Consider the following 57,671-nt stretch of genomic DNA (forward strand, 5'->3'; position numbering starts at 1 on the left):
GAAACCTCTGGTACGAGTGGTCGCGCAGCGTGCACGACCCGTCCGAGTACGTGCTCGTGGAGGCCTTCCGCGACGCGGAGGCGGGCGTGGAGCACGTCGCCGCGGACCACTTCCGTCGCGGCCTCGAATCAATGCGTCCCGCACTGAGCGAGACGCCCCGAATCATCAATACCGAGGTTCCCGGAACCGAGTGGTCACGGATGGGCGAACTGGAGATCGCGCAGTGACCACGTCAGCACGAGAATTGGAGCAGGACATGACAGGTCGGATCGCTGGCAAGGTCGCATTCATCACCGGCGCAGCTCGCGGGCAGGGCCGCAGTCACGCGGTTCGGCTCGCCCAGGAGGGCGCAGACATCATCGCCGTCGACGTGTGCGGCGACGTGGGGCGGACGTCGAACTTCTACGCGCCCGCGACGGACGAGGATCTCGCCGAGACCGTGCGACTGGTGGAGAAGGAGGGTCGCCGAATCGTGGCATACAAGGCCGACGTTCGGGACTACGAGGCTCTCGAGGCCGGCCTCGCCGCCGCGGTGGAAGAGTTGGGGAGGCTCGACATCGTGGCCGCCAACGCCGGCATCTTCCAGTTCGGCGACGACGTGCAGGACATCCGTGTCGGCGACTGGGCGGACGTCATCGACGTCAACGTCACCGGCGTGTTCAACACCTGCAAAGCCGCTGTGCCGCATCTGATCCGGGGCGGACGCGGAGGAACGGTCGTGATCACCTCGTCGGACGCCGGCACGAAGGGCTTCGCACGGTTCGGGCACTACGTGACCTCGAAGCACGGCGTCATCGGTCTCATGAAGTCGCTGACGATGGAGCTCGCGCCGCACTCGATCCGCGTCAATGTCGTCTCCCCCACCAACTGCAACACCGACATGATCCAGAACGACGCGGTGTGGCGGTTGTTCCGGCCGGACCGCGAGAACCCCACCGCCGAGGAGTTCGCCGAGGCGTCGTCGACGCTGCTGGCTCTGCCCGCCCCGTGGGTGGAACCCGTCGACGTGTCGAACGCCGTCCTCTTCCTCGCGTCCGACGAGGCTCGGTTCATCACCGGCGTGAACCTGCCGGTGGACGGTGGGTCCGCGGCGATCTGACGTGACGGTGTGGGCGCAACGCCGGTCCGCGGCGTCGCGCCCACACCCGGGCACGAGCTACCGCCGCGGGCCGATTCCCATCCAGGAAGGACTCATTTCCGCGCATGAGCGCACACCGCGACGTTTCACCCGCAACGCAGCGTCGTTCCGACTCGACCTGGCAGGCATCGGCTCGGTGCCGTGCAGTTGCGACCGACATGTTCTTCCCACCGCGCACCCGCATCTGGGGAGAACGGATACGTCTGGAACAGGCCGCGAAGAAGATCTGCGAGCGGTGTCCGGTCCTCGCCGAGTGCAGGTCCTACGCGCTCGAGCACGCGGAACGATTCGGCGTGTGGGGCGGACTCACCGAGGCCGAGCGCCGGTCTCGCTTCGCGACCGGCCGATCTACCGCGCCGACGCCGAACCACCAGCTGACGATTTCCGAACCGTAAGGAGCGACGAGACACCATGCACGCCGACGACGACCACATCATCACGTTCGCACTGCGGTGGCAGCCTTACGGCGGGCCCCGGCGAGAGGACATCTTCGTGACGTTCGGTATCACTCCCCGAGAATTCGACGAGCGGCTCCGGCAGGTCTGCATGCGCAGATTCGGGCGCCCGTCGATGCCGCGACCGATCAGCCGGAGCCACGGGTAGCGATCTCAGTCCGGACGCGGACCGAAGGTGTCGAGCATGACGATCGGACCGTCCCCGCCACGGGTGTGCGCGTCGATCTCGAGCAGTCCGGCGAACGCCTTCGCGGTGTAGACGGGGTCGAGTGGAATTCCGAACTCGCTGCCGACGCGCTGTGCGGCCCGGCCCTCGGCGGTTGCGTATCCGTAACCGGGGCCGAGGTATTCGCGGGTCACGGTGAGACCGGCGGAGCGCAGGTCGACGTCGCCGAGGTCGGCTCCACGTTGCCGCAGCAACGATTCGGTTCTCCCCGCGAGATCGCGGATCTCACGATCGCCGAGGGGCAGGGTGTCGTTGACGACCACCGCCACGACGCCGGTGCGCAGTCCCGCGAGCCGTAGGCCCAGGAGCAGTCCGGCGACGGTACCGCCGGAGCCGACAGGCGCGACGATGTGTGCCGGTTCGGGAATCTCTCCCGCCTGGACCTGTGCCGCCAGTTCCAGCGCGGCCTCGACGTAGCCGAGCGCACCGATCGGCGAGGACCCACCCGGCGGAAGGTAGTACGGCATCCGGCCGCCCTTCATGTGCCGGATCATGAGCCACGGCGCGCACGCGAACGTGCGGACCTTGCTGCGGGTGAAGTGCAGGACGGCGCCGGAACGCTGCAACCGCGCGAGCTGCGCGCGGACGTGGTCGTCTACCGGCTGGTCGATCAATGCGAGCGCGGTGTCGATCCCGAACTGCTTGGCGTACAACGCGGTCGCGAGTCCCCAGTTGGTTCCCAGTCCTCCGACGGTGATGATGCGCTTCGACTTGTGGGCGAGGACGTCGGGGATGATCCACTCGAGTTTGCGAACTTTGTTGCCGCCCCAGCCACCCGAGCCGAAGCGGCTGTCGTCCTTGAGCCAGATCCGGCCGTGCGAACCGAGGCCGTCCAGTTTGCGCACCGGCGTCGGAGACGCTCCCAGGCGTACGTGCGGAAGCGATTCCGCCAGTTCGGGAAAGCGCTGGTGCAGGTAGGGCGGGGCGGTCGTCACGTCAGGCATCGGCAGCGCCCAGTCGACCGCGGATCGAACCGGCGAGGTAGTCCAGGTCGGGTCGTGGTGGCGCGGTGGGGCGCCCGCGCAGACCGAAACCGTCGCCCGCTGTCCGCGGAACGACATGAAGATGCACGTGGAACACCTCCTGACCAGCTACCACTCCGTCAGCGAGGAAGAAGTTCACTCCCCCTGCCCCCACCGTACTTCCTCGAAGCGCGGCGGCGGCCCGTTGCCCCACACGGAACAGGCGTGCACCGTCCTCCGAGTCCAACTGCGCGAGGTTCGCGGCGTGCGCCCTCGGCACCACCAGCAGATGGCCGGGGGTGAAGGGACGGATGTCCATGAACGCGATGGTGTGCTCGTCCTCGTACACGAGGCTCGATTCCGCCTCACCGGCGACGATGGCGCAGAAGACGCAGTGGCTCATGCTCGTCGATGTTATGTGGCAAATGCCGGGGCGACGAAGCGCCGCACCATGTGTCGTTCCGTGTCGTCGTCGGCTCCCGGCCATGCCAGCAGGGTGAGGACCACCCGGACGATCCATGCCCCCGCCGCATCGCCGGCGGCAACCCCGGTCAGCGTCGTCGCGAACTGCGCCAGGTCCGGCGACGACGCGAGGTAGCTGTCGGCCGCGCCGGTGCGGGTGTGTGCGAACCAGTACGACAGTGTCGGGTTCGCCCGCACCGCCGCCACCGACGTCAGGATCGCCTCGACAACCCGGTCGCCACCGCGCAGGTGCGCCACCGCGCGGGCGACGTCGTCCGCGACGGACGCCGCAGCCGCGGACACCACCGCCGACACGATCGCGGGCTTCCCGCCCACGTACCGATACAGCGTCGCCCGCGAGCAGCCCGCTCGCTCCGCGATGTCGACGGCACCGACCTGATCGAAACCGCGCTCGAGGAACAGGTCCGCCGCCGCGGCGATGATCCGCTCGACCGCCAGTTCCCGCCGGCTTCCGCCCGCGAGCCAGTCTCCCGTTCCTGCCACGCCGCTCTCCGATCACCAACCCCCTGTCGTCTCATTCTGAGACAGGCAGCCGAATTCGTCTACAACACGGAACCGGCGTCACCTGCGATAACCCCACCGCGCGGATCCACCCTCGAGACGTGCCATTCGCGCATTTCACAGGCGCTTTCTCAGTTCCCGCGGCCCTCTTGACACCGGGCCGTCCTGGGCTGGACGGTGGGCCTACCAGAACAGGTTTCACCGCCGAAGGGACGACATCCGTGACCGCGACGCCACCGGACGGCCTCGACATCTTCGACCCCGCGCACCTCGATGATCCGTACCGGCTGTACGCCATGCTGCGCGAGCACGACCCCGTGTACCGGGTCCCCGGTACCGACTTCCACCTGGTGTCGTCGTGGGCGCTGGTGACCGAGGCGCTGGCCCGGCCCGACGACTTCTCGTCGAACCTCACCGGGGTGCTGGTGCAGCAGGCCGACGGCCCGCCCGTCACGTTCGACATGGATGGCGGCGGACGCGCCGTCCACGTGCTCGCCACGGCCGACGACCCCGCACACGCGATGCATCGCAAACTCGTTCTCGCACAACTCGCCAAGCGGATCCGCACCCTCGGCCCCACCGTTCACGCGCTGGTCGACGACCTGTGGCACGCGGGACTACGCCCCGGCGTCACCTTCGAGTGGGCGCGTGAGATGGCCGACGCACTGCCACTCGCCCTCGTCGCGAGCCTGATCGGACTGCCGCAGAGCGATGTTCCGCAACTGCTCTCGTGGGCGTACGACAGCACCGAGATGCTGGGTGGGGTCGTGACCGCGGATCGACTGCCCGAGTTGATGGCCTCGGCCGCGGCGCTCACCGGCTATCTGTACACAGAATTCGCTGCGGCCAAGCGGGATCCACAGACCGACCTGCCCGGGGTGCTGGCCCACGCCTGCAACGAGGGCGAGCTCACCGACGACGTCGCCGTGCTCATCCTGGTCCAGCTGGTCGGTGCGGGCGGGGAGTCGACGGCCGGGCTGATCGCCAACGCGACCCGCATCCTTGCGACGAACCCGGAACTGCAGGAACGCCTCCGGCGCGCGCCGCAGCTGCTCGACGCGTTCCTCGACGAGGCCCTCCGGCTCGAGTCGCCGTTCCGCGGGCATCACCGGCACGTCGTCTCCGACACCGCCCTCGGCGGCGTCCCGCTGCCCGCCGGAAGCCATGTTCTACTGTTGTGGGGTGCCGCGAACCGTGACCCGGCGACGTTCGACGACCCCGACACCGCCCGCCTGGACCGCCCCAACCTCAAGGGCCATCTCGCGTTCGGCAAGGGTATCCACTTCTGCGTCGGGTCGGCGCTGGCCCGGATGGAGGCACGCGCCGCGCTGACGACGCTACTCGAGCGCACCACGTCGTTCACGATCGCCGACGCCGGCGCCGAGTGGGTGCCGAGCCTGATGGTGCGCCGCCATCGATCGCTGCCACTGGAGCTGAATTTCCGCTGACTCAAGAGGATTGGCGACCCGTCCCGGCCGTCTTCCCGCTCACTGGAAATGCGCCTTCTCGCCCCCCAGATCGCGACCCTACTGTGACCGGCACCACAGTCATGCCAGTGTCACGACAGGAGAACCGGATGAGCGCACGCGTACCCGTCACCCCGATCGACGCCGCCGAGATAGCCGGCTACGACCACGAGACCGACGTCCTGATCATCGGCTACGGCTGTGCCGGTGCGTCGGCCGCACTCGAGGCGAACGCCGCGGGCGCCGACGTGGTCCTACTGGAGCGGCAGAGCGGTGGCGGCGGATCGTCGGCACTGTCCGGGGGCGAGATGTATCTCGGTGGCGGCACCCCGATCCAGGAGGCGTGCGGCTTCACCGATACCGCCGGGGAGATGGAGAAGTTCCTCCTCGCCGCGCTCGGTCCGGACGCCGACCAGGAGAAGGTGGGCCTCTACAGCCGCGAGAGCGTCGCCCACTACCAGTGGCTCGTCGACCACGGCGTCCCGTTCAAGCCGTCACTGTGGGACTCCCCCACCTGGGTGCCGCCCACCGACGACGGCCTGATGTGGATGGGTGAGAACGCCTATCCGTTCTACGAGATCGCGGAACCGGCGCCCCGTGGGCACCGCGTCACCTCGGACGGTTTCGGCGGCAAGGTGCTGATGGCGGTGCTCAGCGAGGCCGTCGCGAAGACCGACATCGCCGTCCACACCGACACCACCGCCCTGCGCCTGATCGTCGAGGACGGCCGGGTCGTCGGGGTCGTGACCCGACACTTCAACGACACCGTCACCTACCGCGCCCGCCGCGGCGTGGTCGTCACGACCGGCGGCTTCGCCGACAACAAGGAGATGCTCGCGCAGCACGCGCCGCAACTGGTGGGGCTGGGTGTCAACAGCGACGGTGGTGACGACGGCCGCGGCATCGTGATGGCGCAGGCCGTCGGTGCGGCCGTCAAACACATGTCCGCGGGCCAGGTCGGAATCTCGCTGGTCCCGGGAATGATGGTGCGCGGCATGATCGTCGACAGTGTCGGCCGACGATTCATCAACGAGGACGTCTACCCCGGGCTGGTCGGGCAGGCTGCACTGTTCAAGCACAACCTGAAGGTGTGGGTGATCCTCGACGAGCAGGCCTACGAGGAAGTCCCGGTCGACGAACGCTGGGGCGTGCAGCCCCATTTCGTCGCCGAGACCCTCGAGGAGCTCGAACGCGAAATCGGGATGCCCGAGGGCGCGCTGCAGAACACCGTCGGCGAGTACAACCGGTTCGCCGAACACGGCGAGGACCCCTACTTCCGCAAGTCCTCGCGCTGGTTGCGTCCGCTGCAGTCGCCGTTCGCTGCGATCGACGTCCAGCGCGGTATGGCTCCGCCGGAGTACGGCGACGGCGGCACCGGCGGTGGCGGCGCCGAGGTGTTCACCATCGGCGGCCTGCGCACCACCGTCGACGGCCGCGTCCTAGACCTCGACGGCGACGCGATCCCCGGCCTCTTCGCTGCCGGACGCGCGACGTCGGGCCTGCACTCGTGGGGCTACATCAGTGGCACCTCGCTCGGCGACGGCACCTTCTTCGGCCGTCGGGCCGGCGCCGCCGCCTCGCGCGAGTAGCGCGGCATACCGGCCGCCGAGCGCGCGCAGTTCCTCGTGGGTGCCGCGCTCGGCGACTCGGCCGTGGTCGAGGACCGCGATCTGGTCGGCGTCCCGGATCGTCGAGAGACGGTGCGCGATGGTGATCGTGGTGCGGCCGCGGCTGACGACGTCGAGCGCGGCCTGCACGGCCCGTTCGGTCTCGTTGTCGAGCGCACTGGTGGCCTCGTCGAGCACCAGGATCCGCGGGTCCCGCAGCAGGGTCCGCGCGATCGCGATGCGCTGCTTCTCGCCCCCGGAGAAGCGGTGTCCGCGGGCGCCGACGACGGTGTCGTAGCCGTCGGGCAGCGACGAGATCAGCTCGTGCACCTGCGCCGCCCTCGCCGCGGCCTCGATCTCGGCATCCGACGCCTCGGGACGGGCGTGCCGCAGGTTCTCGCGGATCGTCGCGTGCAGCAGGTACGTCTCCTGGGAGACGACGCCGACCAGTTCGGACAGTTCGGCGAGCCGGATGTCGCGCAGGTCGACCCCGTCGATCGTCACCCGTCCCGACGTCGGGTCGTGCAGGCGCGCGACGAGCGACGCCAGAGTGGTCTTACCGGAACCGGTTTCGCCGACCAGTGCGAGGGACGAGCCCGCCGGCACGTCGATCGTGACGTCGGTGAGGGCGTCGCGGTCGGCGTTCTCGTACCGGAAGCCGACCTGGTCGAACCGCACCGCTCCGTCGACCTTCTCCCGCGGCATCGGGACCGGCTTCTCCGGGTCGTCGATCTCCACCGGCAGATCCAGGTACTGGAAGATCCGGCTGAACAGCGCCAGCGAACTGGTCACGGACACACCGACGTCGAGCAGGCCCATCAGCGGACGGAACAGTGTCGTCTGCAGTCCGGTGAACGCCACGAGAGTGCCGATCGTCATGCCGCCCGACGTCGCCGGCAACCCGGCCGCGAGGTACAGCAGCGCGGGAATCGCGGAGAAGATGATGCTCATCGTCGCCATCCGCCAGCGTCCGGACAGCTGCGAGCGAACCTCGAGATCGACCAGATGCGTGGACGTCCCGGAGAAACGCTCCGACAGGGCGGGCCCCGCACCGAGCGTCTTGCCCAGCTGTACGCCGCTGATCGACAGACTCTCCTCGATCTGGGTCTGCATGTCCGCCAGCGCCTTCTGGCGCTGTGCGGTGATCTCGCGCCGCATGAGCGCAACCTTGCGGGTGAGCCAGATCGCGGGCGGCAGCACGATCAGCGACAGCAACGACAGCCGCCAGCTGAGGACGGCCATCGCGATCGCGGTGCCGATCACCGTCGTGACGTTGGACGCGATCGACGTCGCCGTGGATGTCACCACGGTCTGCATGCCGCCGATGTCGTTGGTGAGCCGCGACTGGATCTCGCCGCCGCGGGTGCGGGTGAAGAAGCCGAGCGACTGCCGCTGCAGGTGTGTGAACACCCGGGTCCGCAGGTTGTGCATGATCCGCTGCCCGACGGTCGTCGAGATCCAGGTCTGCACCACGCCGAACACCGCCGTGGCGACGGTGATCGCGAGCATCGCGATCACGGCCCACACGAGCAGACTCACGTTCTGCTCGGGGATCGCCCGGTCGATGACCTCACGCACGAGGAACGGGTTGGCCAGCGAGATCGCCGACGACGCCACGATGAGCGCGACCACGACCGCGATCTGCCAGCGGTACGGCGCGAACAGGGCGCCGATCCGGCGCAAGCTGACCGGCGATTCCTCGAGCTGGGCGCGGTCGGCGGGGTCGGCCTTGCGGGTACGCATCGGACCACCGCCGGGTCCGCCGAATGGAGGGCTTGTCATTGCACCACCCCTCTCAGATGTCGGGGCAAGCCTTTACTGAGGTTGCCTCAACATGAGGTAGCTGTCAAGTGAGGTAGGCTCCGGCACATGACGGAGGTAACGGCCGAGCAGCTACGCGACCTCGTGATGTCCACATCGAGGGGGCTGCGCCGACGCTGGTTCGCGGCGCTCGAACCATGGGGACTGTCCCCGCACGAGTTCCGCGCGCTGCGCGTGATCGACGGCGAGGCCGGCGGGCGCCCCCGGCTCGGCGACGTCGCGAAGGCGCTGCGCATCGCGCCCCGCTCCGCCACCGAGGTGGTGGACCGACTCCAGAAGCGCGAGCTCGTCGAACGCGTCGCCGACGACGTGGACCGTCGCGCCGTGTGCGTCCGGCTCACCGACACCGGTCTCGGGCTCCTCGACGAGATGTCCGCGGCCCGCGACGCCCAGGCCGCCGACTTCTTCGCCGGCCTCGACGACCACGACCGCAACGAACTCAGCCGGATCCTCGGCACACTCACCGCCGACGACGGCTGCTGACCTCAGCCGCGGTCCGCGAACTCGTCGGGGGCGAACGTGAACACGCAGTAGTCCCGGCTGTCGAACACGAACGTCGCCGCCTCGGTCATGCCGTAATGCCGGTGCACGGCAAGCGACTTCGCATTGGCGGCCTCGACGAACGCCACACCGAGGGCGAAACGGTCGCGGAGTTCACGACTGAGCGCGGTGAGCAGCATCGTCAGCACACCCCGCCCCTGGTACCGGGGATCGACTGCGGCGGGACCGTACAGGAACAGTCGGCCGGCCCCCTCCCCCACCGCGTCCACGGCCAACCGCGGCGGGCCCGACGACATCGCGCCAGGCTCGGACGTCATCGCGAACCCGGCGAGGGCGCCGCCCTCCTCGGCGACGAAGACGCCGGTGCCCTCCTCGAAGCGCGTGAGGACGTCCTCGTCCATGTTCCCCTGCACGAATCCGCGCTCGGCGCGCTCCGCTGCGGACAGTCCGTCGCCCCGCGACGCCTTCATCAGCGCGAGGATCGCCTCGCGGTCCCGGGGTCCGGAGCGGCGCACGGTGATCGTCATGACCCGATTATGGCGCCACCCCGGGAACGATGAACGGGACCGACTACCGGGCCGAGGTCGCCGTCGCGAACGCCAGCGCCTGCGGCCAGGAGATCTCCCAGGCCGCCTTGTTCACCGGATCGTCGTGGCGCGCCCGGGCGCTGAAGCCGTGTGCGGCACCCGGGTAGGCGTGCACGATCGTCGCCCCGGTCTCGCGCGACTGCAGCGCAGCCTGCAGTGCCCGGAACGACTCGGTCGACAGGATCGTGTCGGCGCCGGCGTGCAGCACCATGACCGGCGCCGTGATGGACGGCGCCAGCTCGATCGCGTCGAGTGCATGGTTCGCGGGCGCCGGATCCCAGATCGACGGATGGTAGGCAACGACATTCGCGAGATCGGCATCGCGGGCGCCGAGCAGCAGCGCGAACCGCCCACCGAGGCACCAACCCATCACACCGACGCGGCGCGCACCCAGTTCGCGGCGCGCGTAGTCGAGCAGCGCGGCCATCTCCGCCAGGCACGCCTCGTCGTCGAGTTCGCCCATGAGCTCGAACAGCCGCTCCTTGGCGGTGTCGTCGAGGCTCGGTCCGTGCCACGGATCCCAGACCAGCGCGGTGGCCCCGGACGCGGCGACGTCGTCGGCGTACTCGCGCACCTGCGCGTCGATGCCGTTGATCATCGGCAGCAGCAGCATGACGGTGTCGCTGCCGCCCTCGGGCTGTGCGAGATACGCGGTCAGCTCTCCGACGGTGACGGAACCCGTTGTCACAGAATCGCGCCCGGCGTGTAGCGAGCAGCCTCCGGGTTGGCGTCGACGAGCTTCTGGACCTCGGCGACCACCGAGTCGACCTGCGCGCCGGCGGCACCGACGAACGCGGAGCGGTCGGCCAGCGCCTCGTCGAGCGCAGCCCGGTCGAGCGGCAGCCGGTCGTCGGCGGCCAGGCGGTCGAGCAGGTCGGGCTCCTTGCCCTCCTCGCGCATCGCGAGGGCGACGGCGACGGCGTGCTCCTTGATGGCCTCGTGTGCGGTCTCGCGGCCGACACCGGCGCGCACGGCGGCCATGAGGACCTTGGTGGTGGCGAGGAACGGCAGGTAGCGGGTCAGCTCGTTCTCGATGACGGCCGGGTAGGCGCCGAACTCGGCGAGCACGGTCAGGAAGGTCTCCATCTGCCCGTCGATCGCGAAGAACGCGTCCGGCAGCGCCACGCGGCGGACGACGGAGCAGAACACGTCGCCCTCGTTCCACTGCGCACCGGCCAGCTCCGACGCCATCGACGCGTAGCCGCGCAGCACCACCTGCAGGCCGTTGACGCGCTCGCACGAGCGGGTGTTCATCTTGTGCGGCATCGCCGACGAGCCCACCTGGCCGGGCTGGAAGCCCTCGGTGACCAGCTCGTGGCCGGCCATCAGGCGAATGGTGTGCGCCATCGACGACGATGCGGCACCCACCTGGACCAGCGCGGACAGCACGTCGTGGTCGAGCGAGCGCGGGTACACCTGGCCGACGCTGGTGAACACGTGCGCGAAACCGAGGTGCTCGGCGACCTTGGTCTCGAGCTGCTCGAGCTTGGCCGCGTCACCATCGAGGAGGTCGAGCATGTCCTGCGCGGTGCCCATCGGGCCCTTGATGCCGCGCAGCGGGTAGCGATCGATGAGCTCGCGCACGCGGGTGAGCCCCACCAGCATCTCGTCGGCGGCGGACGCGAAGCGCTTGCCGAGCGTGGTGGCCTGCGCGGCGACGTTGTGGGAGCGGCCGGCCATCACGATGCCGGTGTACTCCGCGGCGCGCTCGGCGAGGCGGGCGGCGATCGTGATGCCGTGGTTGTAGACGTGTTCGAGCGAGCGCAGCACCTGCAGCTGCTCGACGTTCTCGGTGAGGTCGCGGCTGGTCATGCCCTTGTGGACGTGCTCGTGACCGGCGAGGGCGTTGAACTCCTCGATGCGGGCCTTCACGTCGTGGCGGGTGACCCGCTCACGGTCGGCGATCGAGTCGAGGTCCACCTGGTGCAACACGCGCGCGTAGTCGGCGACGGCCTCCTGCGGGACGTCGATACCCAGCTCGGCCTGAGCCTGCAGCACCGCCAGCCACAGCTGACGCTCGAGCACGATCTTGTGCTCCGGCGACCACAGCTCCTTCAGAGCGGGGCTGGCGTAACGGTTGGCAAGGACATTCGGGATGCGGCTCACGAGACCTCAGTCTAATGGCGCACCCGAACGCCCTCGTCAGCGCGTGCTCGGCGGGGCGAAGTCGTCGATCAGGTCCGAGAGCATCGCCCGCGCCATTCCCCGCGGATCGGGGTCGACCTCGCTCAGCGCCCCCACCACCACGCCGTCGACCACGGCCACCAGCCGACGTAGTTGCGGCTCCCGCACGTCGCGGCCCGATCGGCGCAGCACCTCGGTGAGCAGGTCGTCGAGCTGGGCGCGCAGCCTCAGCTGGACGTCGCGCAGTTCGGGGTGCCGGGCCGACGCCACGAACCGCTCGTACCGCGCGATCAGCCGCTCGCGGGAACCGTCGCCGGCGTCGTCGGGCCCCACCAACAGGTCCACGATGAGGTCCACCGTCGCCTCGACGCCCCGTCGGCGCTGCGTGACGTCGTCGATGCGCGCCCGCATCGCGTCCAGCTCACGGTTGCCGTTGTGCTCGACGGCCAGGGCGATCAACTCGTCGAGCGAGCCGAAGTAGTAGGTGGTCGACGCGAGCGGGAGCCCGGCCCGCGTTGCGACGGCGCGATGCCGGACGGCGTCGAATCCACCCTCGAGGAGGAGATCCGCCGCCGCGGTCACGAGCGCCTGCCGACGCCGCTCACCTTTGGGTGTGGCGGCAGAGATCATCCGTCCATCGTGCCAGCCGGCCGCGGGCCGACTGGGCGAAATCAAGAGAACAGCACCCCTATCGCGGCGCCGGCAACCACCGTTCGAGACGAATCAGGGCATCCCGGATCTCTGCGGTGGCGCCGGCGAACGACATCCGCACGGTGTGGTCGCCGTGCGCGGTGTCGAAGTCGATGCCGGGAGCGAGCGCGAGCCCGGTGTCGGCGAGCAGGCGCGCGCACCACGACGTGGAGTCGTCGGTGAGATGGCGGATGTCGGCGTACACGTAGAACGCGCCGTCGGCGGGCGCGAGTTCGGTGAGCCCCAGCTTCGGCAGCCCCGTCAGCAGCAGTTCCCGGTTGGCCGCGTACCGCTGGACGTGACCGTCCAACTCGGCGCGGGACTCGTCGGAGAACGCCGCGACGGCCGCGTACTGCGAGATCGCGGGCGGGCACACCGTCATGTTCGAGGAGAGGCGCTGCAGGGCCCGGCGCAGGTGCTCGGGCACCAGCATCCAGCCCAGCCGCCACCCGGTCATCGAGAAGTACTTCGACACCGATCCGATCACCACGGCCTCGCGCGAGGTCTCCCACGCGGACGCCGTCGGCTGGCCCCCGGCGAGCTCGCCCGAGAACTCGATGCCGTGGTAGATCTCGTCCGAGATCAGCAGCGTGTCGTGCTCCTCGCACCAGCGGGCCAGCGCGGCCAGTTCGGCCGGGTCGATGACGGTGCCGGTGGGGTTCGCGGGGCTCGCGACGATCAGGCCCGCGGGCGGGGTGTCCATGTCCTCGAGCATCGCGACGGTCGGCTGGAACCGGGTCTCGGGACCGCAGTCGATCTCGATCACGTTGCAGCCCAACGCCGTCAACGTGTTCCGGTAGGCGGGGTAGCCGGGACGCGCGACGACGACGGTGTCGCCGGCGTCGAATGCGGCGAGGAACAGCAGAGTGAACGCGCCCGACGATCCGGTGGTGACGACCACCTCGTCCGGATGGACGTCGTAGCCGGAGCGGCCGTGGTGATAGTCGGCGATGGCCTGGCGCAGCGGCTCGATCCCGAACGTCTCGGTGTAGCCCAGCAGGTGGCTGTCCAGCGATTCCCGCGCCGCGCGCAGCACCGGTTGCGGTGCGGGCGTCGACGGCTGCCCGGCAGCGAGCGACAGCACGTCACCGTGGGTGCGCTGCCGCTCGTTGGCCGCCTTCCACACGTCCATGACGTGGAAGGCGGGAATGGTCGATCGCTGGGAATCGGTACGCACGACTTCGACGTTAGCGCGCAGCACACCACCATCCGAATCCGGTGCCGCGCCGGAAACAGCGGCGCCGCGCCCCCGATCGGAGGCGCGGCGTCGCGAAGAGTGGAGCGGCAGGTCAGATGGAGATCCGGCCCTCGACCGCAGCCAGGCCGATGTCGCTGCGGAAGTGCCCGCCCGGCAGCTTCACCTCGGCCAGACGCGCGTACGCATCCTCGCGCGCCTCGGTCAGGTCGGCGCCGACACCGACGACGCTCAGGACGCGGCCACCGGCGGAGACGACGGCGCCGTCCTCGCGGGCCGCGGTGCCGGCGTGCAGGACACGCTCGGCGTCGGACCCGGTGATGACGTCCCCGGTGCGCGGGGTGGCCGGGTAGTTCTCGGCGGCCAGAACCACGGTGACCGCGGCGCCGTCCCGCCACTGCAGCGGCGGGACCGACGCGAGGGTGCCGGTCGCGGCGGCGTTCAGCACCTCGCCGAGCGGCGACTCGAGCAGCGCCAGGACGGCCTGCGTCTCCGGGTCACCGAAGCGGCAGTTGAACTCGACGACCGCGGGGCCGTTCTTGCCCATCGCCAGACCCGCGTACAGCAGACCGGTGAAGGGGCAGCCACGCTTGGCCATCTCGACCGCGACGGGCGTGACGACGTCGTCGACGATCTGGGTCACGGCGTCGGCCGGCAGCCACGGCAGCGGCGTGTAGGCGCCCATGCCACCGGTGTTGGGGCCGGTGTCGCCGTCGCCGACGCGCTTGTGGTCCTGCGCGGGCAGCAGCGGGACCACGGTCTCGCCGTCCACCAAGCAGAACAGCGACACCTCGGGGCCGTCGAGGAACGACTCGAGCAGCACCGGGTGCCCGATCTCGAGGCACTCGGCGGCGTGGTCGCGCGCGGCGCTGCGATCGGTGGTGACCACGACGCCCTTACCGGCGGCCAGTCCGTCGTCCTTGACGACCCAGTTGGGGCCGAAGCGGTCGAGAGCGGCATCGAGGTCGGCCGGGTTGTCGACGACCTCGGCGTGCGCGGTGCGGACACCGGCGGCAGCCATGACGTCCTTGGCGAACGCCTTGGAGCCCTCGATGCGGGCGGCCTCGGCGGACGGGCCGAAGCACGCGATACCCGCGGCACGGACGGCGTCGGCGACACCGAGGACCAGCGGCACCTCGGGGCCGATGACGACCAGGTCGGCGGCCTGCGACTTCGCGAGCGCGACGACGGCGTCGCCGGACGCGACGTCGACCGCATGGGTCTCGGCGATGCGGGCGATGCCGGCATTGCCGGGGGCACACATCAGCTTGTCGACGCCCGGGTCACGGGCAAGGGCCAACAGGAGGGCATGTTCACGGGCTCCGGAGCCGATCACGAGTACGCGCACGGGTGTCAGCCTACGGGCCGAACCTCGACGCCTCGACCACCCCCACCCCTCGTCACTCCGGGCGCCTGGCCAGGAACGAGGGCCGTGGCGCCGACCCGGAGAAGGGCGCCTGCACCACGTTCTCGACGCTGTTGAACACCACGAACACGTTCGCGCGCGGCATCGGGGAGATGTTCCCGCCCGACGCGTGCAGCGCATTGCAGTCGAACATCGTCATCGACCCCGCGCCCCCGGTCAGCACCTCGATGCCGTGCCGCTGCCACATGTCGGTGATGGCGTCCTCCGACGGCACGCCGACCCTGGGCGTCGTGGTGACCAGCGATTCCCGGTAGAAGTCGTCGGGTGTCGCCCCAGCGCACTGCACGAAGTACCGCTGCGTGCCGGGCATGATCATCAGCGGCCCGTTGTACGAGGTGTTCTCGGTGAGGGCGATCGACGCGCTCACCGCACGCGGGCGGGGCATGCCGTCCTCCGCATGCCAGGTTTCGAAGTCCGAGTGCCAGTAGAACGCGCCGCCCTGGAAGCCAGGCTTGTAGTTCAGCCGGCTCTGATGGATGTAGACGTCCGAGCCGAGGATCTCGCGCGCGACGTCGTAGGCCCCGGACGACTCGACGACGCGGCGTACCGCGTCGCTCAGTTCCAGGATGTCGAAGATCGAGCGCACCGCGTCGGTGCCGGCCTCACGGACGATGCGTTCGTCGTCTCGAAGCTCCGGATCGTGCTGGATCCGGTCGATCTCCGTCAGGCAGGTCGCGACGTCGGCCTCGCCGATCACCGCCTCCCGCTGGAGGAAACCTCGCCGGTCGAAATCCGTGTACTCCGCGCTGTCGGGCTGCCCCCAGAACACCGGGTCCGGACGGTCGATCACTCGCGGGCGACCCGAAACCCGGGTCGCATACATGTCTTCCACCAATGCCATACGGCAATCACCACCAAGCTCTTCACTGTGCACTCTGCCACGGCAAGCACACCGCCGCTTCGACGACAGGCTGCGCCTGCGTACCGGATTTCTTGGTACGCAGGCGCTTTCGTCGACGGTCCGATCCGTGTCCGCCGGCTACTGGCGGTAGGACTCGACCTCGTCCACGGGACGCGGAGCGGCCTGCTCCACGTCCTCACCGAACTCGGCCCGCGCGCGACGCTGCCGGAGCAGGTCCCAGCACTGGTCGAGCCGTTGCTCGAGGAACGTCAATCGGGCGCCGTCCTCTTCCGACAGCCCCTGCCCCTCGGCCCGTGAGCGCAAATCCCGTTCCTCACGGACCAGTTCGTCGATGTTCTCGATGATGTCGTGTTCGGACATGGTGTGCCTCCCACCTCAGGGTAAACCGGAAGGGCGAACCTGTCCGGTCACTGCGTGAGGTCGTAGACCGTCACGCCGTCGACCGTGGTCGATGTGAAGGTGGCCTGCACCCACTCGGAGATCTCCGACGCCGTGCCCTCACCCCCGCCCCGACCGCCACCCATACCTCCGGCGACGAAGTAGTGGATCCTCCCGTCCGCGACGTACTGCCGGAACTGCTCGAGCGTCGGCGACGGGTCGCTGCCGTTGAACCCACCGATCGGCATCACCGGACGCTCGGTCGCCAGCTGGTAGCCCGACGCGCTGTTGGACCCGATCGCGGCGGCCACCCACGTGAAGTCGTCCGCGCGCTCGCGCAGCAGGGCGGTGAGCTCGTCGCCCGGTTTGCTGGCGTCCAGCAGACCGCCACCCCCGCCGCCGCCGAAGCCGCCGGGCATTCCGCCCGGCATCTCGAACTCGCCCCCACCGTTTCCTCGACCGCCCGGCATCGGCATGCCGTTCAGCCGCTCCCCCGGACCCCGCATGCCGCCCGGACCGCCCCGCCCCATCTCGCCCTCGTCGCGCGGTCCTGCCGACGGTATCGACCCGGAATGGCCGGTGCCGATCGTGTCGGCCGCGTAGGCAACCGGGCCTGCGAGACCGGTGAAGAGGGCCGCCACGATCACGACGACCGCGGCCCGCGTCCGCAGCAGTGCGGGCACCAGCATTGCGACCGCGGTCAGCGCTCCCACGACGACCACCGCCCACCGGAGCCACGGCACGAAATCCGGGCTGCGGCCCAGCAGGATCCACGCGGTCGCCGCGGTCACGGCGATCGTGACGGCCGCGATGATCCGCACCCACAGCAGATCCCGTCGACGCCACAGCACCGCCGCCCCCGCTCCGACGAGCGCCGCGATCGCGGGCGCCAGCGCGACGGTGTAGTACGCGTGGAAGATCCCTGCCATGAAGCTGAACACGAGGCCGGTGACGACGAGCCAGGAGCCCCACACCACGAACGAGGCACGCCGGGGATCGGTTCGCGGAGCCCGCCCACACAGCACGATCCCGGCCCCGAGCAGGAACAGCGCCGCAGGGAGCAGCCACGCGATCTGGCCACCCTGCGCCGGCTCGAACAACCGCGTGATCCCCGTGCTCCCCCACATGCCGCCGCCGGCAGCGCCGCCGGGCACGACATCACCACCGGGGAACCCGCCGCGAGCACCGCCGCCCCCGACGCTGCCCCGCTCGTTGCCGCTCAGCCGGCCGAACCCGTTGTAGCCCAGTGTCAGTTCCAGGATCGAGTTGTTCTGCGAGCCGCCGATCCACGGTCGCGAATCGGCCGGCCACAGCTCGACCGTGAGCAGCCACCATCCGGCCGAGACGATCAGCCCGCCGAGAGCCACGAACAACTGCAGGATCCGCTTGCCGAGCCTCGGTGGCCCGGCGATCAGGTATGTCAGCGCCAACGGCGGCACCACGAGCATCACCTGCAGCTGTTTGGTGAGGAACCCGAACCCGACGAACACCCCGGTGAGCACCATCCACCGGATGCGACCGTCCTCGACACCCCGCAGCGTCGCCCACACCGCCGCGATCATCAGCAGCACCAGCAGCGCATCGGGATTGTCGAACCGGAACATCAACACGGCCACCGGCGTCAGCGCCAGCACCAGTCCGGCCAGCAGCCCGGCCGCGGCGCCGAAGTACCGGCGCACTGTCACCCACAGCAGTGCCACCGACGCGACACCGATCAGCACCTGCGGGACCAGGATGCTCCACGAGTTCAGCCCGAATACCCGTACCGACAACTCCATCACCCACAGCGACGCCGGCGGCTTGTCGACGGTGATCGAGTTCGCCGCGTCGGACGACCCGAAGAAGAACGCCTTCCACGACACCGATCCCGCCTGCACCGCCGCCGAGTAGAACGCGTTGGCCCAGCCGGAGGCACTCAGGTTCCACAGGTAGGCGACGGCGGTGCCGACGAGAAGCGCCGCCAGCGCCCAGTACTCGCGGGTGCGCTTCGGTGCGGCGGCCGGTTGCGGCGTCGCCACCGAGCGATCGATCGTGACGCTCATCGGGTGACTCCTTCCGTGGCACCGTGCCGGAACACCCAGCGCAGGCCGATGAAACGGGACAGAGTGGCAACGAGATTCGCTGCCACGAGAACGGCGAGCTCGAGGTGCGGCGAGGCGCCGGGCGCGAACCTGTGCAGGGCGGCGAGCGATCCACTCGTGACCGCCAGGCCGAAGCCGAACACCACCAGACCCTGCATCTGATGTCGAGTGGCACCACGACGCCCGCGGACCCCGAACGTGAAGACCCGGTTGGCCGCGGTGTTCGCGACCGCGGTGACCAGCAGCGCGAGCGCGTTGGCCCACTGCGCGCCGAGTGCGCCCTGGAGGGCGAGATACAGCAGTGCGTAGGCCGCGGTGCTGGCGATCCCGACGATCGCGAACCGCACCAACTGCCCCAACATCGCCGGCGACGCTCCGGGTGCGAGGTCGCCCCGGCCGAGACTGTCCCGCAGCGCCGCGAGCGGCAGCGCACCGGAGACGAGCGAGCGTCCCACCCTCGCGACGCCACGCAGGTCCGCGAGTGCGGTCGCGACGATGTCGACGCGGCTGTCGGGGTCGTCGACCCAGTCGACGGGTACCTCGTGGATGCGCAGGCCGGCACGCTCCGCCAGCACGAGCAGTTCGGTGTCGAAGAACCAGTCGCCGTCCTCGACGAGCGGCAGCAGCGCGTGCGCGACGTCGGCCCGGACGGCCTTGAACCCGCACTGCGCGTCCGAGAACCGGGCACGCAGAGCGCCCCGCAAGATCAAGTTGTAGCTACGGGAGATGAACTCCCGTTTCGGTCCGCGCACTACTCGCGACGAGGGCGCCAGTCTCGATCCGATGGCGACGTCCGAGTGCCCCGACAGCAGCGGCGCGACGAGCGGCATCAGCGCATCGAGACCGGTCGACAGGTCCACGTCCATGTAGACCAGGACACGGGCGTCGGAGCACCCCCACGCCGCACGCAGCGCCCGCCCGCGCCCCTTCTCGTCGAGATGCAGCACCCGGACGTCGGGGAACTCGGCCGCCAACTCCCGCGCAACCTCGAGGGTGCGATCGTTACTGGCGTTGTCCGCGATGGTGATTCGCGCGGTGTACGGCACCTCGGAGGACAGATAGCCACGGAGGCGACGCACGCACCCACCGAGCGCCGCCTGCTCGTTGTACACCGGTACGACGATGTCGAGCGCGGGTGCCGTGGTCGTCACCTCGGACCGCTGCACACCCACCGTGGGCCGGGATTCGGTCGTCATGCCCCTCAGCGTGAGGACCGGGCCTGCGGCCCGGCTGCGACGGAGCTGGGAGCTTCCTGGCAACCCATCGCTCGATCGCCCCGGTTGTCGGAAATGTTACGAATAACTGCCCGTGCGTGTCACTTTCGAGTGTCAGAACGGCGCCACTACGCCCGAGATCGGGATTCGTCCCGCCACCGCGACCCGGAAGTCGACCATCGCCCGCTGCAGATGGTCGGGGCTCGTGACGACCACGGCGCCGCTCGCGCCGCGACCCGCGAGGATGCGGTTGGTGTTGACGGCGTTCTCGACGGTCGAGCGGGAGGTGTTCTCCTCGGTGATCCGGAACGCCGGGACACCGTTCGCGACGAGCCACTGCCGCATCGCCTGCGCCTCGGTGACGCCGGACTGTGGTACCCCACCGGTGACGATGATGGGCGACAACGGAAAGCGTTGCGCCAGTGCGAGCGCCGCTTGGAGACGGGATACCAACAGCGGGCGCATCGTCCCGTCCGCGTACAGACCGGCGCCGAGCACCACGATGTTCGTGGTGAGCGGGCTGAAGGCCAGCATCACGGGCACCTGAGTGGTCAGGGTCTCCATCCGGGTGCACGCGATGATGCGGTCCCGATCCGGACTCTGGCATCCACCCGCGACGGACAGCGCTCCGTTGACGAGGGTCGTCATCGACAGCGCGTCGACGACGTCGAGGGAGGACTCGGCGGCAGCCGGACCGGGCAGGGCGATCGCAGCGGCCGCCGCGGCGATCACTGCGGGAACGATGAGGCGACGGGGGCGTAACGAACGTGGCGACATAGCACTCCTCGGTAACGGGTCCCCCGACCGAACGTGGAAGTCGCATATCAGTGTGACCCCCATCACGAAACAACATGAGCCGTTCCGTGATAGTTCGCGGTCACGACGCGTGTCGCCCGCGCGCCGGGCCGCGGCGCGGCCGGAGTACCGGCCCCGCCCGCCGCCACCTATCCTCGCGGTATGCCTTCTGTGTTCAGCGCCATCATCGCCGGAGACCTGCCGGGCCGTTTCGTGTGGGAAGACGAGGACGTCGTCGCATTCCTCACGATTGCCCCGGTTACGCAGGGCCACACCCTGATCGTGCCCCGCAAGGAGGTGGATCAGTGGCAGGACGTCGACGACGAACTGTTCGACAAGTGCACCGCCGTCTCCCGAAAGGTCGCGAAGGCCGTCCGGCAGGCGTTCGACGCACCGCGCGCCGGCTTCCTGATCGCGGGTCTCGAGGTGCCGCACCTGCACATGCACGTCTTCCCCGCCTACAGCATGGGCAACTTCGACATCAGCGGCGCGGACCCCAACCCGTCCCCGGAGTCGCTGGACGAGGCGGCCGCCAAGATCAAGTCGGCGCTGCGGGAGCTCGGCGACGGCGAGAACGTTCCCGCCTGACGCGTCATTCCCTCGGCAGGCGCACCCGGAAGGTCGCCCCCTTCCCGGGTGCGCTGTCGACGCCGACGGTCCCGCCGTGCGCGGCGACGATCGCGGCGACGATCGACAACCCGAGACCGCTGCCCCCGCTCGCCCGGGTACGCGACGCGTCGGCGCGGTAGAACCGCTCGAACACCCGGGCCGCGTCGTCCCCGTCGAGCCCCGGGCCGGTGTCGGCCACCTCGACGACGGCGTCGGCTCCGTCGGTGCCCACCCGGACCGTGACGTCCGCGTTCTCCGGGGTGTGATCGAGCGCGTTGCCGAGCAGGTTGCCGACCACCTGCCGCAGCCGGGCGTCGTCGCCCAGCACCTCGGCGGGTTCCGAGTTCGGCAGAATTTCCAACATGATTCGACGCTGCGGCGATCGCGCTCGGGCGTCGTGCACCGCGTCCGCGGCCACCGCGAGCAGATCCACCGGATGCCGATCGAACGGCCGCTGCGCGTCCATCCGCGCCAACAACAGCAGGTCTTCGACGAGCAGACCCATTCGCTGCGCCTGACCCTCGATCCGGCTCAGCACCATCTCCGGATCGGTCGACGCGCCCTGCCGGTACAACTCCGCGAAGCCGCGGATCGTGGCGAGCGGGGTCCGCAGCTCGTGACTGGCGTCGGCAACGAAACGGCGCATCCGCTCCTCGGACTGCCTCGCGGACTCCTCCGACGCCGCGGTCGCGGCGAACGCGGTCTGGATCTGCGCGAGCATCCCGTTGAGCGCCGACGACAGCCGACCCACCTCCGTGCGCTGATCCCACTCCGGCACCCGGCGGTGCAGGTCCCCCGCCGCGATGCCGGCGGCGGTCTCCTCCACCTCCCGCAACGGCCGCAGGCTGCGGCGCACCACGAAGTAGGACGCGAAGCCGAGGACGACCAGCACCACGGCCCCGATACCGACCTGCAGTACCACCAGGCGTTCCACGGTCGCGTCGATGTCGGTGAGTTTGACCGCGACGGTCGTCGTGCCCGACGGCGTCACCACCGTCAGCTCCCGCCACCGGACGTCCCCGCCACCGACCGAACCCACCGTCACCGGGCCCGGATCGTCGCTGAGCACCGGTGTGGCGCTGGTGCTCTCGTCGTTCAGTTCGAGGCGCACCGAGCCGTCCGGCTCGGTGGTACGGACGTAGAACGGGCTCGGCGGCCGGTTCGGTCCGGGCTCGGACACCGGCGGCAACGCCCGCGGATCACGCGGCTTCGCCCAGCCGTGCGCGGCGTCGAACAGTTGCCGGTCGGTGCGATCGATCAGCGAGGACTCCATCGCCGACGTCACCGCGACGCCCGACGCGAGCAGCCCGGCCGCCGCCAACAGCAGCACCGCCACCACCAGGGTGATCCGCAGCGGCAACGCACGTAGACGCCTCATCCGTCCGCCCTACCGGGGTTCGCGCATCACGTAGCCGACACCGCGCAGCGTGTGGATCAGCCGCGGTTCGGTGGTATCGATCTTGCGGCGCAGGTAGGAGACGTACGACTCTACGACGCCGACCTCGCCGCCGAAGTCGTAGTTCCACACGTGGTCCAGGATGCGCGGCTTGCTCAGCACGGTGCCGGCGTTGACCATGAAGTACCGGAGCAGCGTGAACTCGGTGGGCGACAACGACACCGGTTCGCCCGCCTTCCACACCTCACGGGTGTCGTCGTCGAGTTCGAGATCGGCGAACGTGACGCGGGCCGACTGCTTGTCGTCGGAGTGCCCGGCGCGGCGCAGGATCACCCGCAGCCGGGCCACCACCTCCTCGAGACTGAACGGTTTGGTGACGTAGTCGTCGGCACCGATCGTCAGCCCGGTGACCTTGTCCTCCAAGGCATCCCGTGCTGTGAGGAACAGTACCGGCGCATCGATACCGTCGGCGCGCAACCGACGCAGCATGCCGAACCCGTCCATGCCCGGCATCATCACGTCGAGGATCAGCGCGTCGGGCCGGAAGGTGCGCGCCCTGTCGAGTCCCTCGGCGCCGTTCGTCGCGGTCTCCACCTCGAACCCCTGGAAGCGGAGACTCACGGACAACAATTCGACGAGCGACGGCTCGTCGTCGACGATCAGCACCCGGACCTGCGGCGTTTCACTCACTCCCCCACAATCCCCGATTCACCTGGTGACTGGCTGGGCATTCCCTGGGGGATTCCTGTGAATGACACGCGGGGAGATGGTGAGACCGGCCACCACCGGCGGACCGGCGAGAAGAATTGGGTACCCTCGTACCAGTCAGGACGACACCCGGACGAGCACACCGTACCCGGCCAGCGACAAGACGGTGTTGGGAGAGTTGAACTGTCATGGCCTGGATCGTGCTCGTGATTTCCGGTGTCCTCGAAGCTGTGTGGGCGACCGCCCTCGGCAAGTCCGAAGGCTTCACCCGCCTCACTCCGTCGCTCGTGTTCGGCGCAGGACTGCTGCTCAGCATGGCCGGTTTGGCATATGCGATGCGCACGCTGCCGACCGGTACCTCGTACGCGATCTGGGTGGGTATCGGCGCCTCGCTCACCGTCGCATACGCGATGGCGACGGGATCCGAGAGCACCTCGATCGTGAAGATCCTTCTCATCGTCGGCATCGTCGGGTGCGTGATCGGACTGAAGGTCCTGCACTGACGGTAGGCGCTCCGCGCCCGAACACCCGGTTTGACTGTGTGGCGCAGGTTACAGTAATCGGATGAACCTGGTGTCAGCGATCATGTTCCCGGTCCGGGCCGGTCTCGCCGTCACGGACGCAGCGCTCGGAGTGGCCGAGACGGCACTGGCCACGACGCGGCTGGCCCTGTCGAGCACCACCGTCACGAGCGTCGGTGCCGCGACTCTGACCAATTCGCGCGGGCCGCTGCAACTGGTGCAGCAGGTGGCCGCGCTCGCGTCCGACGACAGGCCGTTGGGACAGGCGCTGCAGCCCGGTGGACCGCTCGATCGACTGCTCGCCCCCGGTGGCGTCGTCGACCGTCTCACCTCCGACGGCGGCACTCTCGAGCGGCTGTTCGAACCCGGCGGGGCGATCGAACGCGTCCTGGCCCCCGGTGGCCCGCTCGAGCGGGTGCTGGCCGAGGACGGCCCGGTGGATCGACTCCTGTCGCAGGACGGCCCGCTCGAGCGCCTGCTCGCGCCGGGTCGGCTGCTCGATCGCCTCACCGCCGAGGACGGTCCGCTCGAACGGCTCACCGCGGAGGACGGCGCCGTCGAACGTTTGACGAAGAAGGACGGCATCGTCGACAAGGCACTCGCCGAGAACGGCATTTTGGACACGCTGCTCGCCGAAGACGGCGCGTTCGAGCGGCTCATCGCGGAGGGCGGTCCACTCGACCAGATCGTCGCGCTGTCGGAGACCCTCACCGCGCTGGCCCCCAACCTGCAGCGGATGAGCACGAGCATCGACCTGCTGCAGGAGACCGTCGGCGTGCTCAGTGCCGCCGTCGGCCCGCTCGGCGATCTCGCCGGACGCCTGCCGGGCCGCTGGCTCAAAAGCGGGCGGGGCCCGGACCTACCCCTCGGCCCCGCCGGACAGGTGTGAGTCGAAGAATTCGAACACGCGGCGCCACGCGTCCTCCGACGTCGCACGGTCGTAGCCCATCCCGGTGATGCGCAACAGCTTTCCCGTCACCTGCCCCGAGGCGAGGCGGTTGGCGAAGCTGTGTCCGACGCCGGGATAGGTCTGCACGTCGTGCTCGACGCCGAGTCGGGCGAGGGTGCCGTCGAGCGTGCGGCCGGCGCCCCACAGCATCGGGTCGCGGGCCCCGTAGCTCCCGACGATCGGGCATGCGCCACCGAGCGCGTCCTCGATGTGCCGCGGCAGCGGGCCGTAGAACGGCGCGGACGCGTCGAACCCTCGTGGCGCCAGCACCAGCGCGAATCCGCCGCCCATGCAGAATCCGATCACGCCCACGCTGCCCGTGCAGTCCGGGCGGGCCGCCAGCAGGTCGCGGGAGGCGAGCAGGTCGTCGACGGCCCGGCCCCGCCGCCGGATCAGGTCCCGGAACGTCCCGACCACACAGCGGGCACGGCCGCCGCGGGTGTACAGGTCCGGGGTGAGGGTCAGATACCCGTGTGCGGCGACGCGGGAGGTGATGTCGCGGATGTCGCGCCCGACGCCGAGCGCGTCGTGCACCACCACGACGCCGGGCCACGGAGCGATCCCGGACGGCGTCTCCAACACCGCGTCGATCGGGCCCTGCGCGGTCGGCACCGTCACCATCGACATGTTCGAAGACTAGGGCCCTTCGTCCCCCGGTCACCCCCGATTCATAACGATTCGACCGTCTTTCGAGTCCCTTCATTCCGGTTGGGTAACCACTTCGGCGGGGCCCTCCCGGCCGGGGCTTTCCTCGCTAGCCTGACGTTGGCGCTGCTGCTCCGCGACGGACATGGCGCTGCCGGTTACTCCGGCGCCGCAGGCGTCGGACGGCCCGAGTACCTGAAAGGGCACGGGAGCAGTCGAATGAACACCATCTCCAACACTCGTCAGACCACCGCGAGCGGAATCCGCACCGGATCGATCAGTACCGAAGAGATCAAGTCACGCATCGCGGCAATGTTCGGAGACGCCCCCGCCGCCCATCAGGACAAGTGAGGCCGGCCCTTCTCGTCTCACTCCCCCGTCTCGTCCCGCGCAGGTCGTGCGCGGATGTGGGCGCGTTCGCCCTGGCGGCCGAACAGGCCCAGGAATTCGACGGGATCCTCGTCCGCCGACCCGAACCAGTGCGGTACGCGGGTGTCGAACTCCGCGGCCTCTCCGGGCAACATCACGATGTCGCGCTCCCCGAGCACCAGTCGGAGCTTTCCGTTGAGGACGTAGAGCCACTCGTACCCGTCGTGCACACGTAGATCCGGGACCTGCGGGACGCGAGCCCCCGGGATCACGTGCTTGTACGCCTGGATGCCCCCGGGCCGACGGGTGAGCGGCACGATGGTTTTGCCGCCCCGCGTGATCGGTTTCAGGTGGATCCGCGGATCGCCCGTCGCCGGCGCACCCACCAACTCGTCGAGCGGGACGCCGTAGGCCCTGGCCAGCGGCAACAGCAGTTCCAGATTCGGTTTGCGCTGCCCCGATTCCAACCGGGAGAGGGTGCTCACCGAGATCCCGGTATCGGCCGCGAGGTCGGACAGTGTCGTGCCCCGCTGCTGGCGCAGGGCCCGCAGCCGTGGCCCCACCGCGTCGAGGATCCGGTCCATGTCATCGGCGTCGTCCATCACACCAGCTTGCCACTTCGGCAACAAAGCTTGCGAGTTCGGAGAACCCGTCGGCATGGTGGTGGCCGGACGAACGACGGGGAGGCAGTACATGACCGAACAACTTTCCACCGGATACGACGTCGTGGTGGTCGGCGGCGGCGCCGCCGGCCTCGAGGGCGCACTGATGCTCGCGCGCTCACGACGATCCGTGCTGGTGATCGACGCCGGCGATCCCCGCAACGCCCCGGCCGAGGGGGTGCACGGGTTCCTGTCCCGGGACGGCATCGCCCCCGCGGACCTGACGCGAATCGGCGCCGACGAGGTCCGCCGCTACGGCGGCCAGGTCGTCGACGGCACCGTCGCGGACGTGCGGCGCGGCGAGGCAGGATTCACCGTCCTGCTCACCGACGGTCGCACCGTGCCCGCTCGGCGCGTGCTGGTGACCACCGGGCTGACCGACGAGCTGCCGGAGGTCCCCGGCGTGCGGGAGCGATGGGGACGCGACGTCCTGCACTGCCCCTACTGCCACGGCTGGGAGATCAGCAACGAACCGGTCGGTGTGCTCGGCACGGGCCCGATGAGCGTGCATCAGGCGCTCATGTTCCGGCAGTGGACCGACGACGTGACGCTGTTCCTGCACACCGCCCCGGAGCCGACCGACGAGGAACGCGAGAAGCTCGCGGCCCGCGGAGTGCGCGTGGTCGCCGGCCGGGTGGCGGAACTGGTGATCGACGACGACCGCCTCGCCGGGGTTCGCCTCGAGGACGGCACGGTCGTGAATCGCCGGGCGTTGGTGGTGGCACCGCGGTTCGTCGCCCGCGTCGACGCGCTCACCTCGCTCGGCATCGAAACCGAGCTCGAACCGATGAGCGGCGGCCGGTTCGTACCGGCCGACTGGTCCGGGCTGACGAAGGTGCCCGGCCTGTGGGTCGCGGGCAACGTCACCGACGTCAAGGCGCAGGTCCTGGCAGCCGCCGCGAGCGCCGCGACCGCCGCCGTCGCCATCAACAACGACCTGATCACCGAGGACACCGAAGCCGCTGTGGCAGAACGCCGGGCGCAGAACGAGAAGGGAACCCGAGAATGACCGATCTGCCCGAGGTGCTGGACGAGGAGTTCTGGAACGAGCGCTACCGCTCGAGCCATCGCCTGTGGAGCGGCAACCCCAACGCCAACCTGGTGAACGAGGTGTCGGAGCTGACGCCCGGCACCGCGCTCGACGTGGGGTGCGGCGAGGGCGCCGACGCCATATGGCTGGCTCGCCGCGGCTGGACCGTACACGGGATCGATCTGTCGAGCGTCGCGATCGAGCGGGCCGCCGAGCACGCGGCCGAGGCCGGTGACGACATCGCCGGACGGGTCACGTGGGAGGCCGCCGACCTCGTCGAGTGGGATCCGGGCACCACCCGCTACGACCTGGTGACGTCGCAGTACGTACACCTGCCGTCGGGAGAGCGTGAGGTCCTCTACCGCCGCCTCGCCGAACTCGTCGCGCCCGGCGGCACGCTGCTGATCGTCGGCCATCACCCGTCCGATCTGGATTCCGAAGTCCCGCGCCCGCCCCGGCCGGAGCTGTTCTTCACCCCCGACGAGGTTGTGGCACTGCTCGATTCGCAGAAGTGGACGGTGGACACGGCGACGGCCGCGTCCCGCACCGTGATGCACGGCGACCACGAGGCGACCATCCACGACAGCGTGGTCCGCGCCCGGCTGACTGCCTGACGCGCGGAGATCTCCCGGCCCCCGTCGGGCAAGTACCCGGCGGGGCCGAGAACAGGTAGTCGAACAGGTAGTTCTGACGTGGCCCCCGCACCCCTCGGAGAGAGAACCTGGAGTTGTCACACCGGCACGAGTTTCCGAGGAGCACGATCATGATGCGTCGAGGACGCAAGACGCTCATCTCGCTCGACAGCGGAAACTGGTGCCTGGGCCGCATCGTCGGCAAGCGCCGCTGCGAATCCGGCGTGCGGGTCCAACTCCTGGGGCACGACGCCGGCGAGAAGTATCCGACGTTCACCGTCGCCGCCGCCAACGGCGGTAACGGGTTCGCGCTCTGAGGCGGCGCCCTGCGAAATACTGCAGCACAACGCGTCACCGACTACCGACAACATCGCCGGAAAACGACGTCGACCCTCCCGCCCGATCCAGGGGCGGGAGGGTCGATGCTCTCTGCTCCACGTCGGTGTGTTTCCGGGGCGCACTACGCGGTGCCGAACACAGGTAGTGGAACGGGTAGTTCTCACGTGGCCCCCGCACCCCCCGGAGAGAGAACCTGGAGTAGTCAGACCGGCACTACTTCGGAGGAGAACGGCAATGATGCGTCGAGGACGCAAGACGCTCATCTCGCTCGACAGCGGAAATTGGTGCTTCGGCCGCATCGTCGGCAAGCGCCGCTGCGAATCCGGCGTGCGCGTCCAACTCCTGACGCACGACGCCGGCGAGAAGATCCCGACCTTCACGGTCGCCGCCGCGAATGGCGGGAACGGATTCGCACTCTGATCGCGAAGACGACATCACGGACAAACGAAAATCCCCTCACCGGCGAACGGCGAGGGGATTTCTTTCGAGCCCCCTGTCGGGATTGAACCGACGACCTTTCGCTTACAAGGCGAGTGCTCTACCACTGAGCTAAGGAGGCAGTGGAGCGCGCCCATCATATCCATAGCCGACAGTGGTGCGCGTAACCGTGCCGCGGGCGCCCGCTTTGGTTAGCGTTGTCCCATGCGTATCTCGGAGATCGCCACGATCCTCGCGTGGCACGACGCTCTCAACTCGTCCGACATCGACACGCTGCTGGCGGTCTCCAGCGACGACATCGAGCTGGCCGGATCGGAGGGGGCCGCGCAGGGGCTCACGGCTCTGCAGGAGTGGGCCACGACAGCCGCCCCTACACTGGTTCCCGGCCGGATGTTCATGCACGACGGCGTCGTCGTCGTCGAGGAACAGGCCACTTGGTCGTCGAAGCCGGACGAGGCAGGTGAGTCCCGGACCGTGGCCACCGCCTTCCGCGTGGTTCACGACCAGGTGACCGCCGTATTCCGGCACGACACTCTCGAAGAGGCACTGGAGGCCACCGATCTCAGCGAGAAGGATCTCGTCACCGACGTCTGACATCCGCAAGTTCGCGGCATCGTTCGGCAGTCTGGTCGCGGACCGCCGGGCGACGGTCGACGCGGTCACCGCCGCGCCGACCCCGCTGCAGCCGATCGACCTCACCGACGATGCGCGGGTCGCCGAGGTTCTGGACCTCGCGGTCCGCGTCGGTGAAGTACTGCTGGCGTCGGGCACGTCCGCGATCGACACCGCGACGCAGGTGAAGTTCATCGCCGCGACGTACGGCTTGGCGCAGTGCGACGTGGACGTCACGTACAACTCGATCGTCGTCTCGGCGCATCGCGGGCCGTTGATTCCGCCGGCGAGCACCATGCGCATCGTGCACTACCGGTCGATGGACTTCACGCGCCTCGCGGCCGCCGACCGCCTCACCCGGCGCATCCGGCTCGAGGCGATCACCCCGGCCCAGGCGCATGCCGCGCTCGACGCCATCGTCTCCGCGCCGCACCCCTACAACCGGTGGATCGCGACGCTCGGCTGGGCAGGCCTGGCCGCCGCGGTCGCGGTGCTGCTCGGCGGCGGTCCGCTGATCATCGCGGTGTCGTTCCTCACCACCGTCGTGATCGACCGCGTCAACCGGGTGCTCAACCGCTTCGGGCTGCCGTACTTCTTCCAGCAGATGATGGGCGGTCTCATCGCGGCCGCACCGGCGACGGCGCTCTATATGGTCCAGGACCAATTGGGCGTGACGATCCGGCCGTCGCAGATCATCGCTGCCGGCGTCGTCGTGCTGCTGTCCGGGCTGTCGCTGGTCGGTTCGGTCCAGGACGCGATCACCGGCGCCCCCATCACCGCAGCCGCCAGATTCTTCGAGGTCGTCATGATGACCGGCGGCATCATCGCCGGTGTCGCGCTGTCGCTGCGGGTCGCGTCGGCGCTGGGGGCGAACCTCCCAGTCATCAGCAACGACGCGCAACCCGACCTCACGCAGCTGCCGGTCAAGGTGATCGCGGGCGCGCTGGCGTCGACGTTCTATGCGCTGGCCTGCTACGCCGAGCGGCGGGCGCTCACCGCGGCCGGGCTCGGCGGCGCGGCGGGTCTGTTGTTCTTCGTGCTCGCGCAGAGCCTGGGAATCGGGCCGGTGATCTCGTCGGCGATCGCCGCCACCGTGATCGGTTTCGCGGGTGGCCTGATGGCGCGGCGGGCGTTGACACCGCCGCTGGTCGTCGCCGTCGCGGGTATCACGCCGCTGCTGCCGGGTCTGTCCCTTTACCGTGGTCTGTACGCGATGCTGAACGACGAGGTGATCATCGGGCTGACGGCACTGTTGGGCGCGTTCGGCATCGGTTGCGCGCTGGCCGCCGGAGTCACGCTCGGCGAATGGGGCGCACGGACGTTGCGTCGCCCGCCGCGTATGCGCCGAAACACGACGCTGCGCCGCCCGAGATTCGGACGGCGCAGCGTGGTGATGAGCAATTCTGGGGCCGGCTCCGTCACTCCGAAAGTGGGATAGTCGGCCCGGAAAGCCTATTCCGCGGCGTTCTTCTGATCCTGCTCCATGGCCTCACGCAGGCTCTTCGGCCGCATGTCGGTCCAATTCTTCTCGACGTACTCCACGCATGCCTGGCGCGAATCCTCACCGAAAACGATCCTCCAGCCCTGGGGGACCTCGGAGAACGTAGGCCACAGGGAGTGCTGGTCCTCATCGTTGACCAGCACGTAGAAGCGGCCGTCTTCGTCGTCGAACGGATTGGTGCTCATCTAACCTCGCTTGTCGCGTACGGGTTGTCTGCAGTCAGCCTAGCAAGGTGACCGCTGATATCTCGGTGAGCGAGAATCGAATCGAGAATCTCTCCTGCGCGCACCGCGACATTGGACAGCAGCGACGCGGTCAGTCCGTGAGTCTTCTCCGTACCACCCTGCAGGTAGATGCCCCCGCGGACGCCCGGCCCCGCCTCCAGTCGGTAGTCGCGCCCCACACCACGATCGTTACCGATGTCGGGCAGCGAGTCACCGAAGAGCGCATCGAGCGGCGTCGGGACGAATCCGGTAGCCAGGACCAATGCGTCACACATGAGGGTGTCGGTGAGCCCGTCGAGCGTGCTGTACACCGAGACCTCGAGGCCGTCGTCGGTCTCTCGCACGCCGCTGACCTCGGACGCACGTCGCATGAACAGGCGCCGCTCCCCGCGTACCCGCTCCTGGTACTCGGCGGCGTACAGCTCGTTGATCAGTTCGATGTCGACACACGAGTAGTTGGTGCTGCGGTGCAGTTCGAGAAGGCGGGCCCGTTCCGCCGCGGGTGCGGCGTGCAGTTCGTCCACTGTGCCCGGATCGAAGATGCGGTTGGCGTACGGGCTGTCGTCGGCCGGGCTGAACCCGAACCGCGAGAAGACGCTGTGCACCTCGGCGTGCGGGTACTTGGCATGCAGGTACTGGACCACCTCGGCGGCACTCTGGCCCGCGCCGAGCACCGCGAAACGCTGATGCACCGGCTCCGGCATCTCGGCGATGCGGAACAGGAACTGATGATTGTGGAAGCACCGCGACGACGGGGTTGCCCACTCGGGCAGTCGTTCCCGCAGCCCGGCCCCGACCACGACATTCCGGGCGCGAACGGTGCGACCGTCCGCGAGCACGACCTCGAAGAGTTCGACGACACCCTCGTCGTCGACGCCCTCGACCGCGGACACCGCGGTGCCGTACCGGACGTCGGCGTCGACCTTGCCGGCCGCCCACTGCAGGTAGTCCTGGAACTCCACCCGGGTCGGGAAGAAGGTCTGGTGGTTGACGAAGTCGACCAGGCGGCCACGCTCGTGCAGGTAGGAGAAGAAGGTGTAACCGCTGCGCGGGTTGCGGAAGGTGACCAAGTCCTTCGGGAACGCGATCTGCATGGTCGCACCGTCCAGCACCATGCCCTGGTGCCAGCCGAACTCCTGCTGCTTCTCGAAGAAGCGGGCACGGATCCGGTCGGCCGGCGCACAGTCCGCGTTGTGCTCCTCGATCGCGATCGCGAGCGCGAGGTTCGATGGACCGAACCCGATCCCGACCAGGTCGAGCGTCTCCTCCGACCCGAGCGAGTTCTCGCTCGCCGTCCGCTGACTTTCAGTCATCGCTCATGTCCGTCCATCGCTCATGTCCGTCCTCGTGGCACCGACCCGGAACGGGCCCGCAATGTTTCGTTGCCGAAGATAGCAAAGGCTAACCTTCTTCGGGACTCTACCAACCCCCGCCGCCGCGTGCGCCTCGTCACAGCGCCGAACGCAGCAACGCCACCATCTCCCGCGCCCAGCCCACGACGACGTCCTGGTCGAGAACCCCCGTCGAGAACTCGAAGTACGCGTGCACCGGGCCGTCCCCGACCGGCTCGTAGAAGCTCAGCGTCAGTTCCGCCGTGGACATGCCCACCGGGACGGGCAGGAAGCCACCGAGCACGCCCTCGAGCGCGTCGAACCGGGCCTGCTCGTGATGCACCAGCAGCACCTGCGGCAGCCGACCGGCACGGAGGCCGATTTCGGCTGCGACATCGGCGAATCCGACGTCCTGATGGTCGAGCGCCTCGAGGTTCGACACCCGGATGCGCGCGAGCAACTCGTCGAACCCCGGATCGCCACTGGTGTCGGTGCGCATCACGACGACATTGAAGAAGCATCCGATCATCGGCGCGAGCACGTCCTCCGACCGGCCCGCCACCAGCGACCCGATCGGAATATCTTTACCCGCACCGCTTCTCGTCAAAATCGATGCGAGGGCCGCCTGCAGCACCATGAACATGCTGGTGCCGGTCCGGGCCGCGATCCGGTCGATCCCGTCGTGCAGGTCCGCGTCGATCTCGATCGGAACAAGTTCACGGCGCGACTCGCGCACCCCGGCCGAGGCCGGGAGATGCAGCCGGGACGGCATGTCCGCCAGCCTCTTCCGCCAGTAGCCGAGTTGCCGGGCGTGCAGGCTCTCCGGGTCGGCGGGGTCGCCGAGCCGTCGGGTCTGCCAGCGCACGTAGTCGGGGTACTCCACCGTGAGCGGCGTCCACTGCGGTTCCGCCCCACCCGCACGGGCCACGTACGCGGCGAGCAGGTCGCCGAGCAACGGCACCACCGACCATTCGTCGACGGCCAGGTAGTGCATCGTCAGCAGCAGCACCTGGGCGCCCGCGTCGCCGGAGACGAGGTGCACCCGCAGCGGGGCCTCCTCGGTGAGGTCGATCCGCAGCTGCGCGAGCTCGAACACCCGACGGTGCAGATCGTCGTCGCCGACGTCGATGACGTCGACTCCCGGGCGCGGCCCGTCCGAGGTGTACACCTCGGTGCCGTCCGGCGCGAAGACCGTCCGCAGCGGCACGTGCCGGTCCACGACGTCGTCGAGGGCCCGGGCGAGGTGCCCGGCATCGATCGGCTCCTGGAGCTGCAGCGCCAATGCATGATCGGACTGTGCCCGGGACCGGGACGAGCGATGCCGCTGCCAGTGCAGCCGCTGCGACGGTGCGAGCGGCACCGGTCCGGTCTCCCCGGTGACCGTGATCTCCGGATGCGTCGACCGCTCTCCGCGGCGGACGATCTCGGCCAGCTCGGCCACCGTGGGGGCGTCGAACACGTCGCGGATCGTGATGTCGACCTCGAAGGTGCTCCGGACCCGCCCGACCAGTTTCATCGCCGCCATCGAATGGCCGCCGAGATCGAAGAATCCGTCGTGGATGCCGACGGCCGGCAGGTGCAGGACGTCCGAGACCACCTCGCACAGTTCGGTTTCCACCTCGTCACGCGGTGCTCCGTCACCACCGAGCGTGGACCAGTCCGGTACCGGCAGCGCCTTGCGGTCGAGCTTGCCGTTCGGGGTGAGCGGCAGCGCCCCCGGCAGCGCGACCACCAGCGTCGGCACCATGTAGTCCGGCAGCGTCTGCGCCGCGTGGGCGCGGACCTCGGACGGATCCACGGCTGTGACGGTGACGCCGTCGTCCTCGAACTCCGGTGACACGTAGCCGACCAGACGGGTGATCCCGCCGGCCCGGTCCGCAACGACGGCGGCCTGGCTCACCGCGGGATGGCCCGCGAGCGCGGCGATGATCTCGCCGAGTTCGATCCGGAAGCCGCGGATCTTCACCTGGTCGTCGACGCGGCCGAGGAAGTCGATGTTGCCGTCCGTGCGCCACCGCGCCCGGTCCCCGGTGCGGTACATGCGGCCGGGCCCGAACGGGTTCGCCACGAACCGTCCGGCCGTGAGATCGGGCCGGCCCAGGTAGCCGCGGGCCAGACCACGCCCGGCGATGTACAGCTCACCCGCGATGCCGGGCGGCACCGGGCGCAGCCGGTCGTCGAGCACGTACGCCTGCTCGTTGGGGTCCGGGATGCCGATCGGCACCGCCTGCGTCCAGCCCGGCTGCGCCTGCCACAGCGTGTTGTTGACGGTCGCCTCGGTGAGCCCGTACGCGGCCAGCAGATTGAGCCGCTCGGCCCAGCGACCGATGAGGTCCGGCGGCACCGTCTCCGTGCCCACCAGCACCGTGCAGCCGTCCGGCACCGAGCAGCCCGGGGGCAGTGCCGCCATCAGCGACGGCGGCAGGATCGCGTGCGTCACCTGCCGCTCGTGCATGAAGTCGGTGAGTTCCGGACCGGCCACGCGGGCCTCCTCCGGGATGATCACCAGCGTCGATCCGGTGCACAGCGCCATCGACAGCTCGAACACCGCGACGTCGAAGCCGACGGACGCGAACTGCATGACGACCGACCCGGTGGTCAGCCTCATCCGGTCCTCGGCCGTGGCGACCAGGCTCATGATGCCCTCGTGCGGCAGCACCGCACCCTTGGGCCGGCCCGTCGAACCGGACGTGTAGATCACGTACGCGGCGTGATCGAGGCTCGCGGGCGGCGCGGGCAGTACGTCGGCGGCACGACCGTAGAGCGCGGCGATCACTCGCGGGTCGTCGAGCAGAAGGCGATCGACGCCGTCCGCCACCACACGCTTCGATTCGGCTTCCGTCGACAGCAGGATCCGGGCACCCGAGTCCTCGAGCATGTACGAGATGCGGTCGGCGGGGTGCGTCAGGTCCAGCGGCAGGTACGCCGCCCCGAGACGCAGCACGCCGAGCACCGACGCCACCATGTCGATCGAGCGCGGAACGGCTAGCCCCACCACGCTTTCCGCGCCGACACCCCTGGTCGCGAGCACGGCCGCGATACTTCTCGAACGCTTGTCGAGTTCGACGAACGTGGCCTCACCGCCGGAGTCCGCGACGGCGATCGCATCCGGAGTCTGCTGCACCCACCGGTCGAACGCCTCCGACAGCGTCAACTCCTCGACCGGCCGTGCCGTGTCGTTGAATTCCCGAAGGACCGCCTCACGCTCGCCGTCCAGGAAGACGTCGACGTCCGAGACCCGGGTCGCGGGGTCGGCCGCGACGGCGCCGAGCACCGCCACCTGGCGGCGGGCCATGCGGTCGACGGTGTCCCGGTCGAACAGGTCCGCGCTGTATTCGAGCCGCAAATGCACGCGGTCCTCGTCCAGGAACTCGGTCCAGTTGAACACCAGGTCGAACTTGGCGGTGCGCTCCTCGATCGCCACCGGCGCCAACGTCAGGTCGGGCGACGGCACCGGGTCGGCGGTGCGACTGTGGTAGCCCACCATCACCTGGAACAGCGGGTTCCGGGCCAGGGAGCGTGCCGGGTTCAACCGTTCGACGACGGACTCGAACGGCACGTCGGCGTGCGAGAAGGCCGCCAGGTCGAGGGCCTTCACCCGCGCCAGCAGCTCCACGAACGTCGGATCGCCCGAGACGTCGGTGCGCAGGACGACGGTGTTGACGAAGAAGCCGATCAGGTCGTCGAGACCCTGTTCGGTGCGCCCGGCCACCGGAGCGCCGAGCGGCAGGTCGTCGCCGGCGCCGAGGCGCTGCAGCAACGCCGCCGACGCGGCGTGCAGAACCATGAACATGCTGGCGCCGTGCGCGCGGGCGAGCGTCCGCAGCGCACGGGTCGTCGCGACATCGAGGTCGAGTTCGATTGCGCCACCGGCGAAGCTGGGGCGCGCCGGCCTGGTGCGGTCGGCCGGGAGCGCCAGTTCCTCCGGGGCACCGCCCAGGACGCCGTGCCAGTAGTCCAGCTGGCGGGTCATCAGGGAGTCGGCGTCCGACGGCTCGCCGAGCAGCGCTCGCTGCCACAGCGTGAAGTCCGCGTACTGCACCGGCAACGGCGCCCACTCCGGTGCCGCGCCCCGGACGCGGGCCGCGTACGCGACCATGAGGTCGCGCAGCAGCGGTCGGTCCGACCACTCGTCGGTCGCGATGTGGTGCAGCACCAGCGCCAACACCTGCTCGCCCTCCCCGACCCGGATCACCGTGGCCCGCACGGGGATCTCGGTGGCGAGGTCGAACGGGCGTCCCACCGCTGCGGCCACGAGCGCGGGCACCTCGTCGGCTGCGGCATCGACCACGGTGACGTCGGGCCGTGCCGAGTCCAGGATCAGCTGGACCGGCTCGCCGTCGTGTTCGCCGAACACCGTGCGCAGCACCTCGTGGCGGGCGATGACGTCGGCGAGGGCCGCGGTGAACACCTCCGGGTCGAGGTCGCCGCGCAGTCGCAGGACGATCGGGAAGTTGTAAGCACTCGAGGAACCGGCGGTGTCCTTCTCGATCTGCTGGATCACCCACAGCCGCTGCTGCGCCGGCGACAGGGGCAGCCGCTCGGGCCGCTCCCCCGCCACCAGGACCGGCCGGATCGACCTGTCGCGGCCGGAGACCCGCTCGGCCAACTCCGCGACGGTGGGCGCCTCGAACAGGTCTCGCATCGTCAGTTCGGCGGCGAGCACCGCCCGAGCCCGGCTGATGAGTCGGGTCGCGAGCAAAGAGTGCCCGCCCAGGTCGAAGAAGTTGTCGTCGATCCCGAGATCGACCTCCAACTCCAGCACCTCGGCGAAAAGGCGACACAGCGTCCCCTCGAGGGCGTTGCGCGGTTCCCGGGACTCCCCGCTGCCCTGCCCGAGCACCGACTCGGCGGACGGCAGCGCCCGCACGTCGAGCTTGCCGTTGACGGTCATCGGCAGCTCGTCGACCGCGATGATCGCCGCTGGAACCATGTAGTCCGGCAGCACCTTCCGCGCGTGCGCGGCCACCTCGTCGGCTGCCGTCTCACGCGCCGGCACCACATAGGCGACCAGACGGTCGACCCCGCCCGGCCCGGAATCCGCGATCACCGCGGCCTGCCGCACCGAGTCGTGTGCGGCGAGTACCGATTCGACCTCGCCGAGCTCCACCCGGTGACCGCGGATCTTCACCTGGTCGTCGGTGCGGCCGAGGAAGTCGATGTTGCCGTCGGGTGCGCGTCGGACCAGGTCGCCGGTCCGGTACATCCGTGTCCCGCCGCCCATGATCGGGTCCGCGACGAACCGTTCTGCGGTGAGACCGAACCGGTCGAGGTAACCGCGCGCGAGCCCGACACCGGAGATGTACAGCTCACCCGCGACGCCGTCGGCGACCGGTCGCAGCCAGCCGTCGAGGATGTGCGCGACGGTGTTCCAGATCGGCCGCCCCACCGTCGGGGTGGCACTGTCGGCCGTACCGCCGCCGAGCGTGTTGATCGTGTACTCGGTGGGACCGTACAGGTTGTATCCGCAGGTTCCGTCGGTGTCGCGCAACGCGTCCCACACCTGACCGGAGACGGCCTCGCCGCCGAGCAGGACCAGGGGCGGCCGGTGCCGACCCGGGCCGTCCTCGAGCAGACCCTCCTCGAGAAGGTGGCGGGCATAGGTGGGTGTCACGTTGACGACGTCGATCTCGTGTTCGTCGCCGTAGGCGACGAGGGCCTGCGCGTCGCGGCGCAGCTCCTCGTCGCAGATGTGCACCTCGTGGCCCTCCACGAGCCACAGCAGTTCCTCCCACGACATGTCGAACGCGAAGGACACGGTGTGCGCGATGCGCAGCGTGCGACCGCCCTCACCGCGCACGACCGGTTCGAAGATCGCCTCGCGGTGGTTGAACTGCATGTTCGTCAGGCCGCGGTACGGCGTCACGACGCCCTTGGGGCGTCCGGTGGAACCGGACGTGTAGATCACGTATGCGGGGTGGTCCAGGCGGCCCGGGTTACCGGGCGCGAAGCCTCCGAGTTCGGACGCGGTGAGCGCCGCACCGTCGACGCCGTCGAACAGCGCCGGAGTGTCGTCGAGAGCGATCGTGTCGACCGCTGCCGCCGAGAGTGTTTCGGCGACCGCCGCGGTGGTGAGCATCGTGGCCGGGCGGGCGTCGTCGAGCATCCCCACCAGACGCTCGGCCGGGTGGTCGAGCTCGAGCGGCAGGTAGGCAGCGCCGGTGCGCAGCACCGCGAACAGCGCGACGACGGTCTCCACCGACCGCGGCAGCGCGAGCGCCACGATCCGCTCCGGTCCGGCGCCGTGCGCGAGCAGCACCCGGGCCAGGCGGTTGATCCGGGCGTCGAGGTCGGCGTAGGTGACGGTGTCGCCGCCGAACACCAGCGCGGTGGCGTCGGGAATCCGCTGTGCGGTCTCGGCGAACAGGTCCGCGATGGTTTGCTCGGGCAGCGGGTGTGCCGTCTCGAGCAGTCGGGCGTCCTGCAGCGCCCCCTCGCCCGCCGTGAGCGCGCCGATGCGGCCCACGAGTCCGTCGACGTCCCCGGCGAACCGCTCGAGCAGTCCGATGAAGGACTCGAGCATCCGCTCGGCGTCCGACGCCGCCACCCGGTCCGGGTGGAACTCGAACTTCACCTTGGTCTCGACGCCGGGCGTGACGACGACGGTGAGGGGGTAGTGCGTGTGGTCGATGCTGTCGCCGCCGCTGATGTCGTGGGCGGCGTGCAGCGCCGACACCTGATTCTCGTCGACGAAGTTCTGGAGCACGTACAGGACGTCGAACAGTTCGCGGTGCTCGCCCGCGCGCTGGATCGCCGCCAGACCGAGGTAGTCGTACGGCATCAGTTCGAGCCGGTCGGTCTGCGTCCGGCGCAGCAGATCCGCGACGGACTCGTTCGGCCGCAACGACATCCGCACGGGCACGGTGTTGAGGAACATGCCGACGACGGAGTCGATTCCGGGCACCTCCGGCGGTCGTCCCGCGACGGTCGTGCCGAACACGACGTCGCTGCGCCCGGTCGCGCCGGCCAGCACCAGCCCGAGCGCACCGCTGAGGATCGCGTTGAACGTGACGCCCGCGCGTGCGGCCTGCTCGCGCAGTCGCTCACCCAGGTCGCGCGAGAGCACCGCGTCGCGGCGGTCGGGCAACCCGGCGGGTGCGCCGGTCCGCCGGCCCAGCAGCGTCGGCTCGGCCAGACCGGACAGCGCCTGCCGCCACGCGGCGCGGGCGGCATCACCGTCGCGCCCGGCGAGCCACGACAGGTAGTCCTCGAATCCGCCGTCGGGCACGGCGAATCCGGTGTCGTCGCCGCCGGTCTCGTACAGCGCGAGCAACTGGCTCACGACCAGGCCGTTGGACCAGCCGTCCCACAGCAGGAACTGTCGGTTGATCACCAGGCGGTCGCGGCCCGGGCCGAGGCGCAGCACCATCGCCCGCCACAACGGCGGCGCGGTGAGGTCGAACGGGGTGAGCCGGTCCTCGAGCATCACCTGCGCGGCCCGCGACTCGCGGGCGGCCTCGTCGAGGTCGCGCAGGTCGACCTCGGTGATCGGGACGTCGAGCCCGGCGCTGACGAACTGGACGGGCGCCGCCAGTCCGGCGCTGACGAATCCGGCCCGCAGCGTGGGGTTGCGGCGCTGCAGCGTGCGGATCGCGGCGGCCAGACGCTCGAGATCGAGATTCCGGTCGAAGTCCAGCGAGAACTGTGCGGTGTAGATGTCGGCGCCGTCGGCGATCCCGGCCTGGAAGTACAGGCCCTCCTGCAGCGGAGACAGCGGCCAGACGGTCTCGACGCCGGCCGGGGCGGCCGCGACGACGACGTCGAGTTCCTGCTGGCTGAGCGCCGCGGACGGGACGTCGGACGGGGTGAGCGCCACCGGGCCGTCGTGCCGCGCGGCGAGCGCGACCAGTTCGCCCAGTGCGGCGGCCCATCCGTCGCCGAGGGCACGGGCGTCGGCGACGGACAGGTCGGGCTCGGACCAGCCGAACACCGCACTCAGCACGGGTCCGTCCGGGGTGTCCTCGCACAGTGCGTTGACGAGCAGCCGGTACGGGCCGCCCATGTCGGTGTCGGGATCGGTGGACAGCGAATCGGCTTCGGGTGCAGCGGCCCACGGCCCGACGAGCCCGGCCGGCATCCGGCCGAGGTAGTTGAACAGCACCTGCGCGGGCGATCCCGCCGCCAGCAGCCCCGCGGTACGGGCGTTGGCGTAGCGCAGCATGCCGTAGCCGATGCCACCGTCGGGCGCCGCGCGCAGCGCCTCCTTGACGGACTTGAGCGCGTCGAGGCCGTCGGTGCCGCCGGGCAGACGGACCGGCGTGATGTTGGTGAACCAGCCGACGGTGCGGGACAGGTCGACCCCCGCGGCGAGTTCCTCGCGCCCGTGCCGTTCGAGGTCGATCAGCAGGTCCGATTCGCGATCCTGCGCGGCGAACCAGCGGGTCACGGCGATGCGGAGCGCGGTCACCAGGACGTCGGTGACGTCGGCGTGTGCGAGGGCCGGGACGGCGGTGAGCACGGCCTCGGTGTCGGCGACGGACAGCCGCACGGTCCGGCTCGCGCCGCTGCCGATCGTCGCGTCTCCCTGCGCGGTCGGCACCAGTTCGGCTCCGGCCGTGGTGGTCTCGAGCCAGTGGTCGAGTTCCCGGAGTCGGTCGGCGCGCTGAGCCTGCGCGGCCACCAGATCGGCGTACTCGCGCAGTGAGGTGCCGACCGGGTCGAGGGCCGCGCTCTCACCGGCCTGCGCCGCGACCCAGGCCATCGGCAGGTCCTCGAGCAGCACCCGCCACGACACTCCGTCGACGACGAGGTGGTGGGCGACCAGTAGTAGGCGGCCGAGGTCGTGTGCACCGGCGTCGAACCAGACGGCCTCGACCATCGCACCCGATTCGGGAGCGAGACGGTCGGCGGCGGCGGTCGATTCGGTCTCGATCACCGCCCGCAACCGGGAGGCCTCGAGTCCGGCGACGTCGACGCGGCGCAGCGACGGTGCGACCGTGCCGCGTTCCGCGATGTGCAGCGACCACACACCCGCCGCGTGCCGGGTGAGGCGCTGACGCAGACCGTCGTGATGGTCGAGCACGGATTGCAGTGCGGCCGTCAGTGTCCCGACCGTCGCGCCGGCCGGAGTGTGCAGCAGTACGGCCTGGTTGAAGCGATCGATGCCGCCGCTCCACTCCGACAGTCGGTGCACCACCGGCATCGGCAGCGTATCGCCGGTGGTGGCGACGGCCGCGCGCTGCGGTGCGGCGTCGGCCGTGGAGGCGTCGACGTCACCGATCAGCCGCGCCAGTGCCCGCGCCGTCCGCTGTTCGAAGATCTGACGCGGGGTGATCGAGATCCCCTCGCGGCGGGCGAGGTTGACGAGTCGGATCGCGAGGATGCTGTCGCCGCCCAGGGCGAAGAAGTCGTCGTCCTCGCCCACCGCGTCACGGCCGAGCACCTCGGCGACCAGGGAGGCGACCACGGAGGCACTTCCGGCGTGCGTGGTCTCGGTCGGCGTAGCGGGGACGGTCGGGGCGGGCAGAGCGCGGCGATCGAGCTTGCCGCTGGGGCTCAGCGGCAGCGCGTCGACCACCACGAACGCGGTCGGAACCATGAACTCCGGCAGGGTCTCCCCCGCAAACCGGCGGATCGGGTCGACATCCACCTCGGTGTCCGCGACCAGGTACCCGACGAGTTGCTGGTGGCCCGGCACGTCCTCCCGCACGACGGCGGCCGCGCGTACCACGTCGGGGTGCGCGGCGAGGCGGGACTCGATCTCGCCCAGCTCGATCCGGAATCCGCGCAGTTTCACCTGGTCGTCGGAGCGGCCCAGGTACTCGACGGCGCCGTCGGTGTTCCGTCGCACCACGTCGCCGGTGCGGTACATGCGGTCGCCGGACGCACCGAACGGGTCGGCAACGAACCGGTCGGCGCTCGTCCCCGGACGCCGGTGGTAGCCGCGGGCCAGCTGCGGGCCCGCGAGGTAGAGCTCGCCCGCGGAGCCGTCGGTGACGGGCTGCAGGTACGGATCCAGCACGTAGAGAGCGGTATTGGCTACGGGAAGTCCGATCGGCACCGTCGCCGCGTCGGCGGGCAGCGCCTGCACCGCAGCGGCGTAACTGACCTCGACCGCCGCCTCGGTGGGCCCGTACAGGTTGTCGAGCACCGCGCCCGGCAACACGTCCGCGAAGCGTCGGGTTACCGGCAGCGGCAGCGCCTCACCGCTGGCCGCGACCACCCGCAGGCCGGTGCAGGCCCGCGCCTTCGGCTCGTCGAGGAACAGTTCGAGCATCGACGGCACGAAGTGGGCGCGCGTGATCCCCTCGTCGACGATCAACGCAGCCAGGTACTCCGGATCGCGGTGCCCGTCGGGGCGGGCCAGCACCAGCGTGGCACCCGCGAGCAGCGGGCCGAAGAACTCGGGCACCGAGACGTCGAAGCTGGACGGCGTCTTCTGCAGCACCCGGTCGGTGGGCAGGATCGGCCGGAACTCCTGCATCCACAGCAGGCGGTTCACGACGCCCGCGTGCGGGACGACGACGCCCTTGGGACGGCCCGTCGACCCGGACGTGTAGATGACGTACATCGGGTGGTGCGGCAGCAGTTCGACGGCGATCGGCTCGGCCGGGCAGCCGTCCAGGTCGAGATCGTCGACGAGGATGCGCGGGACTCCGGTGTCCGGCAGCGTGACCGCCGCGTCGGCGGACGTCAGCACGCACACCGGATCCGAGTCCTCGAGCATGTGGGTCAGGCGCTCGGCCGGGTAGCCGGTGTCGAGCGGGACGTAGGCGCCGCCCGCCTTGCCGATCGCGAGCAGCGCCACCATCAGTTCGATCGAGCGCGGCAGCGCGACGGCGACCCTGGCCTCGGGCCGGACCCCGCGGTCGACGAGCACGTGCGCCAGGCGGTTCGCGAGATCGTGCAGCTGTGCGTACGACAGACTGCGCCCCTCGAACACCACCGCGGTCGCGTCCGGGGTGCGGGCGGCCTGCTCGTCGAGCAGCGCCGGGACGGTGGTCGCCGGGAAGTCGATGCTGTCGACGACCTCGACACGATCGGGGGTACGCGCCAGTGCGATCGCCGCGACCGGGCCGTCCACCGTCGTCGGCAGGCCGGACAGGATCGCGAGCATCCCGTCCGCCATCTGCGCGGCCGCTGCGTCGGACACCCGCGCCGCGTCGTACTTCACCTCGAGGCGCAACTCGTTCCCCGGCACCGCGATCAGCGTCAGCGGGTACGGCGGATGCTCGTCGAAGCGGATGCCGGTGAGCGACAACGTGCCCGACGGATCGGCGATCGCCGTGTCGCCGATCGGATAGTTCTCGACCACGACGAGAGTCTGGAACAGTTCCTGCAGCCCGGTGACCCGGCGCAGCTCGCCCAGCCCCACGTACTGGTGCTCGAGCAGCGCCGACTGTTCGGACTGCCAGCGGGCGAGCACGTCCGCGGTCGTCTCGTCCGGGTTCAACCGCAGGCGTGCCGGTACCGTGTTGATGAACAGGCCGACCATCGATTCGATGCCGGGAAGATCGCCGCCGCGCCCCGACACCGTGGAGCCGAACAGCACGTCGCGCCGGCCGGTGAGCCGGGCGAGCAACAGACCCCACGCCCCGTGTACGAGAGTGCTGGTGGTCAGACCGCGTTCGCGACCGAGCCGGTGGAGTTCGCTCGTCTCCGCCGACGACAGCGTCACCGCCACACTGCGGACGCCCCGCTCCCCGGTGGCGGGCACGCCGGGCAGTGCCGGCGGTTCCCCGGCCCCGGCGAGCGCGCGCTGCCACACGTCGATCGACGTTCCCCGGTCACGGGACGCCAACCAGCTCAAGTAGTTCCGGTACGCGGCCGGTGCAGGCAGCGTGAGCGGTGACCCGACCGGGTTGTACAGCGCCAGCAGCTCGCGCAGCATCACCGGCACGGACCAGCCGTCGGCGATGACATGGTGGATGGACTGCAGCAGCTGGAACTTCGCCGGCCCGACACGCACGAGCGTGTAGCGCACCAGCGGCGGGCGTTCGAAGTCGAAGCCGCGCAGGCGGTCCTCGGCCAGCATCCGGTCGACGGTGGCCGTCGGGTCCGGATCGGTCGACAGGTCCAGCACGGTCATCGGGACGTCGGCGCGCTCCGAGATCACCTGCACCACACGGCCGTCGGAAAGCGGTCGCAACGCGGCCCGCAGCACGGCGTGGCGATCGACCACACCCTGCAGCGCCCGGTGCAGCGCCACGGCGTCGACGTCGCCGCTCAGCTCCACCACCTGCTGCACGACGTACGGGTCCGGCTCGGTGGGCAACGCGCCGTCGCGCTCGTAGACGCTGTGGAAGTAGATGCCGTCCTGCAGCGGCGTCGTCGGCAGCACGTCGGACATCGTCGGCGCGGTCGCGGCGAGACGGTCGATGTCGCTCTGCGCCAGTGGCACCAGCGGAAAGTCGGACGGCGTGTGCCCGCCGTGCGACGCGGACCCCGCGATGTCGCGCAGGGCGGTGTTCCAGTGTTCGGCGAACACGCCGACGTCTCCGTCGGAGAGCATCCGCCCGGCCCACGTGAGCGTGGTGCGCAGGGTGGGCCCGTCAGGCCCGTCGGTCGCGAGCACGTCGACGGTGAGCGCGTGGCCGATCGGCATCGCCGGGTCGCTCGATCCGCCGGTCGCGGTGGGCAGCCAGTCGATGCCGGCACCCGCGGCGACCCGGCCGAGGTAGTTGAACAACACCGGCGCGGTGGCGCCGGTCTCCAGCTCCCGACCGGAATCACTCAGGTATCGCAGTGCGCCGTAACCGAATCCGTGGTTCGGGACCCGGCGGAGCTGTTCCTTGACCGACTTGAGCGCCGACGGCACCGACGCGTCCGGAACGGCGAGACGCACCGGGTACACGGTGGTGAACCAGCCGACGGTGCGGGAGATGTCGAGCGCGGTACCGGGCGTGCGGACAAGGTCCTCCTCGCGGCCGTGGCCCTCGAGGTCGAGCAGGATCTGAGCGTCGCCGCCGCGCCAGCGACGCAGCGCGAGCGCCAACGCGGCGACGAGGACGTCGTTCGCTCCGGCATGGTAGGCGGCCGGGACGTCGGCGAGCAGCGCCGCCGCGACGTCCGGGCCGGTCTCGACGGTCAGCGAGCCCGCGGTCGCCCACGTGTCGACGGCGGGGTCGACCGCGCCCGCACCGATCTCCAGTGCGCCGGGAGACGTGACCGCCCGCCAGTGGCCCAGTTCCTCTTCGAAGGCGCGGGAGCCCGCGCGCTCGACCAGCAGTTCCGCCCAGCGACGGAACGACGTGCCGACCGCCGGAAGATCGGGGTGCGAGCCCGCGAGCAGCGCGCTCGCGGCGCGCGCGAAGTCCTCGACGACGATTCGCCACGACACCGCATCCACCACGAGGTGGTGACCGACCAGCAATAGGCGCCCGGGCGCGCCGGGGCGCCGGAACAGAGCGGCCTGCACCATGATTCCGGCCTCGGGATCGAGCAGCTCGACGACCGTCTGCCGCTCGGCGGCGACTGCGGCGTCGAGGTCGCCGTCGGCGACGTCGGTCACGAGAAGCGTGGGTGTGGCGCCGGACTCGGGGACGACGAGTGTGCCGCGGTCCCGGTCCCAGCGGGCACGCAGTGCGTCGTGCCGCGCGACGACGGCCTGCAGGGCGGCGGTCGTGGTGGCCTCGTCGAGGTCGGCCGGTGTCTGCAGCTGCACCCATTGGTGGAAGGTGCGCACGTCGGCGCCGGCCGGGCAGACACGGGCGATGACGGGAGTCGGTTCGACGACGCCCACCGCGACGTCGTTCGTGTCGACGGCATCGGTGACCCGGCCGTCGAGGGCGGCGGCCAGCGCGGCCGCGGTGCGGAGCTGGAAGATGTCGCGCGCGCTCACCGAGAAACCTTCGCGCCGAGCCTGGTTGACGAGGGCGATCGCGACGATGCTGTCGCCACCGAGCGCGAAGAAGTCGTCGGTGACGCCCACCCGCTCGATACCGAGGACGCCGGCGATGAGCCCGGCCAGGGTCGCCTCGAGCTCGGTGCGCGGCGCGACGTGTTCGCTCGCCGCGGCCAGGTCGGGCTCGGGCAACGCCCGGCGATCGAGCTTGCCGTTCGGGGTGAGCGGGAACGCGTCCAGGACGACGAACGCCGCCGGCACCATGTACTCCGGCAGCTTGTCCGACGCCCACGCCCGCAGCGTGTCGGCGTCCAGCGCACCGTCGCCGTCCGGAACGACGTACGCGGCAAGATAGTTGGCGCCGGCCGGCGTCTTGCGAACCAGCACCGCGCTGTGCCGCACGGCGGGGTTGGACGCGAGCGCCGCCTCGACGTCCTCGAGTTCGAGGCGCATACCGCGGATCTTGACCTGGTTGTCGGCGCGGCCGAGGAAGTCGAGGCTGCCGTCCGCACTCCGGCGCGCCAGGTCGCCCGTGCGGTAGAGGCGGGAACCGTCGTCGGTGAACGGGTTCGCGACGAAGCGCGACGCGGTGAGCCCGGGGGCGCCCACGTAGCCGCGGCCCAGCAGGTAGCCGCCGGCGTACAGTTCGCCGCCGATGCCCTCCGGCACCGGACGCAGCTGCGAATCCAGCACGTACAGCTGGGTGTTGGGGTTGGGGCGACCGATCGACGTCGCGATGCGGGCCGCGTCGTCGCGGTAGATCACGTGCGAGACACCGATCGTCGCCTCGGCGGGGCCGTAGCCGTGGTACAGCGTCGTCGACAGCTGACGCCGGAACCGCTCGAACAGGTCCGGGGTGAGCACCTCGCCGCCGCACCACACGTGCCGCAGCCCGGCCAGCAGGTCGGTGCCGCGGGCCAGGTCGAGCAGGACGTCGAGCATCGACGACACCAGGTACACGAACGTGACCCGTTCGCGGGCGATGAGGTCGAGCAGGTACTGCGGGTCGCGCTCACCGCCGGGCTCGGTGACGATCAGCCGGCCACCCGAGACCAGCGGCAGCAGGATCTCGTTGACGGAGATGTCGAAGGACAGCGGAGCCTTGAACAGCGACGCGTCGTCGGCACCGAAGCCGAGTACCCGCTCGCGCTGCCACAGCAGCCGGGCGCAGATCGCCTCGTGGCGGATCATCGCGCCCTTGGGTCGGCCGGTGGAACCGGACGTGAAGATCACGTACGCGAGCCGGCGGCCGTCGAGGTCGTCCTCCGGCAGATCGGCCTGCTGGTCGCCGTGCGCCCAGGCGGCGAGATCGACGTGCACCGCGTCTGTTCCGGCGTCCACGCCGCCCGGACCGGTGAGCACCAGCCGGGCACCGGCGTCGGCGAGGACGGACTCGCGGCGCTCCTGCGGCCACGACGGATCGAGCGGGACGAAGGCGCCGCCGGCGCACAGCACCGCGAGAAGTCCCACCACCATCTCCGCGGATCGGGGAAGACCCACCGCGACAACCTCTTCCGGGGCCAGCCCGCGATCGCCGAGGTGGTGCGCCAGCTGGGCGACGCGCTCCGACAGCTCCCGGTAGGTCAACCGGAGATCGCCGGCCACGAGCGCCTCGGCGTCGGGGTCGAGCCGGACGGCGTCGGCGAACAGTTCCGGGACGGTGCGCGACGGCTGCGGTTCGGCGGTGTCGTTCCAGTCGAGCAGGACCCGACGGCGCTCCTCGTCGGTCATCGGCTCGAGATCACCGACGGTGGCCATCGGATTGCGCAGGAACTGGGACACGAAGTGCGCCAGCCGTTCCTCGTGACGCAGCAGTTCCTCGCGTCGCCCCGCCGGTGCGCGCAGGTCGATCCGGATCGGTTCGCCGTCCTCGCCGCCCTGGATCGAGAAGTCGAGATCCTGGACCGGGCCGGTCACCGATCCGCGGATGCGGGCGGGGTTGCCGTCGAACTCGAGCACGTGCTCGAACATCATCGAGTTGATGCCGGGCCCGAACACGCGGCGGTCGGGCTCGATCGCGCGCACCTCGCGAGCGAGATCCTCGCCGCGGAAGCGGCCGTGCCGCAGGGTGGCGACCAGTCGTGCGTCGATTGCGCGGGCCAGGTCGCCCACGGTGGCCGCCGGATCCACGTGGAACGTCACCGGCAGGATCGTCGACGCCATACCCGGCGTGCGGCGCATCGCGCGGCCGACGCGGGCCGCCATCGGGACCGAGACCGTGAGGGCCCGCAGACCCGAGATGCGGTGTAGATACGCGAGGATCAGCGCCATCGGCAGTCGGGTGCGGCGGATGCCCGCCGCAGACGCGAACCCGTACATCGCGTCGGCGATCTCGCCGTCGATCGTGACCGTCGTGGACTCGGGGGCGGCGGACGCGTCGGCACCGGCCGCGCAGATCTGCGGCGGCTCGGGCGCCTCGAGGATCTCGGTGAGCCAGTAGTCCCGGTCGGACTCGTAGCGGGCCGAGCCCCGATAGTCGACGTCGGCGTCGACCAGGTCCTGCAGCGCCCACGCCCCGGCCTTGGACGCGAGGTCCGGGTCGTCGTAGCGGGCCACCATGTCGGCGACGATCAGCGAGATGCCGAAGCCGTCGATGATGCTGTGGTGATAGCGCTGGTACCAGAGCGTGTGGTCGTCGGCGAGACGGATCAGCGCGTGCCCGAACAGGGCGTCGTCGCCGGTGACGTCGACGACGGTGGCGAGATCCCGGTCCATCCACTCCTGCGCCGCAGCCTCCGGATCGGCGGCATCGCGGACGTCGACCACCTCGAACGGCCACGCGTCGTTCGGCGCCGGCACCTGGCGGACCGTTCGGTCCTCGCCGATCCGGAACCGGACGTGCAGGGCCTCGGCGTGCGCGACGGTCCGGCGGATGGCCTCCGCGGCCCGCTCGATGTCGATCGGCCCGGTGGCCTCGACGACGAGCGAGAGGTTGTAGACGGTGCTCTGCGGATCGAGCTGCTGCGCGACCAGGATCTCGGTCTGCGCGGCGGTGACGGGCAGACCGGTGACGGCGTCGTCGAGCATGGGGGCAGCCGGCAGGTGATCCGCAGACATACAAATCCGATCGTCCGTCGTGGCGCGACCGCGCGAGTCGGACGCATCGTGCGCCCCTTAGGATAGGCTAACTCGCCGCTCCGCCGTCATCCGGCCGCCCCATCCAGCCCCGCCCGCCCCCGCGTTTTGCGCACTTGTCGCGCCGGGACGCGGCCGGAGACCGCGACAAGTGCGCAAAACGCGAGGGGAAACGGGCAGCTGTCAGCCCGCGAGGAAGTCGAGGACCACCTTGTTCACGGCCTCGGGACGCTCGAGGTAGCCGTAGTGCCCGGTGTCGGGGATCTCCTGGTAGACGGCGCCGGGGATCGCGTCGGCGACCTCCTTCGACAGGTAGGCCGGGATCATCCGGTCGTCGGCGAATCCGACGGACAGGCACGGACGGCTGATCGACCGGTAGGCATGCGCACGGTCGAACTCGCGGTCCATCGCGAGCTGCGCCCGGACACCGGCCGAGGTCTTCCCGCCGGAGAACTCGAACACGTCGAGCCAGTCGCGGGCCGCGTGCTGGTCCGAGAGTGTCGCGGGCGAGAGGTTCATGACGGCGGTGACCGCGGCACGGTACTTGGCCGGCAACTCGATGCCCGACTCCTCGAGCGCTCGCTCCCCCTCGTTGAGGGTGCGCTGGAACTGGTCCATCCGGGCATGTCCGGCGAGAAACACGGCCTTACGGACCAGGTCGGGCCGGGCGAGCGCGAGTTCCTGCGCGACGCGCGCACCGAGCGAGGTGCCGACCACATGTGCCGGGCCGCCGAGCAGTTCGATCAGTCCCGCGGTGTCGGCCACCATCGCCTCGATGGTGATGCCGTCGACGCTCTCCCCCGAGGGCGCGATGCCGCGGTTGTCGAACGTGCACACGCGGTAGCCCGCCGCCACGAGCGCCGGAACCTGATGCAGGTCCCAGACCCGGCCGGGGCTCCCTGTACCCATGATCAGGACGACCAGCTCGCCGTCGCCCTTCACCTGGTAGTTCAGAGGAATCCCGTTGATGGTGGCAATGGGCATGGCGACCTTCCTCACGGCGGTTGAACTGCAGCAAATAGGGTTGGGTAACCTAAAACAACTGGGTCGTCGCGACCGGCGGCTGAAACTGACCAACTCGTCCCGGAGGATCGCGTTGAGAGTCGCCACGCTGGGCTACCAAACCTGGGGCCACCGTACCCTCCAGGCCGTTCTCGACTCGGATCACGAGGTGGTCCTCGCGATCACCCATCCCAAGAGTGATCACGCCTACGAGAAGATGTGGGCCGACTCCGTCGCGGACCTCGCCACCGAGCACGGGGTCCCCGTGCACATCGCAAACAAGCCCGACGAGGACTTCAAGGCCGCGCTCAAAGCCGCCCAGCCCGACATCATCGTCGCCAACAACTGGCGCACGTGGCTGCCGCGCGACGTGTTCGACGCCCCGCGCTACGGCACCCTCAACATCCACGACTCGCTGCTGCCCAAATACACCGGCTTCTCGCCGCTCATCTGGGCGCTCATCAACGGCGAACAGGAGGTGGGCCTCACCGCGCACCTCATGGACGAGGAGCTCGACGCCGGCGACATCGTGCTGCAGCGCTCGACGCCGGTCGGGCCGAAGGACACCGTCACCGACCTGTTCCATCGCACCGTCGACATGATCGGCCCCATCACGCTCGACGCGCTCGCGCTCATCGAGTCCGGCCGCACCGACTGGACGCCGCAGGACCGTTCGCAGGCCACGTTCTTCCACAAGCGCTCCGACGAGGACAGCCGCATCGACTGGACGTGGCCGGCCGAGGCCCTCGAACGTCTCGTGCGCGCGCAGTCCGACCCGTACCCCAACGCGTTCACCACGTTCAAGGGGCAGCGGATCCGCGTGCTGCAGTCGTCGGTGTCGACGGGCAACTACGGCGGCACCCCCGGCCGCGTCTTCATCCACGAGGGCGACGGCATGGTGATTGTCGCCGGGCCCGACGCCCGCACCGGGCAGAACAAGGGCCTGGTGATCGAGCGCGTCCGTCTCGACGACGGGACCGAGATGTCGGGCAAGGAGTTCTTCCCGCACGGCGGCGGGTACCTGGGGCGCTGAGTCCCCTACCCGACCCGCTACGGCGGCGCACAAGGAGGACAGAGTGCTCTCGGCCCTGTTGGTCAATCACCTCCAACGCAAAGGCTGGTGGTTCGACGACGCGACGGACGACTACAGGAACGCACTTTCGACGCTTGGCGTGGACGAGTCGTCGCAATTCGGGCAGTTCTATCTGCACGCCGAAGACGGGCCGACTTTCATCGGCAGGAACAGGGAGATCTACCAAATCTGCTGGTTCCTGGTGAACAGCAACGACTACTCGGCGAGCGTGGCCAGGACACACGATGCGTTGAAGCTGCCCTCCGAGTATCTGCCCCTCGACAACTTCCAGGGCGAGTACGGCTTCTTCTACAACAAGACCAGCGAAGAGGTACTGCGCCTCGGGCTGGGCGCCGAGTGGCGCGACTTCGACGAAGGGTCGCTCGAGCCGCAGTGGGCCGACTTCAATTCCTTCCTGGAATGGTACTTCGGCCTCGCCGATTGATCACCGCTGTCCTGCACCATAATTGCGGGCGTCCTGTCGTCCGGACGAAGGTGGCGGACGCATCGCCCGCCACCCTGCGACCCGCTTCGATCAGCGGGTGAACGTCGCCGTCACCTCGGGCGAGGCGTTGCCGTAGGCGTCCACCGCCACGACCTTCACCTCGTACGCAGTACCCGCCGCCGCGTCCGGAACAGGGATGTCGAGACTGTTCGGCCGCGGCATGAAGTAGAAGTCCGACAACACCTTCGACGACACGACCTTGACACCGGTCGTCGTGTTCGTGATGTCGACCCGATAGTGGTGGACCATCTGGTCGTCCCGCGCCTGAGCGATCCGGACAGCCGTGGCGCCGTCCTCGCCCGTCACCAGCGACAGGGGGGTCGGCGTCGTGAATTCCGGGGCCACCGTGTTGCGCATCGTGGACGTGTACCGGAAGTTGTCCTTGATCTGCTGGCTCGTCGACCCCTTCAGCTCCACCGTCCAGCTCGAGCCGCTCAGGGTGCCCGCGCTCGCGTACGGCGGCTGCCAGCTCGCCGACCACTGTCCGCCGGTGTAGATGTCGTGCTTGTCGGCGGCCATGTTGATGCGGCCGATCTCGGTACGGTCCGCGTAGACGTCGACGAACAACGCTTGTGCGGTGGGTGATTCGAAGCGGTTCGCCAGACCCGACTCGGTGACCATCTGGTATCCGTGGTCGATCTCGATGTACGACATCGACCCGTCGTTCACCGACGTGAAGTCCCGCTGATGGATCGACCGGTCGTCGTTGTTGTTCAGATGCGAGTGTCCGGAGAACAGGATGGCCTGCGGGTAGGCCTTCAGGTCCTCGGCCAACCGGGGATTGGATGCCTGCTGACCGTCCATCGTGGTGCCGCTCGTGGGGCGATGCCCCTGCACGAGAATGGGCTTGGCGACGTTCGCCGGGTCGGCGGTGAGTTCCGCCAGCCGGCCCTTCAGCCAGTCGCGCTGTGCGGTGTCACCGTTGTAGGTCTCGGTGTTCACCGTGAAGACGCGCACTCCGTTGACGTCCGATTCGTAATAGCCGCCGCCCGTGTCCGGGAACCACTCCCGCGGATAACCGGCCCGGACGTCGTCGAGGTACGCGTCGTGGTTGCCGTACGACATCAGCACCTGGGTGTCGGCCATGCCCTTGCGCTCGAGGTTCTCCTGGAAGATCCGCGAGACGATCTTGTGGTCTGCGCCCTTGCCGTCCCAGTTGTCGTTGATCATGTCGCCGTTGGACAGGATCGCATCGGGTTCCGGGAAGATCGATCCGATGGTGTCGAAGAAGCTCCTGTACTTCTCGGTGTTCTTCTCGTAGTCACCGACGTGGACGTCCGACATGACGACCACCTGCGCGATCGGCTTCTCCGACGTGCGGATCAGGTACCCGAACGAGGCGGGCGTGCCGGCCTTCTCACCGCGGAACGCCACCGCGGTGACATTCGTGTCAGCGGTGATCTTCAGCGCGCGGCCCGGGACGTAGGCTTGGCTCTCGGCGGTCGGTGTGGTGCCGTCGAGCGTGTAGCGCACGGTCGCTCCCCGTTCGGCGGTGAACTTCAGGTCGACGGGGTGCTCGTAGCGTCCGCCGGGGACGGTGACGCCCGGTGCGGCGGGCACCGCGTCGCTTCCTCCGACCGAGCTGCCCCACTCGTTTCCGAGGCTTCCGGCGCTGCCCCACACGGGGCCCGCCTGGGCGATGCCGGGTGCGGCGAGCGCCGCGGTCACTGCAGCAATCACAAGAGTTGTGCGTCTCACGGGATTTCCTTGTCTTCGGCGAGGTCATCAGAACCGGACGACAAATTGGTCTGGACCAATGAAGCTAGGTTGCCGCGGGCACGGGACGGTGGTGCCCGCGTGGTCCATCCGGTGAAGAAGGAATGAACATCGCTAATCGGGCGCAGGGTTCGGGTGCAGTGAGCCGGCGCGCAGACTTCCGGCGGACGCAACCGATCACGCTCGTCGAACCGGCTCCGCCGCAGCGGCTTCCTTGCCATACTGGGCGCGTTTCGCCCGGCGGGAGCAGCGTTCCCGGGCGGTCCGTCCCGTGGAGGAGTTCTCATGCCCGACGCCGTATCTCGCCCAGGACGGCGCGCCGTGCTTCGCGCACTCGCCGCCGGCCCGCTGCTGTTCGCCCTTCCCACGCATCTCCCGGTCGCCTCGGCCGCGTCCAGCGTCAGCAGCGCCGACCTGGCGACCGGCAGCTTCGGCCGCGGGGACCTCGACGCGGCGTCGGCGCCCGACTGGATGCGACTCGTGCCCGACAGCGCCGATCTCGCACAGCTGTCGCTTCCCGGCACCCACGACACCATGGCGCACAACGCTTCGATCCCGACCCTCACCCAGGACTTCGATCTGTCCACGCAACTCCGGGCCGGGGTGCGCGCGCTCGACATCCGCACCCGACACTTCCGGGACGTGTTCCCGATCCATCACGGTCCTGAGTACCTGCACGCCAACTTCACCGACGTCGTACGGACCGTGACCGCGTTCCTCCAGTCGAATCCGAGTGAGTGCGTGCTCGTGCGGCTGAAGAAGGAACACACGGAGGAGGAGAACACGAGGACCTACCAGGCGACGCTCGACTGGTACATCCGCGACAACCCCGACACACGCGAGCTCCTGGCCGCACACCTGTGGACACCGGCTGCCGGATACGACGGCCGGATCCCGGCACTGGGCGAGGCGCGCGGCAAGATCGTCGTGCTGCAGGACTTCACAGCCACCACTACCTACGGACCCCGGTGGGCGGGCCCGCGTACGGACATCCAGGACGACTTCGAGCTGCCGAATCTCGCTGCGGTCGAGACGAAGTGGGGCAAGGTTCGCACCCAGTTCGAGCGGGCCGCCGTCGGCGACTCGCAGAGCCTCTTCGTCAACCATCTGAGCGCCACCGGCGCCTCCCCCGCCGTGATGGCCACCGGCACGGTGCCGATCACGGTCGCGAAGGGGGTGCCCGGTACACCGGGGATGCTCACCCGCACCGAGACCTACCTGCGGGCCACCGGCTCCGGCCGGACCGGCGTCGTGATGGCCGACTTCCCGACCGCCGCGTTGGTGGAGACGATCATCGCCCGCAACTTCGACTGACGGCGAGACCCGCCCATTCGGCGGACAGAACGGACCACGAGCAGCTAGCCTCCCAGCGAATCCGCGGCGGCACCGGACCGTTCGCACGACCAGCACCGACGAGGACCCATGAGATCACGCACCGCGTTCAACCGCTTCCTCCTACTTCTCGTCGGACTGCTGGCTCTCGTTGCCCCGGCCGTCACCGCCCCGCTCGCGAGCGCCGACCCCGCCGACCCCGTCGCCCCCACCGCGATCCGCCTCGAGGGCGCCAAGAACTTCCGGGACATCGGTGGCTACGAGACGTCCGACGGCAGAACGGTCCGCAGCGGGATCGTCTACCGCGCCAACAAGCTCAGCTCCCTCACCGACGCGGACCTCGCGAAGCTCACCGCCGCGAACGTCACCCTCGACGTCGATCTGCGAAACATGTGGGAGCGCAGGGACGACCCGGACCGGCTCCCCGAAGGGGTCCGCTACCAGGTGGCGGACGTCGTCTCGTTCGAACACGGCATCGCGTTCCACGAGTTCGTGCCGCTCACGCTGGGACGTGCGCTGATCGACGCGGCGGTGAACGGGTCCTCGGACATCGGTCAGTCCATCGGCTACCCGTTCATGGCCACCTACCGCGGCGCCGACGTCGCCTTCCGCGACCTGCTGACCGCGATCGCCGACAACACCGACGGCGCCACCGTCTACCACTGCAGCGCCGGTAAGGACCGCACCGGCTGGGGCACCGCCGTGCTGCTCAGCCTGCTCGGTGTCCCGAAGGCCACGGTGTACCAGGACTTCCTGGCCAGCAACACGTTCCTCGGGCGCGACGACGCCGTCGAGAAGTCCTGGCTGGACGCCGCGTTCGCTCAGGTCGACCGGTTGTACGGTGGTGTCGACAACTACGTGCGAAAGGGGCTGGGCGTCGATCAGCAGACCATCGACACCCTGCGGGCGCGACTGCTCGTCTGACCCCGGCATCTCCGAAAGGCTCGACCCGATGGAATCGATCGCCCGACTGCGGGACGAGATCGCCGCAAGCGGACTGCTCACAGCGCCACAGGTGGGCGACGGATTCGTCTTCGGCACCGCCCGGATGGCCGCCGCCGGAACCGATGTCGCCGTCAACGTCGACCCCGAGCCCGACGACCGGCCCGAGCCGGACACGGGTGTGCTCCTGGCCGCCGTCGACCGGCTCCTGACCGTCACGCCCGAGCAGTGGCTCCGGATCGTCGACTCGGTCGCCGAGGAGATCGAGGAGGCGGTCGGCGATGAGACGGTTCACGAACCGACCGACCTGCGCGACGACCTGTCGCTGACGTCCACCGTCGTCTTCCACGACGCGCTCCTGCTGTCCTTCGCGGCGCCGAAGCAGTTCCCCGACAGCTGGATCCGGGTTCAGCTGGACGAGCAACTCGCGATCGACGGGGTCACGGTCGACGACAAGGACGACGACACCGAGGTCGTCGAGTTCGGTTCGCTCGACGACCTCCTGGACCACCTGTCCGAGGACGGCTAGGTGGGAGAGGCGACCCCCTCGGCCGCACCTTCCCATGCCGCCCACAGCTGCGCGTAACGCCCACCCGCCGAGACCAACTCGGCGGGCGTGCCGTGCTCGACGACCCGGCCGTGCTCGAGCACCACGACCCGGTCGGCGGACGCCGCCTGGGTGAGCCGGTGTGCCACGACGAGCGTCGTCCGGCCCCGGGTGGCGGCGTCGGCGGCGCGCTCGAGTTCCCGGGCCCCGGCGCTGCCGGCCTCGGCGGTCGCCTCGTCGAGGATCGCGACCGCCGGATCGGCCAGCACCAGGCGCGCGAGTGCCAGTTCCTGAGCCTGCGCCGCGGTGAGCGCGTGCCCACCCTCGCCGACGACGGTGTCGAGTCCGCGTTCGAGGGCATTCACCCAGGACGACGCACCGACAGTGTCGAGCGCTGCGGTCACCTCGTCGTCCGACGCGTCCGGGCGGGCGAGCCGCAGGTCGTCGACCAACGGCCCGGCGAACACGTGCACCTCCTGGCTGACGATCGCGACGTGCCGACGCAACGACCCGGCGCCCAACTCGCCCAACGGCACCCCGCCGATCCGCACCGCCCCCGACGTCGGCGGCAGTGACCCCGCCGCGAGCACCGCGAGGGTCGACTTGCCGGCGCCCGTCGACCCCACCAATGCCACCCGCTCGCCCGGCGCGATGCGCAGATCGATGCCGTGCAGCACCTCGTGGCCGCCGTCGTAGCTGTGCCGGACCCCGACGAGTTCGAGAGACGCGTCGGCCGGTGCAACGTCCGCGCCGGCGTCGGCCGGCTCCGGAATCCCGAGCACGCCGACGAGCCGGGCGAGGCTCGCCCCCGCCGACTGCACCTCGTCGAACGTGTACAGCAGCGCGCCGATGGGGTTGAACAGGCGGTGGAACAGCAGCGCCGCGGCCGTGGTCTGGCCGACGGTCACGATGTCCTGCTTCACGAGCGTGAACCCGACCGCGAGAATCACGGCGAGCCCGACGAATTCGGCACGGTTACCACGCCCGGCGAACCGGGTGAACAACCCGAACACACCCACCGAGAGGTCGCGCGCATCGCCCGAGGCCCGGTCGATCTCCCCCAGGTGCTGTTCCTCGAGGCCGTACGCGCGGACCGTGCGCACGCCCTGCATGCTGCTGACCAGTGCCTGCGACCGCCGGCCCATCGCGACGCGCTCCTGCGCGTACAGCGGCCCCGAGCGGGGCAGGTACCAGCGCAGCGCGAGCACGTACATCGGCA

The 57,671-nt window shown here is 69.8% G+C and carries 46 protein-coding genes, 1 tRNA gene, 1 pseudogene and 1 riboswitch (2 of these 49 cut by a window edge); of the genes and pseudogenes, 22 read left to right on the forward strand and 26 right to left on the reverse strand.

Annotated elements, in window-relative coordinates; all coding sequences use genetic code 11:
• The 4 genes from ABEU20_RS13320 to ABEU20_RS13335 form a co-directional block, all read left to right on the forward strand.
• Positions 1-227, forward strand: the 3' portion of a protein-coding gene (locus ABEU20_RS13320; protein WP_420164881.1) for a putative quinol monooxygenase. Its footprint begins 100 nt before the window's first position; 227 of the gene's 327 nt are visible here — the last part of the coding sequence; its start codon lies beyond the left edge, outside the window; its stop codon occupies positions 225-227.
• Positions 228-256: 29 nt separating this feature from the next.
• A complete protein-coding gene (locus ABEU20_RS13325; protein WP_420164882.1) occupies positions 257-1,099 on the forward strand; it encodes a mycofactocin-coupled SDR family oxidoreductase in 843 nt (280 codons plus the stop codon).
• 104 nt (positions 1,100-1,203) lie between these two features.
• Positions 1,204-1,533 (forward strand): WhiB family transcriptional regulator, encoded by a 330-nt coding sequence (locus tag ABEU20_RS13330; RefSeq protein WP_420164883.1) that lies wholly within the window; start codon positions 1,204-1,206, stop codon positions 1,531-1,533.
• A 16-nt stretch (positions 1,534-1,549) separates the two neighbouring features.
• On the forward strand, positions 1,550-1,741 hold the full coding sequence (locus tag ABEU20_RS13335) for a hypothetical protein (protein ID WP_420164884.1): 192 nt from the start codon (positions 1,550-1,552) through the stop codon (positions 1,739-1,741).
• Positions 1,742-1,746: 5 nt separating this feature from the next.
• Here ABEU20_RS13335 and ABEU20_RS13340 read toward each other — a convergent pair whose 3' ends face one another.
• Genes ABEU20_RS13340 through ABEU20_RS13350 form a run of 3 tightly spaced genes read right to left on the reverse strand, consistent with a single transcriptional unit; the run spans position 1,747 to position 3,747 of the window.
• A complete protein-coding gene (locus tag ABEU20_RS13340) occupies positions 1,747-2,763 on the reverse strand; it encodes a 1-aminocyclopropane-1-carboxylate deaminase/D-cysteine desulfhydrase (RefSeq protein ID WP_420164885.1) in 1,017 nt (338 codons plus the stop codon).
• The gene (locus ABEU20_RS13345; RefSeq protein WP_420164886.1) at positions 2,756-3,184 is read right to left on the reverse strand and encodes an HIT family protein; all 429 of its coding nucleotides are present in this window, start codon (positions 3,182-3,184) and stop codon (positions 2,756-2,758) included. Before ABEU20_RS13345 ends, ABEU20_RS13340 begins: the two co-directional genes overlap by 8 nt.
• A gap of 11 nt (positions 3,185-3,195) precedes the next feature.
• A complete protein-coding gene (locus ABEU20_RS13350; protein WP_420164887.1) occupies positions 3,196-3,747 on the reverse strand; it encodes a TetR/AcrR family transcriptional regulator in 552 nt (183 codons plus the stop codon).
• Between the two features lie 239 nt (positions 3,748-3,986).
• Between ABEU20_RS13350 and ABEU20_RS13355 the strand changes: the two genes are divergently transcribed.
• A complete protein-coding gene (locus ABEU20_RS13355; RefSeq protein WP_420164888.1) occupies positions 3,987-5,213 on the forward strand; it encodes a cytochrome P450 in 1,227 nt (408 codons plus the stop codon).
• 128 nt (positions 5,214-5,341) lie between these two features.
• Positions 5,342-6,754 (forward strand): annotated as a pseudogene (locus ABEU20_RS13360) (FAD-dependent oxidoreductase); the annotation flags it as partial.
• Here the strand turns inward: ABEU20_RS13360 and ABEU20_RS13365 are convergent.
• Entirely contained in the window at positions 6,671-8,620 is a 1,950-nt protein-coding gene (locus tag ABEU20_RS13365) for an ABC transporter ATP-binding protein (protein WP_420164889.1), read from the reverse strand. The pseudogene ABEU20_RS13360 and the gene ABEU20_RS13365 overlap by 84 nt on opposite strands.
• An 87-nt stretch (positions 8,621-8,707) precedes the next feature.
• On the opposite strand from ABEU20_RS13365, the gene ABEU20_RS13370 reads away from it, so the two are divergent.
• Complete coding sequence (locus ABEU20_RS13370) at positions 8,708-9,142, forward strand: MarR family winged helix-turn-helix transcriptional regulator (protein ID WP_420164890.1); 435 nt, start codon at positions 8,708-8,710, stop codon at positions 9,140-9,142.
• Positions 9,143-9,144: 2 nt separating this feature from the next.
• Here the strand turns inward: ABEU20_RS13370 and ABEU20_RS13375 are convergent, their stop codons facing one another.
• The 11 genes from ABEU20_RS13375 to ABEU20_RS13425 all read right to left on the reverse strand — a co-directional run bounded on the left by ABEU20_RS13375 (position 9,145) and on the right by ABEU20_RS13425 (position 20,494).
• A complete protein-coding gene (locus ABEU20_RS13375) occupies positions 9,145-9,687 on the reverse strand; it encodes a GNAT family N-acetyltransferase (RefSeq protein WP_420164891.1) in 543 nt (180 codons plus the stop codon).
• Between the two features lie 43 nt (positions 9,688-9,730).
• Positions 9,731-10,435, reverse strand: a complete 705-nt coding sequence (locus tag ABEU20_RS13380) for a dienelactone hydrolase family protein (protein ID WP_420164892.1) — start codon at positions 10,433-10,435, stop codon at positions 9,731-9,733.
• Positions 10,432-11,853 carry an adenylosuccinate lyase gene (gene purB / locus ABEU20_RS13385; protein WP_420164893.1) on the reverse strand — a complete coding sequence of 474 codons (1,422 nt, stop codon included), beginning with the start codon at positions 11,851-11,853 and terminating at the stop codon, positions 10,432-10,434. Before purB ends, ABEU20_RS13380 begins: the two co-directional genes overlap by 4 nt.
• 36 nt (positions 11,854-11,889) lie before the next feature.
• The gene (locus ABEU20_RS13390; RefSeq protein WP_420164894.1) at positions 11,890-12,501 is read right to left on the reverse strand and encodes a TetR/AcrR family transcriptional regulator; all 612 of its coding nucleotides are present in this window, start codon (positions 12,499-12,501) and stop codon (positions 11,890-11,892) included.
• Positions 12,502-12,559: 58 nt separating this feature from the next.
• Positions 12,560-13,738, reverse strand: a complete 1,179-nt coding sequence (locus ABEU20_RS13395; RefSeq protein ID WP_420164895.1) for a pyridoxal phosphate-dependent aminotransferase — start codon at positions 13,736-13,738, stop codon at positions 12,560-12,562.
• Between the two features lie 112 nt (positions 13,739-13,850).
• On the reverse strand, positions 13,851-15,104 hold the full coding sequence (gene purD, locus ABEU20_RS13400; RefSeq protein WP_420164896.1) for a phosphoribosylamine--glycine ligase: 1,254 nt from the start codon (positions 15,102-15,104) through the stop codon (positions 13,851-13,853).
• Positions 15,105-15,156: 52 nt separating this feature from the next.
• Complete coding sequence (thpD, locus tag ABEU20_RS13405) at positions 15,157-16,023, reverse strand: ectoine hydroxylase (RefSeq protein ID WP_420164897.1); 867 nt, start codon at positions 16,021-16,023, stop codon at positions 15,157-15,159.
• A gap of 138 nt (positions 16,024-16,161) precedes the next feature.
• Complete coding sequence (locus ABEU20_RS13410; protein WP_420164898.1) at positions 16,162-16,404, reverse strand: DUF2630 family protein; 243 nt, start codon at positions 16,402-16,404, stop codon at positions 16,162-16,164.
• A gap of 47 nt (positions 16,405-16,451) precedes the next feature.
• Positions 16,452-18,464: a glycosyltransferase family 39 protein gene (locus ABEU20_RS13415; RefSeq protein WP_420164899.1), complete on the reverse strand. Its 2,013-nt coding sequence runs from the start codon at positions 18,462-18,464 to the stop codon at positions 16,452-16,454.
• On the reverse strand, positions 18,461-19,699 hold the full coding sequence (locus ABEU20_RS13420; RefSeq protein ID WP_420164900.1) for a glycosyltransferase: 1,239 nt from the start codon (positions 19,697-19,699) through the stop codon (positions 18,461-18,463). The genes ABEU20_RS13415 and ABEU20_RS13420 overlap by 4 nt, the downstream gene beginning before the upstream one ends.
• A 132-nt stretch (positions 19,700-19,831) precedes the next feature.
• On the reverse strand, positions 19,832-20,494 hold the full coding sequence (locus ABEU20_RS13425) for a YdcF family protein (protein ID WP_420164901.1): 663 nt from the start codon (positions 20,492-20,494) through the stop codon (positions 19,832-19,834).
• Positions 20,495-20,674: 180 nt separating this feature from the next.
• Between ABEU20_RS13425 and ABEU20_RS13430 the strand changes: the two genes are divergently transcribed.
• Entirely contained in the window at positions 20,675-21,100 is a 426-nt protein-coding gene (locus ABEU20_RS13430; RefSeq protein WP_420164902.1) for an HIT family protein, read from the forward strand.
• A 4-nt stretch (positions 21,101-21,104) separates the two neighbouring features.
• On the opposite strand, the gene ABEU20_RS13435 is transcribed toward ABEU20_RS13430, so the two are convergent.
• Together ABEU20_RS13435 and ABEU20_RS13440 are read right to left on the reverse strand one after the other, a co-directional pair.
• A complete protein-coding gene (locus ABEU20_RS13435) occupies positions 21,105-22,499 on the reverse strand; it encodes a sensor histidine kinase (protein ID WP_420164903.1) in 1,395 nt (464 codons plus the stop codon).
• A gap of 9 nt (positions 22,500-22,508) precedes the next feature.
• Positions 22,509-23,207, reverse strand: coding sequence for a response regulator transcription factor (locus tag ABEU20_RS13440; RefSeq protein ID WP_420164904.1), 699 nt, complete (start codon positions 23,205-23,207; stop codon positions 22,509-22,511).
• A gap of 129 nt (positions 23,208-23,336) precedes the next feature.
• A riboswitch (guanidine-III (ykkC-III) riboswitch) is annotated at positions 23,337-23,398 on the forward strand.
• A 15-nt stretch (positions 23,399-23,413) separates the two neighbouring features.
• On the opposite strand from ABEU20_RS13440, the gene ABEU20_RS13445 reads away from it, so the two are divergent.
• Together ABEU20_RS13445 and ABEU20_RS13450 are read left to right on the forward strand one after the other, a co-directional pair.
• On the forward strand, positions 23,414-23,728 hold the full coding sequence (locus ABEU20_RS13445; protein ID WP_420164905.1) for a DMT family transporter: 315 nt from the start codon (positions 23,414-23,416) through the stop codon (positions 23,726-23,728).
• A gap of 61 nt (positions 23,729-23,789) precedes the next feature.
• Positions 23,790-24,635 (forward strand): ABC transporter, encoded by an 846-nt coding sequence (locus ABEU20_RS13450; protein WP_420164906.1) that lies wholly within the window; start codon positions 23,790-23,792, stop codon positions 24,633-24,635.
• On the opposite strand, the gene ABEU20_RS13455 is transcribed toward ABEU20_RS13450, so the two are convergent.
• Positions 24,606-25,322 carry a dienelactone hydrolase family protein gene (locus tag ABEU20_RS13455; RefSeq protein WP_420164907.1) on the reverse strand — a complete coding sequence of 239 codons (717 nt, stop codon included), beginning with the start codon at positions 25,320-25,322 and terminating at the stop codon, positions 24,606-24,608. The two genes, ABEU20_RS13450 and ABEU20_RS13455, sit on opposite strands and share 30 nt — an antisense overlap.
• Before the next feature lie 237 nt (positions 25,323-25,559).
• Here ABEU20_RS13455 and ABEU20_RS13460 point away from each other — a divergent pair, with 237 nt between their 5' ends.
• Complete coding sequence (locus tag ABEU20_RS13460) at positions 25,560-25,691, forward strand: hypothetical protein (RefSeq protein WP_420164908.1); 132 nt, start codon at positions 25,560-25,562, stop codon at positions 25,689-25,691.
• Between the two features lie 17 nt (positions 25,692-25,708).
• Here ABEU20_RS13460 and ABEU20_RS13465 read toward each other — a convergent pair whose 3' ends face one another.
• Positions 25,709-26,311, reverse strand: a complete 603-nt coding sequence (locus ABEU20_RS13465) for a helix-turn-helix domain-containing protein (protein ID WP_420164909.1) — start codon at positions 26,309-26,311, stop codon at positions 25,709-25,711.
• A 55-nt stretch (positions 26,312-26,366) separates the two neighbouring features.
• Between ABEU20_RS13465 and ABEU20_RS13470 the strand changes: the two genes are divergently transcribed.
• The 4 genes from ABEU20_RS13470 to ABEU20_RS13485 all read left to right on the forward strand — a co-directional run bounded on the left by ABEU20_RS13470 (position 26,367) and on the right by ABEU20_RS13485 (position 28,792).
• A complete protein-coding gene (locus ABEU20_RS13470) occupies positions 26,367-27,380 on the forward strand; it encodes an NAD(P)/FAD-dependent oxidoreductase (protein ID WP_420165132.1) in 1,014 nt (337 codons plus the stop codon).
• A complete protein-coding gene (locus ABEU20_RS13475; RefSeq protein ID WP_420164910.1) occupies positions 27,377-28,015 on the forward strand; it encodes a methyltransferase domain-containing protein in 639 nt (212 codons plus the stop codon). Before ABEU20_RS13470 ends, ABEU20_RS13475 begins: the two co-directional genes overlap by 4 nt.
• A gap of 149 nt (positions 28,016-28,164) precedes the next feature.
• The gene (locus tag ABEU20_RS13480; protein WP_420164911.1) at positions 28,165-28,350 is read left to right on the forward strand and encodes an enoyl-CoA hydratase; all 186 of its coding nucleotides are present in this window, start codon (positions 28,165-28,167) and stop codon (positions 28,348-28,350) included.
• 256 nt (positions 28,351-28,606) lie between these two features.
• Positions 28,607-28,792 carry an enoyl-CoA hydratase gene (locus ABEU20_RS13485; RefSeq protein WP_420164912.1) on the forward strand — a complete coding sequence of 62 codons (186 nt, stop codon included), beginning with the start codon at positions 28,607-28,609 and terminating at the stop codon, positions 28,790-28,792.
• A 67-nt stretch (positions 28,793-28,859) separates the two neighbouring features.
• Here the strand turns inward: ABEU20_RS13485 and ABEU20_RS13490 are convergent.
• Positions 28,860-28,931, reverse strand: a tRNA-Thr gene (locus ABEU20_RS13490).
• Between the two features lie 83 nt (positions 28,932-29,014).
• Here ABEU20_RS13490 and ABEU20_RS13495 point away from each other — a divergent pair.
• Both ABEU20_RS13495 and ABEU20_RS13500 read left to right on the forward strand, forming a co-directional pair.
• Entirely contained in the window at positions 29,015-29,404 is a 390-nt protein-coding gene (locus tag ABEU20_RS13495; RefSeq protein WP_420164913.1) for a nuclear transport factor 2 family protein, read from the forward strand.
• Position 29,405: 1 nt separating this feature from the next.
• A complete protein-coding gene (locus tag ABEU20_RS13500) occupies positions 29,406-30,860 on the forward strand; it encodes a threonine/serine exporter family protein (RefSeq protein ID WP_420165133.1) in 1,455 nt (484 codons plus the stop codon).
• Between the two features lie 14 nt (positions 30,861-30,874).
• Here ABEU20_RS13500 and ABEU20_RS13505 read toward each other — a convergent pair whose 3' ends face one another.
• The 4 genes from ABEU20_RS13505 to ABEU20_RS13520 form a co-directional block, all read right to left on the reverse strand.
• Positions 30,875-31,108 carry an MbtH family protein gene (locus tag ABEU20_RS13505; protein WP_005515491.1) on the reverse strand — a complete coding sequence of 78 codons (234 nt, stop codon included), beginning with the start codon at positions 31,106-31,108 and terminating at the stop codon, positions 30,875-30,877.
• The gene (locus tag ABEU20_RS13510) at positions 31,105-32,460 is read right to left on the reverse strand and encodes a lysine N(6)-hydroxylase/L-ornithine N(5)-oxygenase family protein (RefSeq protein WP_420164914.1); all 1,356 of its coding nucleotides are present in this window, start codon (positions 32,458-32,460) and stop codon (positions 31,105-31,107) included. Before ABEU20_RS13510 ends, ABEU20_RS13505 begins: the two co-directional genes overlap by 4 nt.
• Positions 32,461-32,596: 136 nt before the next feature.
• Positions 32,597-49,318 carry an amino acid adenylation domain-containing protein gene (locus ABEU20_RS13515; protein ID WP_420164915.1) on the reverse strand — a complete coding sequence of 5,574 codons (16,722 nt, stop codon included), beginning with the start codon at positions 49,316-49,318 and terminating at the stop codon, positions 32,597-32,599.
• A 201-nt stretch (positions 49,319-49,519) separates the two neighbouring features.
• Positions 49,520-50,320: an alpha/beta fold hydrolase gene (locus ABEU20_RS13520; protein WP_420164916.1), complete on the reverse strand. Its 801-nt coding sequence runs from the start codon at positions 50,318-50,320 to the stop codon at positions 49,520-49,522.
• A 112-nt stretch (positions 50,321-50,432) separates the two neighbouring features.
• On the opposite strand from ABEU20_RS13520, the gene ABEU20_RS13525 reads away from it, so the two are divergent.
• On the forward strand, positions 50,433-51,371 hold the full coding sequence (locus tag ABEU20_RS13525; protein ID WP_420164917.1) for a methionyl-tRNA formyltransferase: 939 nt from the start codon (positions 50,433-50,435) through the stop codon (positions 51,369-51,371).
• A 43-nt stretch (positions 51,372-51,414) separates the two neighbouring features.
• Positions 51,415-51,855: a hypothetical protein gene (locus tag ABEU20_RS13530; RefSeq protein WP_420164918.1), complete on the forward strand. Its 441-nt coding sequence runs from the start codon at positions 51,415-51,417 to the stop codon at positions 51,853-51,855.
• A gap of 90 nt (positions 51,856-51,945) precedes the next feature.
• Here ABEU20_RS13530 and ABEU20_RS13535 read toward each other — a convergent pair whose 3' ends face one another.
• The gene (locus ABEU20_RS13535; RefSeq protein WP_420164919.1) at positions 51,946-53,613 is read right to left on the reverse strand and encodes a metallophosphoesterase; all 1,668 of its coding nucleotides are present in this window, start codon (positions 53,611-53,613) and stop codon (positions 51,946-51,948) included.
• Positions 53,614-53,916: 303 nt separating this feature from the next.
• On the opposite strand from ABEU20_RS13535, the gene ABEU20_RS13540 reads away from it, so the two are divergent.
• The 3 genes from ABEU20_RS13540 (at position 53,917) to ABEU20_RS13550 (ending at position 56,434) form a co-directional block, all read left to right on the forward strand.
• On the forward strand, positions 53,917-54,945 hold the full coding sequence (locus ABEU20_RS13540) for a phosphatidylinositol-specific phospholipase C (RefSeq protein WP_420164920.1): 1,029 nt from the start codon (positions 53,917-53,919) through the stop codon (positions 54,943-54,945).
• Between the two features lie 108 nt (positions 54,946-55,053).
• A complete protein-coding gene (locus ABEU20_RS13545) occupies positions 55,054-55,887 on the forward strand; it encodes a tyrosine-protein phosphatase (RefSeq protein WP_420164921.1) in 834 nt (277 codons plus the stop codon).
• Between the two features lie 28 nt (positions 55,888-55,915).
• On the forward strand, positions 55,916-56,434 hold the full coding sequence (locus tag ABEU20_RS13550; protein ID WP_420164922.1) for a Sec-independent protein translocase family protein: 519 nt from the start codon (positions 55,916-55,918) through the stop codon (positions 56,432-56,434).
• Here the strand turns inward: ABEU20_RS13550 and ABEU20_RS13555 are convergent.
• Positions 56,431-57,671: the 3' portion of an ABC transporter ATP-binding protein gene (locus ABEU20_RS13555; protein WP_420164923.1), read on the reverse strand. 532 nt of this gene lie beyond the right edge of the window; 1,241 of the gene's 1,773 nt are visible here — the last part of the coding sequence; its start codon lies off the right edge, out of view — the gene reads right to left on this strand; it ends in the stop codon at positions 56,431-56,433. The two genes, ABEU20_RS13550 and ABEU20_RS13555, sit on opposite strands and share 4 nt — an antisense overlap.

This window comes from Rhodococcus parequi (genome assembly GCF_046042785.1).
GTDB classification, from domain to species: Bacteria; Actinomycetota; Actinomycetes; order Mycobacteriales; family Mycobacteriaceae; genus Prescottella; species Prescottella parequi.

Coding starts and splice junctions, on each gene's coding strand:
- ABEU20_RS13540 (WP_420164920.1), top strand. CDS start 53,917: ATGCCCGACGCCGTATCTCGCCCAGGACGGCGCGCCGTGCTTCGCGCA.
- ABEU20_RS13475 (WP_420164910.1), top strand. CDS start 27,377: ATGACCGATCTGCCCGAGGTGCTGGACGAGGAGTTCTGGAACGAGCGC.
- ABEU20_RS13505 (WP_005515491.1), bottom strand. CDS start 31,108: ATGAGCACCAATCCGTTCGACGACGAAGACGGCCGCTTCTACGTGCTG.
- ABEU20_RS13365 (WP_420164889.1), bottom strand. CDS start 8,620: ATGACAAGCCCTCCATTCGGCGGACCCGGCGGTGGTCCGATGCGTACC.
- ABEU20_RS13550 (WP_420164922.1), top strand. CDS start 55,916: ATGGAATCGATCGCCCGACTGCGGGACGAGATCGCCGCAAGCGGACTG.
- ABEU20_RS13325 (WP_420164882.1), top strand. CDS start 257: ATGACAGGTCGGATCGCTGGCAAGGTCGCATTCATCACCGGCGCAGCT.
- ABEU20_RS13515 (WP_420164915.1), bottom strand. CDS start 49,318: ATGTCTGCGGATCACCTGCCGGCTGCCCCCATGCTCGACGACGCCGTC.
- ABEU20_RS13545 (WP_420164921.1), top strand. CDS start 55,054: ATGAGATCACGCACCGCGTTCAACCGCTTCCTCCTACTTCTCGTCGGA.
- ABEU20_RS13510 (WP_420164914.1), bottom strand. CDS start 32,460: ATGACTGAAAGTCAGCGGACGGCGAGCGAGAACTCGCTCGGGTCGGAG.
- ABEU20_RS13340 (WP_420164885.1), bottom strand. CDS start 2,763: ATGCCTGACGTGACGACCGCCCCGCCCTACCTGCACCAGCGCTTTCCC.
- ABEU20_RS13415 (WP_420164899.1), bottom strand. CDS start 18,464: ATGAGCGTCACGATCGATCGCTCGGTGGCGACGCCGCAACCGGCCGCC.
- ABEU20_RS13390 (WP_420164894.1), bottom strand. CDS start 12,501: ATGATCTCTGCCGCCACACCCAAAGGTGAGCGGCGTCGGCAGGCGCTC.
- ABEU20_RS13420 (WP_420164900.1), bottom strand. CDS start 19,699: ATGACGACCGAATCCCGGCCCACGGTGGGTGTGCAGCGGTCCGAGGTG.
- ABEU20_RS13430 (WP_420164902.1), top strand. CDS start 20,675: ATGCCTTCTGTGTTCAGCGCCATCATCGCCGGAGACCTGCCGGGCCGT.
- ABEU20_RS13330 (WP_420164883.1), top strand. CDS start 1,204: ATGAGCGCACACCGCGACGTTTCACCCGCAACGCAGCGTCGTTCCGAC.
- ABEU20_RS13345 (WP_420164886.1), bottom strand. CDS start 3,184: ATGAGCCACTGCGTCTTCTGCGCCATCGTCGCCGGTGAGGCGGAATCG.
- ABEU20_RS13445 (WP_420164905.1), top strand. CDS start 23,414: ATGGCCTGGATCGTGCTCGTGATTTCCGGTGTCCTCGAAGCTGTGTGG.
- ABEU20_RS13480 (WP_420164911.1), top strand. CDS start 28,165: ATGATGCGTCGAGGACGCAAGACGCTCATCTCGCTCGACAGCGGAAAC.
- ABEU20_RS13435 (WP_420164903.1), bottom strand. CDS start 22,499: ATGAGGCGTCTACGTGCGTTGCCGCTGCGGATCACCCTGGTGGTGGCG.
- ABEU20_RS13495 (WP_420164913.1), top strand. CDS start 29,015: ATGCGTATCTCGGAGATCGCCACGATCCTCGCGTGGCACGACGCTCTC.
- ABEU20_RS13375 (WP_420164891.1), bottom strand. CDS start 9,687: ATGACGATCACCGTGCGCCGCTCCGGACCCCGGGACCGCGAGGCGATC.
- ABEU20_RS13465 (WP_420164909.1), bottom strand. CDS start 26,311: ATGGACGACGCCGATGACATGGACCGGATCCTCGACGCGGTGGGGCCA.
- ABEU20_RS13425 (WP_420164901.1), bottom strand. CDS start 20,494: ATGTCGCCACGTTCGTTACGCCCCCGTCGCCTCATCGTTCCCGCAGTG.
- ABEU20_RS13470 (WP_420165132.1), top strand. CDS start 26,367: ATGGTGGTGGCCGGACGAACGACGGGGAGGCAGTACATGACCGAACAA.
- ABEU20_RS13520 (WP_420164916.1), bottom strand. CDS start 50,320: ATGCCCATTGCCACCATCAACGGGATTCCTCTGAACTACCAGGTGAAG.
- ABEU20_RS13370 (WP_420164890.1), top strand. CDS start 8,708: ATGACGGAGGTAACGGCCGAGCAGCTACGCGACCTCGTGATGTCCACA.
- ABEU20_RS13450 (WP_420164906.1), top strand. CDS start 23,790: ATGAACCTGGTGTCAGCGATCATGTTCCCGGTCCGGGCCGGTCTCGCC.
- ABEU20_RS13335 (WP_420164884.1), top strand. CDS start 1,550: ATGCACGCCGACGACGACCACATCATCACGTTCGCACTGCGGTGGCAG.
- ABEU20_RS13460 (WP_420164908.1), top strand. CDS start 25,560: ATGAACACCATCTCCAACACTCGTCAGACCACCGCGAGCGGAATCCGC.
- ABEU20_RS13410 (WP_420164898.1), bottom strand. CDS start 16,404: ATGTCCGAACACGACATCATCGAGAACATCGACGAACTGGTCCGTGAG.
- thpD (WP_420164897.1), bottom strand. CDS start 16,023: ATGGCATTGGTGGAAGACATGTATGCGACCCGGGTTTCGGGTCGCCCG.
- ABEU20_RS13485 (WP_420164912.1), top strand. CDS start 28,607: ATGATGCGTCGAGGACGCAAGACGCTCATCTCGCTCGACAGCGGAAAT.
- ABEU20_RS13455 (WP_420164907.1), bottom strand. CDS start 25,322: ATGTCGATGGTGACGGTGCCGACCGCGCAGGGCCCGATCGACGCGGTG.